The organism is Streptomyces sp. NRRL S-337, from assembly GCF_000720175.1.
Lineage (GTDB): Bacteria > Actinomycetota > Actinomycetes > Streptomycetales > Streptomycetaceae > Streptomyces > Streptomyces siderophoricus.
Genome location: NZ_JOIX01000074.1, coordinates 1 through 57000, shown reverse-complemented (window position 1 = coordinate 57000; position 57000 = coordinate 1). Strand labels below are relative to the sequence as shown.

The 57000-nt window shown below is 71.4% G+C and carries 53 protein-coding genes (1 of these 53 only partly in view); 17 read left to right on the top strand and 36 right to left on the bottom strand.

The window, feature by feature from the left end; genetic code table 11:
- On the top strand, positions 1-14 hold the final stretch of the coding sequence (locus IG62_RS0133435; protein WP_420711142.1) for a tetratricopeptide repeat protein. The gene continues 1360 nt to the left of window position 1, outside the view; 14 of the gene's 1374 nt are visible here — the last part of the coding sequence; its start codon lies beyond the left edge, outside the window; the stop codon is at positions 12-14.
- 1 nt (position 15) lies between these two features.
- Positions 16-549, top strand: a complete 534-nt coding sequence (locus tag IG62_RS0133430) for an NUDIX domain-containing protein (protein WP_037839940.1) — start codon at positions 16-18, stop codon at positions 547-549.
- A 271-nt stretch (positions 550-820) separates the two neighbouring features.
- Here the strand turns inward: IG62_RS0133430 and IG62_RS0133425 are convergent, their stop codons facing one another.
- The 10 genes from IG62_RS0133425 to IG62_RS0133380 form a co-directional block, all read right to left on the bottom strand.
- The gene (locus IG62_RS0133425; RefSeq protein ID WP_030812168.1) at positions 821-1216 is read right to left on the bottom strand and encodes a cytidine deaminase; all 396 of its coding nucleotides are present in this window, start codon (positions 1214-1216) and stop codon (positions 821-823) included.
- Positions 1213-2502: an ABC transporter permease gene (locus IG62_RS0133420; protein ID WP_030812165.1), complete on the bottom strand. Its 1290-nt coding sequence runs from the start codon at positions 2500-2502 to the stop codon at positions 1213-1215. Before IG62_RS0133420 ends, IG62_RS0133425 begins: the two co-directional genes overlap by 4 nt.
- Complete coding sequence (locus IG62_RS0133415; RefSeq protein WP_030812163.1) at positions 2499-3614, bottom strand: ABC transporter permease; 1116 nt, start codon at positions 3612-3614, stop codon at positions 2499-2501. Before IG62_RS0133415 ends, IG62_RS0133420 begins: the two co-directional genes overlap by 4 nt.
- On the bottom strand, positions 3611-5221 hold the full coding sequence (locus tag IG62_RS0133410) for an ABC transporter ATP-binding protein (protein ID WP_234326849.1): 1611 nt from the start codon (positions 5219-5221) through the stop codon (positions 3611-3613). The genes IG62_RS0133415 and IG62_RS0133410 overlap by 4 nt, the downstream gene beginning before the upstream one ends.
- A gap of 178 nt (positions 5222-5399) precedes the next feature.
- Positions 5400-6437 carry a BMP family lipoprotein gene (locus IG62_RS0133405; protein ID WP_030812158.1) on the bottom strand — a complete coding sequence of 346 codons (1038 nt, stop codon included), beginning with the start codon at positions 6435-6437 and terminating at the stop codon, positions 5400-5402.
- 323 nt (positions 6438-6760) lie between these two features.
- Positions 6761-8011 carry an amidohydrolase gene (locus tag IG62_RS0133400; RefSeq protein ID WP_030812156.1) on the bottom strand — a complete coding sequence of 417 codons (1251 nt, stop codon included), beginning with the start codon at positions 8009-8011 and terminating at the stop codon, positions 6761-6763.
- A gap of 174 nt (positions 8012-8185) precedes the next feature.
- Positions 8186-9469, bottom strand: a complete 1284-nt coding sequence (locus IG62_RS0133395) for a hypothetical protein (protein WP_030812146.1) — start codon at positions 9467-9469, stop codon at positions 8186-8188.
- Positions 9470-9497: 28 nt separating this feature from the next.
- Positions 9498-10430 (bottom strand): N-acetylneuraminate synthase family protein, encoded by a 933-nt coding sequence (locus tag IG62_RS0133390; protein ID WP_030812143.1) that lies wholly within the window; start codon positions 10428-10430, stop codon positions 9498-9500.
- Positions 10431-10519: 89 nt separating this feature from the next.
- Positions 10520-11722 carry an acylneuraminate cytidylyltransferase gene (locus tag IG62_RS0133385; protein WP_030812140.1) on the bottom strand — a complete coding sequence of 401 codons (1203 nt, stop codon included), beginning with the start codon at positions 11720-11722 and terminating at the stop codon, positions 10520-10522.
- Positions 11723-11778: 56 nt separating this feature from the next.
- The gene (locus IG62_RS0133380) at positions 11779-13089 is read right to left on the bottom strand and encodes a DUF6716 putative glycosyltransferase (RefSeq protein ID WP_030812137.1); all 1311 of its coding nucleotides are present in this window, start codon (positions 13087-13089) and stop codon (positions 11779-11781) included.
- Between the two features lie 223 nt (positions 13090-13312).
- On the opposite strand from IG62_RS0133380, the gene IG62_RS0133375 reads away from it, so the two are divergent.
- The 3 genes from IG62_RS0133375 to IG62_RS0133365 are packed head-to-tail and all read left to right on the top strand — an operon-like array spanning position 13313 to position 16802.
- Entirely contained in the window at positions 13313-14290 is a 978-nt protein-coding gene (locus tag IG62_RS0133375) for a glycosyltransferase family 2 protein (protein WP_030812134.1), read from the top strand.
- Positions 14290-15645 (top strand): polysialyltransferase family glycosyltransferase, encoded by a 1356-nt coding sequence (locus IG62_RS0133370; RefSeq protein ID WP_030812131.1) that lies wholly within the window; start codon positions 14290-14292, stop codon positions 15643-15645. The genes IG62_RS0133375 and IG62_RS0133370 overlap by 1 nt, the downstream gene beginning before the upstream one ends.
- Positions 15642-16802 (top strand): acyltransferase family protein, encoded by a 1161-nt coding sequence (locus IG62_RS0133365; RefSeq protein WP_030812128.1) that lies wholly within the window; start codon positions 15642-15644, stop codon positions 16800-16802. The genes IG62_RS0133370 and IG62_RS0133365 overlap by 4 nt, the downstream gene beginning before the upstream one ends.
- On the opposite strand, the gene IG62_RS0133360 is transcribed toward IG62_RS0133365, so the two are convergent.
- The gene (locus tag IG62_RS0133360) at positions 16803-17486 is read right to left on the bottom strand and encodes a TetR/AcrR family transcriptional regulator C-terminal domain-containing protein (RefSeq protein ID WP_030812125.1); all 684 of its coding nucleotides are present in this window, start codon (positions 17484-17486) and stop codon (positions 16803-16805) included.
- Between the two features lie 61 nt (positions 17487-17547).
- Here IG62_RS0133360 and IG62_RS0133355 point away from each other — a divergent pair, with 61 nt between their 5' ends.
- A complete protein-coding gene (locus IG62_RS0133355; RefSeq protein WP_030812122.1) occupies positions 17548-19101 on the top strand; it encodes an FAD-dependent monooxygenase in 1554 nt (517 codons plus the stop codon).
- A 139-nt stretch (positions 19102-19240) separates the two neighbouring features.
- On the opposite strand, the gene IG62_RS0133350 is transcribed toward IG62_RS0133355, so the two are convergent.
- Positions 19241-20638 carry a gluconate:H+ symporter gene (locus IG62_RS0133350; RefSeq protein ID WP_030812119.1) on the bottom strand — a complete coding sequence of 466 codons (1398 nt, stop codon included), beginning with the start codon at positions 20636-20638 and terminating at the stop codon, positions 19241-19243.
- A gap of 59 nt (positions 20639-20697) precedes the next feature.
- The gene (locus tag IG62_RS0133345) at positions 20698-21228 is read right to left on the bottom strand and encodes a gluconokinase (RefSeq protein ID WP_030812117.1); all 531 of its coding nucleotides are present in this window, start codon (positions 21226-21228) and stop codon (positions 20698-20700) included.
- A gap of 131 nt (positions 21229-21359) precedes the next feature.
- Here IG62_RS0133345 and IG62_RS0133340 point away from each other — a divergent pair, with 131 nt between their 5' ends.
- Positions 21360-22061: a FadR/GntR family transcriptional regulator gene (locus IG62_RS0133340; protein WP_030812114.1), complete on the top strand. Its 702-nt coding sequence runs from the start codon at positions 21360-21362 to the stop codon at positions 22059-22061.
- Positions 22062-22283: 222 nt separating this feature from the next.
- On the opposite strand, the gene IG62_RS0133335 is transcribed toward IG62_RS0133340, so the two are convergent.
- The gene (locus IG62_RS0133335; RefSeq protein WP_030416522.1) at positions 22284-22496 is read right to left on the bottom strand and encodes a hypothetical protein; all 213 of its coding nucleotides are present in this window, start codon (positions 22494-22496) and stop codon (positions 22284-22286) included.
- Positions 22497-22682: 186 nt separating this feature from the next.
- Positions 22683-24281, bottom strand: coding sequence for an acyl-CoA mutase large subunit family protein (locus IG62_RS0133330; RefSeq protein ID WP_030812112.1), 1599 nt, complete (start codon positions 24279-24281; stop codon positions 22683-22685).
- A 172-nt stretch (positions 24282-24453) separates the two neighbouring features.
- On the opposite strand from IG62_RS0133330, the gene IG62_RS0133325 reads away from it, so the two are divergent.
- Positions 24454-25323, top strand: coding sequence for a L,D-transpeptidase family protein (locus tag IG62_RS0133325; protein WP_030812109.1), 870 nt, complete (start codon positions 24454-24456; stop codon positions 25321-25323).
- A 177-nt stretch (positions 25324-25500) separates the two neighbouring features.
- Here IG62_RS0133325 and IG62_RS0133320 read toward each other — a convergent pair whose 3' ends face one another.
- The 3 genes from IG62_RS0133320 to IG62_RS0133310 all read right to left on the bottom strand — a co-directional run bounded on the left by IG62_RS0133320 (position 25501) and on the right by IG62_RS0133310 (position 29373).
- Entirely contained in the window at positions 25501-26538 is a 1038-nt protein-coding gene (locus IG62_RS0133320; RefSeq protein WP_030812107.1) for a hypothetical protein, read from the bottom strand.
- Positions 26538-27209, bottom strand: coding sequence for an RNA polymerase sigma factor (locus tag IG62_RS0133315; RefSeq protein ID WP_030812105.1), 672 nt, complete (start codon positions 27207-27209; stop codon positions 26538-26540). Before IG62_RS0133315 ends, IG62_RS0133320 begins: the two co-directional genes overlap by 1 nt.
- A gap of 496 nt (positions 27210-27705) precedes the next feature.
- Positions 27706-29373 carry a beta-N-acetylhexosaminidase gene (locus IG62_RS0133310; protein ID WP_051798962.1) on the bottom strand — a complete coding sequence of 556 codons (1668 nt, stop codon included), beginning with the start codon at positions 29371-29373 and terminating at the stop codon, positions 27706-27708.
- A gap of 410 nt (positions 29374-29783) precedes the next feature.
- Between IG62_RS0133310 and IG62_RS0133305 the strand changes: the two genes are divergently transcribed.
- The 5 genes from IG62_RS0133305 to IG62_RS0133285 all read left to right on the top strand — a co-directional run bounded on the left by IG62_RS0133305 (position 29784) and on the right by IG62_RS0133285 (position 33945).
- Positions 29784-30287: a 2-oxo-4-hydroxy-4-carboxy-5-ureidoimidazoline decarboxylase gene (locus IG62_RS0133305; RefSeq protein WP_234326847.1), complete on the top strand. Its 504-nt coding sequence runs from the start codon at positions 29784-29786 to the stop codon at positions 30285-30287.
- Between the two features lie 243 nt (positions 30288-30530).
- Complete coding sequence (gene sdhC / locus IG62_RS0133300) at positions 30531-30911, top strand: succinate dehydrogenase, cytochrome b556 subunit (protein WP_030416515.1); 381 nt, start codon at positions 30531-30533, stop codon at positions 30909-30911.
- Between the two features lie 6 nt (positions 30912-30917).
- Complete coding sequence (locus IG62_RS0133295; protein WP_030812097.1) at positions 30918-31394, top strand: succinate dehydrogenase hydrophobic membrane anchor subunit; 477 nt, start codon at positions 30918-30920, stop codon at positions 31392-31394.
- A 20-nt stretch (positions 31395-31414) separates the two neighbouring features.
- Complete coding sequence (sdhA, locus tag IG62_RS0133290; RefSeq protein WP_030812094.1) at positions 31415-33169, top strand: succinate dehydrogenase flavoprotein subunit; 1755 nt, start codon at positions 31415-31417, stop codon at positions 33167-33169.
- Positions 33169-33945 carry a succinate dehydrogenase iron-sulfur subunit gene (locus IG62_RS0133285; protein ID WP_030812091.1) on the top strand — a complete coding sequence of 259 codons (777 nt, stop codon included), beginning with the start codon at positions 33169-33171 and terminating at the stop codon, positions 33943-33945. The genes sdhA and IG62_RS0133285 overlap by 1 nt, the downstream gene beginning before the upstream one ends.
- Positions 33946-33951: 6 nt before the next feature.
- Here IG62_RS0133285 and IG62_RS0133280 read toward each other — a convergent pair whose 3' ends face one another.
- Positions 33952-34770: a hypothetical protein gene (locus IG62_RS0133280; RefSeq protein WP_234326846.1), complete on the bottom strand. Its 819-nt coding sequence runs from the start codon at positions 34768-34770 to the stop codon at positions 33952-33954.
- 150 nt (positions 34771-34920) lie between these two features.
- A complete protein-coding gene (locus IG62_RS0133275; RefSeq protein ID WP_030812086.1) occupies positions 34921-35319 on the bottom strand; it encodes a MerR family transcriptional regulator in 399 nt (132 codons plus the stop codon).
- An 89-nt stretch (positions 35320-35408) separates the two neighbouring features.
- Here IG62_RS0133275 and IG62_RS0133270 point away from each other — a divergent pair, with 89 nt between their 5' ends.
- Together IG62_RS0133270 and IG62_RS0133265 are read left to right on the top strand one after the other, a co-directional pair.
- Complete coding sequence (locus tag IG62_RS0133270; protein WP_030812083.1) at positions 35409-36221, top strand: alpha/beta fold hydrolase; 813 nt, start codon at positions 35409-35411, stop codon at positions 36219-36221.
- A gap of 125 nt (positions 36222-36346) precedes the next feature.
- Complete coding sequence (locus IG62_RS0133265; RefSeq protein ID WP_030812080.1) at positions 36347-37591, top strand: alpha/beta hydrolase family protein; 1245 nt, start codon at positions 36347-36349, stop codon at positions 37589-37591.
- 107 nt (positions 37592-37698) lie between these two features.
- On the opposite strand, the gene IG62_RS0133260 is transcribed toward IG62_RS0133265, so the two are convergent.
- The 8 genes from IG62_RS0133260 to IG62_RS49235 all read right to left on the bottom strand — a co-directional run bounded on the left by IG62_RS0133260 (position 37699) and on the right by IG62_RS49235 (position 45506).
- Positions 37699-38199, bottom strand: coding sequence for an FBP domain-containing protein (locus IG62_RS0133260; protein ID WP_030812077.1), 501 nt, complete (start codon positions 38197-38199; stop codon positions 37699-37701).
- An 83-nt stretch (positions 38200-38282) separates the two neighbouring features.
- Positions 38283-38939 (bottom strand): hypothetical protein, encoded by a 657-nt coding sequence (locus tag IG62_RS0133255; protein WP_158795157.1) that lies wholly within the window; start codon positions 38937-38939, stop codon positions 38283-38285.
- A gap of 286 nt (positions 38940-39225) precedes the next feature.
- Complete coding sequence (locus tag IG62_RS0133250) at positions 39226-40413, bottom strand: S8 family serine peptidase (RefSeq protein WP_030812070.1); 1188 nt, start codon at positions 40411-40413, stop codon at positions 39226-39228.
- A gap of 115 nt (positions 40414-40528) precedes the next feature.
- A complete protein-coding gene (locus IG62_RS0133245; RefSeq protein WP_030812067.1) occupies positions 40529-41950 on the bottom strand; it encodes a hypothetical protein in 1422 nt (473 codons plus the stop codon).
- 56 nt (positions 41951-42006) lie between these two features.
- A complete protein-coding gene (locus IG62_RS0133240; RefSeq protein ID WP_030417123.1) occupies positions 42007-42318 on the bottom strand; it encodes a hypothetical protein in 312 nt (103 codons plus the stop codon).
- Positions 42319-42557: 239 nt separating this feature from the next.
- On the bottom strand, positions 42558-43853 hold the full coding sequence (locus IG62_RS0133235) for a metallophosphoesterase (RefSeq protein WP_030812064.1): 1296 nt from the start codon (positions 43851-43853) through the stop codon (positions 42558-42560).
- Positions 43854-44105: 252 nt separating this feature from the next.
- The gene (gntA, locus tag IG62_RS0133230; RefSeq protein ID WP_030812061.1) at positions 44106-44873 is read right to left on the bottom strand and encodes a guanitoxin biosynthesis heme-dependent pre-guanitoxin N-hydroxylase GntA; all 768 of its coding nucleotides are present in this window, start codon (positions 44871-44873) and stop codon (positions 44106-44108) included.
- 381 nt (positions 44874-45254) lie between these two features.
- Positions 45255-45506 carry an SCO4848 family membrane protein gene (locus IG62_RS49235; protein ID WP_030812059.1) on the bottom strand — a complete coding sequence of 84 codons (252 nt, stop codon included), beginning with the start codon at positions 45504-45506 and terminating at the stop codon, positions 45255-45257.
- Positions 45507-45516: 10 nt separating this feature from the next.
- Between IG62_RS49235 and IG62_RS0133220 the strand changes: the two genes are divergently transcribed.
- Positions 45517-46977 (top strand): D-alanyl-D-alanine carboxypeptidase, encoded by a 1461-nt coding sequence (locus IG62_RS0133220; protein ID WP_051798954.1) that lies wholly within the window; start codon positions 45517-45519, stop codon positions 46975-46977.
- An 89-nt stretch (positions 46978-47066) separates the two neighbouring features.
- Here IG62_RS0133220 and IG62_RS0133215 read toward each other — a convergent pair whose 3' ends face one another.
- The 4 genes from IG62_RS0133215 to glyA form a co-directional block, all read right to left on the bottom strand.
- Positions 47067-47984, bottom strand: a complete 918-nt coding sequence (locus IG62_RS0133215) for a YihY/virulence factor BrkB family protein (RefSeq protein ID WP_037839932.1) — start codon at positions 47982-47984, stop codon at positions 47067-47069.
- A gap of 207 nt (positions 47985-48191) precedes the next feature.
- Entirely contained in the window at positions 48192-48776 is a 585-nt protein-coding gene (locus IG62_RS0133210) for a 2'-5' RNA ligase family protein (protein ID WP_030812050.1), read from the bottom strand.
- A 185-nt stretch (positions 48777-48961) separates the two neighbouring features.
- Positions 48962-49975 (bottom strand): tryptophan--tRNA ligase, encoded by a 1014-nt coding sequence (gene trpS, locus IG62_RS0133205; RefSeq protein WP_030812047.1) that lies wholly within the window; start codon positions 49973-49975, stop codon positions 48962-48964.
- Positions 49976-50234: 259 nt separating this feature from the next.
- Positions 50235-51536: a serine hydroxymethyltransferase gene (glyA, locus tag IG62_RS0133200; protein WP_030812044.1), complete on the bottom strand. Its 1302-nt coding sequence runs from the start codon at positions 51534-51536 to the stop codon at positions 50235-50237.
- 316 nt (positions 51537-51852) lie between these two features.
- Here glyA and rocD point away from each other — a divergent pair, with 316 nt between their 5' ends.
- On the top strand, positions 51853-53070 hold the full coding sequence (rocD, locus tag IG62_RS0133195) for an ornithine--oxo-acid transaminase (protein WP_030812041.1): 1218 nt from the start codon (positions 51853-51855) through the stop codon (positions 53068-53070).
- A gap of 166 nt (positions 53071-53236) precedes the next feature.
- Here rocD and IG62_RS0133190 read toward each other — a convergent pair whose 3' ends face one another.
- The 4 genes from IG62_RS0133190 to IG62_RS50320 all read right to left on the bottom strand — a co-directional run bounded on the left by IG62_RS0133190 (position 53237) and on the right by IG62_RS50320 (position 56927).
- Complete coding sequence (locus IG62_RS0133190) at positions 53237-54427, bottom strand: glutathionylspermidine synthase family protein (protein WP_030812038.1); 1191 nt, start codon at positions 54425-54427, stop codon at positions 53237-53239.
- Positions 54428-54444: 17 nt separating this feature from the next.
- Positions 54445-54852: a hypothetical protein gene (locus tag IG62_RS0133185; RefSeq protein WP_030812035.1), complete on the bottom strand. Its 408-nt coding sequence runs from the start codon at positions 54850-54852 to the stop codon at positions 54445-54447.
- A gap of 210 nt (positions 54853-55062) precedes the next feature.
- Positions 55063-56682 (bottom strand): beta strand repeat-containing protein, encoded by a 1620-nt coding sequence (locus tag IG62_RS49230; protein WP_234326845.1) that lies wholly within the window; start codon positions 56680-56682, stop codon positions 55063-55065.
- Positions 56679-56927, bottom strand: a complete 249-nt coding sequence (locus IG62_RS50320) for an Ig-like domain-containing protein (protein ID WP_420711143.1) — start codon at positions 56925-56927, stop codon at positions 56679-56681. The genes IG62_RS49230 and IG62_RS50320 overlap by 4 nt, the downstream gene beginning before the upstream one ends.
- Between the last annotated feature and the right edge of the window lie 73 nt (positions 56928-57000).

Here is a 57000-nt window from a genome sequence, read left to right as displayed (position 1 = left end):
AAGCGCTGGCCTAAGCTGCCGATCAACCGGCCGACGAAGGGATGCACCGTGGCTCAGCCGAAGACCGACGACCAGCCCGAAGCACTCAGGCCCGCCCTCGAAGCCATGACCCTGCTGGTCGCCGCCGTCATCGTCCACGACACGGCCACCAACCGCGTCGTCCTCCTCCAGCGCAGCCGGAACGCCAAGTTCGCACAGCGGATGTGGGACCTCCCCGTCGGCAAGAGCGAGCCCGGCGAGCCGATCACCAAGACCGCCGTACGCGAGCTGTACGAGGAGACCGGCCTGACAGTGAAACCTGAGGATCTGAAGGTCGCCCACATCATTCACTGCGCCTGGGGCGTCGAGGCCCCCAACGGCTTCCTCACCGTCGTCTTCGCCGCCCACGAATGGACCGGCGAACCCGAGAACCGGGAGCCGCGGAAGCACGACCAGGTGTGCTGGGTCGACGCCGATGCCATCCCCGACGAGTTCGTCGGCACCACCGCCAGCGCTCTTCATCACTACCTGGCCGACGGGGAACAGGTCTCGCTGGACGGCTGGAGGTAGACACCGGGTCGCCGAACCGCAGTTCTCAGCCGTCGCTATGACAGGTGGCACCCCAGCAAGGTCACCCGCATCGCGGAACTGAGCGCAGTGGGGTGTGAGCGCTACGGATCCCCGGCCTTCCCGAGCGGGGGTGGGTGGCGGGGGTGCCATGCCCTAAGGGGGCGATGGCGCCCCTAGGGCCGTACAACAAGGGCTGTCGCCCGTCGGCCCGTCGGCTCGCCAGGTGCCCCCAGTAGCCGCAGCATGCCGCCGCACGTCCGTCAGCCCGCCGTCACCCCGCCAGATGCCCCGCCCCGAACGCATCCGGCAGCAGCTCCGACAGGGGCCGGATGCCCGCCCGGGTGTCCACCAGGAGCTCCGGGCCGCCGTGTTCCCACAGGAGCTGGCGGCAGCGGCCGCAGGGGACCAGCAGCTCGCCCGCGCCGTCCACGCACGTGAAGGCGGTCAGGCGGCCGCCGCCGCCCGCGAACAGGGCGGAGATCAGGCCGCATTCGGCGCACAGGCCGAGGCCGTACGAGGCGTTCTCGACGTTGCAGCCGGTGACCGTGCGGCCGTCGTCCACGAGGGCGGCGGCCCCGACGGGGTAGCCGGAGTACGGGGCGTAGGCCCGGGACATCGCGTCCCGGGCCTGCGCCCGCAGCGACTCCCAGTCGGGAGTGGTGCTCACTTGCCCTGGCCTCTCCGGTAGATCTTGCCGATGGCCTTCGGCGGCCGCAGTCGTTGCGACGCCAGCGAGAGCACCAGCAGCGTGGCGATGTACGGGGCGACGCCGACGATCTCCAGCGGGACCGTGTCGGTGGTGGCGTACCAGACGGCGAGCAGCACGGCGGCGACCACGCTGATCACGGCCTGCGGGCGCTGCCCGGCGCGCAGCTTCCACACCGCCAGGCCGACCAGCAGCACGGCGAGCAGGAGCAGCAGCGCGTGGACGGTGGGGCCGCCGCCGCGCAGCTGGAGCGCGTCCATGAAGCCGAACAGGCCGGCGCCCATGGCGACGCCGCCCGGCCGCCAGTTGCCGAAGATCATGGTGGCGAGGCCGATGTAGCCGCGGCCGCCGGTCTGGCCGTCCTGGTAGATGTGCACGTAGATCGCGAGGAACGCGCCGCCGAGGCCGGCCAGCGCGCCGGAGACGATCACCGCCGCGTACTTGTAGCGGTAGACGTTGACGCCCAGCGACTCGGCCGCGATCGGGCCCTCGCCGCAGGAGCGCAGCCGCAGGCCGAAGGAGGAACGCCACAGGACGAAGAAGCTGAGTACGAAGACGACGACGGTCAGCAGGGTCAGCCAGGAGACGTTGGTGACCAGGGAGCCGAGGATGCCGGCCACGTCGGAGACCAGGAACCAGTGGTGGTGCTCGATGGAGTAGAGCCAGTCGGACAGACCGGGGACGGTGAACGTCGGCATGTCGGGCATCGGTGGCGACTGCTTGTCGTTGCCGCCGGCGGCCGCCGCCGCGCTGCCGTCCGCGCCGAACCACAGCTTGGCGAGGAACTGGGTCAGGCCGAGCGCCATGATGTTGATGGCGACGCCGGAGATGATGTGGTCGACGCCGAAGGTGACGGTGACGACGGCGTGCAGCAGTCCGCCGAGCGCGCCGCCGACGATTCCGGCCGCCGCCGCGGCCCAGGGGCCGTGCTGCCAGCCGACCGCGCCCGCGGAGAAGGCGCCCAGCATCATCATGCCTTCGAGGCCGATGTTGATGACGCCGGAACGCTCGGACCACAGACCGCCGAGGCCGGCCAGGCCGATCGGCACGGCGGCGTTGAGCGCGGCGGTGTACTGGCCGGATTCGGTCAGGTTGTTGGCGCCGGTGATCACCCGCAGCAGGGACAACAGGATCAGGCTGCCCGAGATGATCAGCAGGACCTTGGGGTAGCTGAGCTTGGCCCGGGAGGCCTTGGGCTTGTGGTGGTGGGGGCTCTGGTCGACCGGAGCCGTGAGGTTCGTACTCACGAGGACACCTCCGCCTTCTCGGTCTTACGGGCCTGGGCGGCGAGCTCCGCGCCGACCTGCCGCTGCTGGAGTCTGAGGCCGTAGCGCCGTACGAGTTCGTAGGCGACGACGACGCACAGCACGATGACGCCCTGCATCACGCCGACGATCTCCTGCTGGTAGTCCTCGAATTCGAGCTGGGTGCCGGTGCGCTCCAGGAAGCCCCACAGCAGTGCGGCGGCGGCCATCCCGAGCGGGTGGTTGCGGCCCAGCAGCGCGATGGCGATGCCGGTGAAGCCGATGCCGATGGGGAAGTCGGTGCCGTAGTTGTACGAGGACCCGAGCAGCGTCGGCATGCCGATCAGGCCCGCCGCGGCGCCGGACAGCAGCATGGAGGTGACGATCATCCGCTTGACGCTGACGCCGCCCGCCTCGGCCGCGGACTCGGACTGGCCGACCGTGCGGAGGTCGAAGCCGAAGCGGGTGCGGTTGAGCACGAACCAGTACACGAAGCCGACGACCACGGCGATGACGAGGAAGCCGTCGAGCGGAGCGGGCTGGGTGGGGATGGTGAAGAAGTGGCTGGAGGCCGGGAGGTTCGGCGTGTGGAAGAGGTTGCCGTCCTTGACCGCGAGCCGGCCGTCCTGGAGGAAGTAGCCGATGACCGCGGCCGCGATGGCGTTCAGCATGATCGTGGTGATCACCTCGCTGACGCCGCGGGTGGTCTTCAGCAGACCCGCGATGCCTGCCCAGACCGAGCCGACCAGCATCGCGACGATGATGATGATCGGGATCTGGAGGAAGCCGGGGAGGGTCAGTGCACCGCCGACCACCGCGGCGAAGAACGCCGCGATGCGGTACTGGCCGTCGACGCCGATGTTGAAGAGGTTCATCCGGAAGCCGATGGCGACGGCCAGCGCGGACAGGTAGTAGGGGACCGCCTTGTTGATGATCCAGACCTGGCTGTCGCTCTTGGAGCCGAAGTCGGCCATCACCAGGTAGGCGTGGATCGGGTCCTTGCCGGTGGCCAGGATGATCACCGAGGTGATCAGCAGGGCCGCCACGATGGCGAGGACGGGGGCGGCGATCCCGAGGATCACCTTGTTCTTGTCGAACCTGGCGAATTTCTTCACTCGGACTCACCCTCCTCCGTCGCGGGGTGCTCCTCGGTCGGGTGCTCCAGGTGGCCGGTAGCGGCGCCGGTCATGGCCGAGCCCAACTCCTCCGGGGTGATGGTGGCGGGGTCCGCGTCGGCGACCAGCCGGCCGCGGTACATGACCCGCAGGTTGTCGGACAGCCCGATCAGCTCGTCGAGGTCGGCCGAGATCAGCAGCACGGCCAGCCCTTCCCGGCGCGCCTCACGGATCTGGTCCCAGATCTGTGCCTGGGCGCCGACGTCCACGCCCCGGGTGGGGTGCGCGGCGATCAGCAGTTTGGGGTGGTGGCTCATCTCACGGCCGAAGATCAGCTTCTGCTGGTTGCCGCCGGAGAGTGAGGCCGCGGTGACCTCGATGCCGGGGGTGCGGACGTCGTACTGGGCGACGATCCGCTCGGTGTCCGCGCGGGCGGCCTTCAGGTCGAGCAGCCGGCCCTTGGCGTTGGGCTTCTGGGTGACGTGGCCCAGGATGCGGTTCTCCCACAGGGGGGCCTCCAGCAGCAGGCCGTGCCGGTGGCGGTCCTCGGGGATGTAGCCGATGCCGTCCTCGCGCCGGGTGCGGGTGGGCAGGTGGCTGATGTCGATGCCGTCCAGCGTGATGGTGCCGCCGTCGGGGTCGCGCATCCCCATGATCGCCTCGACCAGTTCGGCCTGGCCGTTGCCCTCCACCCCGGCGATGCCCAGGACCTCGCCCTTGTGGATGGTCAGCGCCACGTCCTCCAGGACGGTGCGCTCCACCCCCTCCGCGTCGGCGGTGGTCAGCCGCAGCCCTTCGACCTTCAGCATCTGCACGTCCGTGACGGTGGACTCGCGGGTCTGCGGCGAGGGCAGCTCGCTGCCGACCATCAGCTCGGCGAGCTGCTTGGGCGTGGTCTCGCCGGGGACGACGGAGGCCACGGTGGTGCCGCGCCGGATGACGGTGATGTCGTCGGCGACCGAGAGCACCTCGCCCAGCTTGTGGGAGATGAAGATGACGGTCAGGCCCTCGGCCTTGAGTTCGCGCAGGTTGTCGAAGAGCGCGTCGACCTCCTGCGGGACCAGCACCGCGGTCGGCTCGTCGAGGATGAGCGTGCGGGCGCCGCGGTAGAGGACCTTGAGGATCTCCACGCGCTGGCGGTCGGCGACACCGAGGTCCTCGACGAGGACGTCGGGGCGCACGCCGAGGCCGTAGCGGTCGGAGATCTTGAGGATCTCGGCGCGGGCCTTGGCGCCGATGCCGTGGAGTTTCTCACCGCCGAGAACGACGTTCTCCAGGACGGTGAGGTTGTCGGCGAGCATGAAGTGCTGGTGCACCATGCCGATGCCGCGGGCGATGGCGTCGGCCGGGCTGTGGAAGCTGACCTGGTCGCCGTCGATGCGGATGGTGCCCTCGTCCGGCTTCTGCATGCCGTAAAGGATCTTCATCAGCGTGGACTTGCCCGCGCCGTTCTCGCCGACCAGCGCGTGCACGGTGCCGCGGTGGATGGTGATGTCGATGTCGTGGTTGGCGACGACTCCCGGGAACCGCTTGGTGATCCCGCGGAGTTCCACCGCCGGTGCGGCGGCGGGGGCGCTGTCTGCCTGGGAACTGCTGGACGCTTTGATGGCGCACTCTCCTCGGGGGACAGGGAGTGGTACGAAGGAGCGGGGAGGTGAAGATATCGCGCCAACTCCGCGCTACGCGCGTAGCGTTGACGCCGAAAAAAGCCGGAAAGCTGCCGGGCCGATCCGGCGAACGGCCCGGCGCGGCGGCGGGTGGCCGTCGCGCCGGGCTGGGCAGACCCTACTGCTTGGCGGGGGTCTCGCTGACCTTCACCTGGCCCGACGCGATCTTCTTCTTGGCCGCGTCGATCTTGGCCTGGATGTCCTTGATGAAGCCGCCCGACGTGGACAGCCGCACACCGTCGTCCTTGAGCGTGTAGCTCTTGTTGCCGGTCAGCGGCTTCTTGTCGTGCACGCTCTTGACCAGGTCGTACACCGCCACGTCGACGTTCTTCATGACCGACGTGAGGATCGAGTTCTTGTACTGGGCCAGGCCCGGCTGGAGGTACTGGTCGGAGTCGACGCCGATCGCCCAGGTGCCCTTCTTGCCGGCGACCGTCTCGATCGAGCCGTTACCGGACTGGCCGGCCGCGGTGTAGATCACGTCGATACCGGCGTCGAGCATGCCCTTGGCCTTGCCCTTCGCGGCGGCCGGGTCGTTGAAGCCCTTGTCGTCGTTGGCGTAGAGGTACTCGGAGGTGACCTTCGTCTTCGGGTCGGTGTCCTTGACGCCCTGCTCGAAGCCGGCCTGGAACTTCTGGATCAGCGCGTTGTTCACACCGCCGATGAAGCCGACCTTGTGGGTCTTGCTCTTCAGCGTGGCGGCGACACCGGCGAGGTAGGAGGCCTCGTTCTCGGCGAAGACCATGCCGTAGACGTTCTTGGCCTGGGAGGGGGAGTCGACGACGCCGAAGGTGGTCTTCGGGAACTGCTTGGCGACCTTGTTGACGGACTTGCCGTAGTTGAAGCCGACGCCGATGACGGGGTTGTAACCCGCCTCGGCCAGCGAGGACAGGCGCTGCTCGCGGTCCGCCTCGGTCTCGCCGTTCTTGGCGGTCATCATCTTGGACTTCACACCGAAGTCCTTCTCGGCCTTGTCCACGCCACGAGCCGCCGCCTCGTTGAACGAGTGGTCGTCCCGGCCGCCGACGTCGAAGGCGAGTCCGACGCCCTTGTCCTTGCCGCCGGACTCGGTGGACGACTCGCCACAGGCGCTCAGGGAGAGAGTGAGGGCCGCGGTGGCAATGCCCGCGGCAACGATCTTGGATACCCGGTGCACGAGGGCCCCTTCGACTCGTAGCGCCTCCATTGGCGCTGGCTTGTCGGAGATTAACGCGCGTAGACCTGGCGGAAAACCCTCCACTGTGTGGACGTTATCGATTTGTCTCTCAGGGCCTTGATCGCGATGGGGCGGGCGCCCCGGCCTCCGGTCCGACGTTCAAGATCGCACCGAGGAGGCCCGGGCGGCCGGAGAGACGGCATCCAGCGGCTCCGGAGGTGATCCGGCAGCCGGGTTCATGGCCGGAAATCGCCACGCCCGGGAAGCTCGCGGGCGCTCGCGCCGGGGTCTCGCTGCCCGCGCGCCCGGGCCCCGCGTTCCCCCTAAGGGAGTAGTTCTCCGGAGAGCAGCGCCGCCGCGGTGAAGAGTTCGACCCCGACCTTGATCGCCTGCTCGTCGACGTCGAAGTCGCCGCGATGCAGGTCGTACCGGCCGAGCTCGCCCGGGCGGCGGACACCGAGGCGGGCCATGGCGCCGGGGACCTCCTCCAGGTACCAGGAGAAGTCCTCGCCGCCCAGGGACTGCTCGGTGTCCTCCACGCTGTGGACGCCGCGCCGGGCGGTCATCGCGTCCTTGAGCAGCGTCACACTGTCGGCCTCGTTGACCACCGGCGGCACCCCGCGCACGTAGTTGATCTGCGACTTGGCTCCGTGCAGCGTCGCGATCTCGTCGATGGCGGCGTGCACCATGTCCGGGGCCTGGCGCCAGGCGTCGAGATCAAGACACCGGACCGTGCCGGACAGCTCGGCGCGCTGCGGGATGACGTTGCAGATGTGCCCGGACGACAGCCGGCCCCAGGTCACGGCGAGCCCGGCCCGGGCGTCGACCCGGCGGGCGATCAGCGCCGGCACGTCGAGGGCGACCCGGGCCGCGGCGGTGACCATGTCGGTGGTCAGGTGTGGGCGGGCGGTGTGCCCGCCGGGGCCGTCCAGCTCGACCTCCAGCCGGTCGCAGGCCGAGGTGATCGCGCCGGTCCGCAGGCCGATCCTGCCCGCGTCGACGCGCGGGTCGCAGTGCACGGCGAGGATCCGGCCGACGCCGTCCAGCACCCCGGACTCGATGGCGTCCGCGGCGCCGCCCGGCAGCACCTCCTCGGCGGGCTGGAAGATCAGCCGCACCGGGCGGGGCAGCGCGCCGTCGCGGGCCAGCGCGGCCAGCACCAGGCCGGCGCCGAGCACGACGGTGGTGTGCACGTCGTGGCCGCAGGCGTGCGCCCGGCCGGGGACCACGGAGGCGTAGTCCACGGTCTTGGTGTCCGGGATGGGGAGGGCGTCGATGTCCGCGCGCAGGGCGAGCAGCGGGGCGGTTCCGTCGCCGTACGCGGTGTCCGTGCCGATGTCGCACATCAGGCCGGTGCCGGTGGCGAGTACCCGGGGGCGCAGTCCGGCCTTCTCCAGCCACTCCTTGATCGCCGCGGTGGTCCGGAACTCCTGGTTTCCGAGCTCGGGGTGGCGGTGCAAGTCGCGGCGGAAGTCGATGAGTTCGGCACCGAGCGCCTCGGGCAGCGTGCCGGGGAGCGGGGCCCCGGCGGCGGTGTCGGCGGGGGCGTCGGCGTCGTCGGAATCGCGGGACATCAGTTGGTTCACCTGTTGAAGATTAGGGCCACCGATGCGGCAACTGTCCCTCGATCAACAAAAGTTCAGCCCCTTAGGGGAAGAAAATCTAGGCCGCTCGGCGCATGGACCGTTTATGGGAGGGGTATGAAGTACGGCTTCCCGCCACCCCCGCCGCCATGCCCCGCGCTCCGCTCAACCGGCGGCCATCCGCTGCCCGAACGGAAGTCGTTGCACGTCGCGGGCTGTCCCGGTGACCCCGTCGAGGAAGCCCTGGGCGCGCGGTGAGGCGTTGGCCGTCAGCCACTCCGGGTCGATGTCGCAGACCGCGACCCGGACCTCCGTACCGGCCAGGGCGAGCGGCAGGGTGTGCACGACGGTCGACGGGAAGCTGACGATCAGCCGTCCGACGGGACCACGGCGGGCGATCAGTTCGAGCGGCAGATCCGGGCGGACGATCTCCAGTCCGGTCGCGGCGGCGAGGCGGTGCAGCTTCTCGGTGCTCTCGCGGCGGTGGGCGAAGTAGCGGCTGGCGCCGTGCGTACGGGCCAGGGTGCCGACCGCCGCCAGATAGCGGTCGGCGTCGACGACCCCGGTCTCCACCAGGGAGGTGCCGACGATATCGGCGCCACCCATGACGCGGGGCGGACCGAACCGCGCCCGGGTCCAGGCGAAGTCGTTCCGGGCGAGGTGCACACCGGGCGGGGCCTCGACGGGCATCGAGCTGAACACACCGACGGTGCGCCGGCCGCCCTCGGGCGGCGGGGTGAGCCGGCGGCGCGCGGTGGCCGAGAACGGGGCGAAGACCAGGTCCCGGGCGCCGCGTCCGCCGCCGCTGCGGTGCCAGCGCACCAGCCGTTCGCCGCGGGCGAGTTGGGAGATGAACTCCATGGTGGCGGTGCCGTCGTCGACCACGACCAGGTCGGGGGCGCCGGTGAGGGCGAGCAGCAGCTGGACGTAGCGGGAGAACGGGTCGCCGATGACGATCCGGCGGGCGCGGCGCAGCAGCGGGGTGAGGCCGCCGATGGTGCGCAGCGGCGCGGTGGGGCCGCCGCGGGCCTCCTCCCAGCGCACGGTGTGCCCTTCGTCGCGGGCGAGTTCGGCCATCCGGCGCAGCTGGCCGCGGGTCATCGGGTCGTGCGGGGAGAGCACGACGATGGTGACCTCGGTGGCCGCCCGGTCGGGACCGCCACCGTCCGGTGCGGCGCCGTCCGGGGCGTCGGCCTCCGCTGCGTCGGCCTCCGGCAGTGCCGCGTGCGCCCATTCCAGGACGTTGAGCAGCTGCACCGGGCTCTCGACGAAGGCGAGGGTGCCGGGGGCGGCGGCGCGGGCGGTGGCACCGGCGGTCGCGGTGCGGGTGCGGTGGCGCTGCCGCGGCACCCCCAGGAGACGACGGGCGGGAGTACCCGCCGTCCCCTGGGGCGGGACCCCGGTGCCGGGCGTGGCGGGCGCGGCGCGGGTCCCTTCAGGTGAGCTCACCTTGTCTCCCGTCGGCTGGTGGCCGGTGTCAGACTGCCGCGGGCTGGGCCTCGGCGGCCTCCGTCTCGGCGACCACGCCGGCGACCCGGCGCAGCTTCTTCATCGGGCCGAGCTCGGACTCGTAGACCTTCTTGACGCCGTCACCGAGGGACTCCTCGATGGTGCGGATGTCGCGCACCAGGCGGGACAGGCCGCCGGGCTCGACGGAGGCGGCCTGGTCGGAGCCCCACATGGCGCGGTCGAGGGTGATGTGCCGCTCGATGAAGGTGGCGCCGAGGGCGACCGCGGCGAGGGTGGTCTGCAGACCGGTCTCGTGGCCGCTGTAGCCGATCGGGACGTTGGGGTACTCGTCCTGCAGGGTGTTGATCATCCGCAGGTTGAGCTCCCCGGCCTTGGCCGGGTACGTGCTGGTGGCGTGGCAGAGCAGGATGTTGTCGCTGCCCAGGACCTCGACCGCGTGGCGGATCTGCCTCGGCGTCGACATGCCCGTGGAGAGGATGACGGTGCGGCCGGTGGCGCGCATCGCACGCAGCAGCTCGTCGTCGGTCAGCGAGGCGGAGGCGACCTTGTAGCAGGGCACGTCGAACTTCTCCAGGAAGGCGACGGACTCGACGTCCCAAGGGGAGGCGAACCACGCGATGCCGCGCTTCTTGCAGTACTCGTCGATGGCGCGGTAGCCGTCCTCGTCGAACTCCACGCGGTGGCGGTAGTCGATGTAGGTCATCCGGCCCCAGGGGGTGTCGCGCTCGATGTCCCACTGGTCGCGCGGGGTGCAGACCTCCGGGGTCCGCTTCTGGAACTTCACCGCGTCACAGCCGGCGTCGGCGGCGGCGTCGATCAGCGCGAAGGCGTTCTCCAGGTCGCCGTTGTGGTTGATGCCGATCTCGCCGGTGACGTAGACGGGGCGGCCGGGGCCGGCCTCGCGGGTACCGAGCTTGCGGAGGCGGGAGTTGGTGCTCATGGGGAGATTCCTTCGTGTGGATAAGGGGTGTGCGGGGTGGGGTTCAGGGGGTGGAGCGGGTGGAGGTACGCAGGGACGGCGGGTGGGAGTTACAGGGACGGGCCCAGCAGCCAGCCGGCGATCTCGCGGATCGCGCCGCTGCCTCCGGGGGTGGCGGTGACGGCGCGGGCCGCGCCGCGCACCACGTCGTGCGCCCCGGCGACCGCCACCGGCCAGCCGACGAGGTCGAAGCACGGGAGGTCGTTGACGTCGTTGCCGACGTAGAGCACGCGCTCGGGCGCGATGCCGGCCTCCTCGCACCACTGCTTGAGGGCGAGGTCCTTGCGGTCGATGCCGTGCAGGACGGGCACCCGCAGCTTGCGGGCCCGGGCGGCGACGACCGGGTTGGTCTCGGTGGACAGGATCAGCAGCTTGAGCTCGGCCCGGCGCAGGGCGGCGATGCCGAGGCCGTCGCCGCGGTGGACCGCGACGATCTCCCGGCCGTCGGCGTCGATCAGCACCCGGTCGTCGGTCTGGGTGCCGTCGAAGTCGAGGACGACGGCGTCGATGTCGTCCCTGGTCGGCAGGGCGCCGGGGCGGGCGGCGTCCAGCAGCGGGGCCAGCGCGCGGGCGCGGGCGAGGTCGTGCGGGTCGTCGACCTCCAGCACCCGGGCCGGGTCGGTGCGGACGAGTTCGGTGCGGCCGAAGAAGCGGTGGCCGCTGGTGCGGAAGCCGGCCGCGTCCATGGCGTAGGCGGCGCCGGTCTCCAGCAGGTCCTGGGGCCGGTCCTGGCGGCGCGGCCGGAAGGACTTGTCGTGGTTGACGCCGTGGCCGCCGTCGGCGGCGGTCGCGCCGCCCACCGCGGGCTCGGCGTCGCGCCAGACGAAGCCGTGGAAGGGCGCGACGGTCAGCGCGCTGTCGGCGCCGCCCTCGACGACCGCGGCGGCCACCCCGTCGACGTCCTCGCGGACCAGGAACGGGCTGGTGCACTGGACCAGCAGCACCGCGTCGACCGTGGTGCCCTGCTCGGCCTCGTACGCGTCCATGGCGTGCAGGACGGCGGCCTCGCTGGTGGCGGTGTCGCCCGCGATGTCGCCGGGGCGCCGGACGACGACGGCTCCGGCGCTGCGTGCGGCGGCCGCGATCCCGGCGTCGTCGGTGGAGACCACCACGTCGGTGACCAGGCGGGCGGCGCGGCATTCGCGGACCGCGCGGGCCACCAGGGGCACGCCCCCGACGGCGGCGAGGTTCTTGGCGGGTACGCCCTTGGATCCGCCGCGGGCGGGGATGACGGCAACCACGGTGGGTGGCATTGCGGGCTCCTTGGTCGGGCCGGGGACGGAGGGGCCGGGCACAGCGGCGGGGCCGGTCACAGCTGGCCCCAGCGGCGGATGGCGGGGGCGACGCGCTGGACGCCGTGGCGGTAGGCGCCGCGGGCGGCCTCGCGGACGGTCTCGCGGGCGATCCGGCGCAGTCCGCCGGTCTCCTCGGGGGCGTCGGTGTGGCCGGGGAGCGGGGCACCCTGCGGGTCCAGGCCGTGCCGGGCGAGGATGCCGGGCAGGTAGCCGGGGGCGGTGCGCGGTGTGTAGTACGGGCGCAGCGGCGGCAGGGTCGCGGCCTCGCGGAGTGCGGTGACCCGGGCGCGGGCCGCGTCGAAGGCGCGTGCGTACTCCCCGTCGGCGGCGACTCCCTGGCGGGCCAGCCAGTCCGGGTCGGGTTCCGGGCGGTGGCCGGCGTCCAGCTCGTCCCAGGAGGCCAGGCAGCCGGAGCCGAGGAAGTGGTGGTTGCCGAGGACCTCGCGGATGCCGAGGTCGGTGAGGACGGCGGTGGGGATGCCGCGGTGCAGGGATTCCAGGGCGGCGGTGGAACTGACCGTCACCAGCAGGTCGGTGCGGTCCAGGACCTCGCCCATGTTGCCGTACACCAGGCGGCAGTTGGCGGGCAGTCCGCCGGGGATCTTGGCGGCGAGCTTCTGGTAGGGCAGTTCCTCGATGTGCGTGGTGTGCTCGCCGGGCTTGCTGCGGAGCTTGATCAGCACCTCGCGGCCGGGGTGCTGCCGGGCGTGCTGGGCGGCCCGGCGCAGCAGGTACGTCCGGTCGGCGCGGTTCTCCGGGACGGAGGGCTGGGCGGCGAACACCACGGTGTACGGGTCGTGTTCGGTGGTGTGCCGGTCGCCGCCGAGGAACGGCAGGGCGCATTCGACGACACTGCCGTCGTCGGCGCCGACCCCGCGGTAGACGGCGCGGAACCGGTCTGCGTCGTGCCGGGAGTTGGCGAGGACGACGTCCGCGCCGTGCCGCAGCAGCAGCCCGTCGGCGAGCTTCTCGTAGACCACCCCGACGTAGCCGGTGACGACCACGGGCCGCCGGGCGCCCGCGGCGGCGGCGGCCGCCGGTGTCTCCGTGTCCCAGGAGCGGGCGAGGCCGTGCAGCATGGCCTGTACCGCGCCGCCGACGCAGGCCAGCACGACGACGTCGTAGCGGGTGCGGTCGATGGTGCGCACGAAGTCGACGCCCCGGATCTCGCGCAGCGCGTCCGCCCGGGCGCCGACCTCGTCGAGCTGGCGGACCGTGGGAGTGGCGCGGCCGCGGAGCAGATACCCGTCGAGCCGGATGTCCGGTTGGATTCGGTACGCTGTCAAAGCGCCCCATTTCCAGCGGGTATCCGAGTCGGCGAGCACGGCGACTCGCGGCGAGGAAGCGGTACGTGATGGCACGTCGAAGACGCTAGGAAGGCATTCCGTTTGGCGGGCCAACTGGGTCGCAACAAAGGGTTAACAGCGGGTCGACGAACGGCGAACCGGCCCGATTACCAACCCGGTTAACCATCCCGCCATTCTTCGTTCACCCCGGTGTCCACACCGCGTAAAGACGAATGCCGGACCGGCACCTAACGTCACCCGGGTGGTTAAGCTCTCCGTCATCGTGCCGTTCTACAACGTGCAGACATACGCGCCCGACACCCTGAAAAGCCTCGCGGCCAACGCCCGCGACGACTTTGAATTCCTGCTCGTCGACGACTGTTCGCGCGACGAGACCCCGGAGATCCTCGCGCGCGCCGAGCGTGAGCTGCCGGGCGCCAGACTGCTGCGGCACGAACGGAACGGCGGCCTGGCCACCGCCCGCAACACCGGTCTGGACCAGGCCCGCGGGGAGTACCTCACCTTCCTCGACGGCGACGACTGGCTGGCGCCCGGCTACTTCACCGAACTCCTCTCGGCGATCGAGGAGTTGGGGTGCGACTTCGTCCGCACCGACCACGTCCAGTGCACCGCCCGGGCGCGCACCGTGCACCGCGTGCCGCACGGCCGGCGCGGGGTGGTGCTGGATCCGCGCGGGGTGATCCTGCCCGCGGACCGCTCCACCTCGGTCGACTACGCCTACGCCTGGGCCGGGATGTACCACCGCCGGCTGCTGGACGACGGGGTGCTGCATTTCAAGGACGGGCTGCGCACCGCCGAGGACCGGCCGTGGATCTGGCGGCTGCACCGCGAGGCGAAGTCCATGGCGGTGGTCGGTCTGCTCGGTGTTTTCTACCGGCGCGGAGTGGCCTCGTCGCTTACCCAGATCGGTGACGTGCGGCAATTGGATTTCATCCGGGCATTCGACCAGGTGATCGAGGAAACCGCACAGGACCGCGATGCGGACCGGCTGCTTCCGAAAGCGGTCCGGACCTATTGCGCGATCATTTCCCACCACCTCGGTTCGATCGAACGTTTCGAACCGCAGGTGGCCCGTAAATTGCGTTCGATGAGTGCCGCGGCCATGAAACGCATGCCGCAGGACGTACTGAAGGAAGCACTGGATTCGATGGATGTGCAGCGCGCGTCCCGGCTGCGGCGGCTGCGCCGTCGCCCTGTTCCCACGGAGGTCGCCGCCTGATGTCCGCCCGGCCCCGTACCCAGATCTTCGTGGCGTCCACGCTCTACGGCGCGGCGACCCTCGCCGCCGCGCTGGACGCCGACTGCTTCGCCCCGGCCGGCCGCCGGCTGCTGCTGCTCAGCAACAACGCGACGACCCCGGAGACCACCGCGTCGCTGGACACCATGCCCGGCTTCGAGCGGCTGCGCGGCCGCTTCGACCGGGTGCTGTCGTGGAACGAGACGATCAGCCCCTTCCACCCGGGCGGCTGGTCCCCGCGCGCGGACGACGTCCCGCTGTGGGAGCGCCACCTGCGGCTGCTGTGGGGCCTGGGTGACGACCAGGTCGAGCTGGTCGTGGAGTCCATCCAGGTCAATCCCGCGCTGGCGATCGCCCAGCTCTTCCCGGACGCGCCGATCGAGGTCTACGCGGACGGGCTGATGAGCTACGGGCCGACCCGCAACAAGCTCGACCCGCTGGTCGGCACCCGGATCGGCCGGCTGCTGCACCTGGACCTGGTGCCGGGCCTGTCGCCGCTGCTGCTCACCGAGTTCGACGTGCCGGCCGAGACCGTCCCGACCGACGCCTTCACCAAGGTGCTGTCCGAACTCGCCGGCGTCAGCGGCCCGTTGGACGTCCCGGAGGGCGGGGCGCTGCTCCTCGGGCAGTACCTCTCCGCGCTGGGCATCCTCACCCCGGAAGAGGAGGAGGAGCTGCACGTGCGGATGGTGCGCGGCGCCGCCGGGCGCGGGCACCGCGAGATCGTCTTCAAGCCGCACCCGTCCGCGCCGGCCCGCTGGTCGCGGCTGCTGGAGCGGGAGGCGGAGAAGCTGGACGTGGCACTGACGGTGCTCGACAGCCCGGTGCTGGCCGAGGTGCTCTACCAGCGGATGCGGCCCGCGCTGGTGGTCGGCTGCTTCTCCACCGCCCTGCTGACCGCGGCCACCTTCTACGGCCTGCCGGTCGCCCGCACCGGGACCGATCTGCTGCTGGAGCGGCTGACGCCCTATCAGAACAGCAACCGCATCCCGGTGACCCTGGTGGACGCCCTGGTACCGGACCTGGAGGACACCGGCGAGCGGCCGCGTACGATCGCCACCGCGGCGTCCGTCGAAGGGCTGGTCGCCGCGGTCGGCTATGCGATGCAGCACCAGATCTACCCGGAGCTGCGGCCGGCCGCCGAACGCTATCTCGCCGCCCACCTCGACGCGCGGACCTGGCGCTACTTCAAGCGCCGCCGACTGACCGCGCTGGCACTGCCCGGCGCGATCCCCTCCCAGCTGTCCTTCATCCCGCGCAACGCCGCGGTCCGCCGGGTCGCCCGCCGGGCCCGGGCGGTGCAGCGGCGGCTGAAGAAGCGGGCCGTCTTCGGATGACGACGACCCCGCCGCTGGCGACCGGCGCGCCACCCGTCGCGCCGGATCTCGTCACCCCCGCCCCGCAGCGCCTGATACGGCGGCGCAGCCGCGACGGAGCACCGTCCCGGCTGCGCGCCCTCGACGGGCTGCGGCTGCTGGCCGCCCTGATGGTCGCCGCGTACCACTACGGTGGGCGCGGCGGCGAGATAGCCGGGGCCTGGGGCGGCTCCCCGTCCCATCAATTCCCCACGCTGGCGCCGCTGTTCGCCTACGGCTGCCTGGGCGTCCAGATCTTCTTCGTGATCAGCGGGTTCGTGATCTGCCTCAGCGGCTGGGGCCGGACCCTGCGGGCCTTCGTCGCCTCCCGTATCTCCCGCCTCTATCCCGCCTACTGGGCCGCGGTCCTGCTCGTCACCGCGGTCTTCGCGCTCCCCTTCGTCGCCTACAAGGCGCTCGCGCCCAGCGAGGTGCTGACGAACCTCACCATGCTCCAGCAGCCGCTCGGCGCGCACCGCGTCCTCGGCGTCTGCTGGACCCTCTGGGCGGAGATGCGCTTCTACGCGCTCTTCGCGCTCTGCGTGGTCCTGCCGGGCGCCACCCGCGGCCGGGTGGTCCTCTTCTGCGCCGGCTGGACGCTGGCCGCCGCGCTGGCCCAGGCCGCACACCAGCCACTGCTGAACGTCGTCCTGATGCCGGAGTACGCACCGTTCTTCATCGGCGGCATCGGGCTGTACCTGCTGCACCGCTACGGCCCCCGGGACCCGGTCGCCTGGGCGATCGTCCTGGTCAGCTGGCTGATCGGGCAGCACTACGCGGTCGCCGGCCTGTGGCACGCCGCGTCGGTGCACGCCTTCTCCTACCGTTCGACGGCCGGCATCATCGCCGTCGTCACGCTCGGTTTCGTACTGGTCGGGGCGGTCGCCCTGGGCGCGCTGCGGTGGGCGGACTGGCGCTGGCTGACCGTCGCCGGCGCGCTCACCTACCCCTTCTACCTGGTCCACGAGCACCTGGGCTGGGTCGTGGTGCGCGCCCTGCACCGCACCCTCGGTGTGCCGTCCGCCCTGACGCTGGTCCTGACGACCGGGCTGATGCTGCTGCTGGCGTGGGTGCTGTACCGCTGTGTGGAGCGTCCGCTGACTCCCCGCCTGAAGCGGGCGCTGGATCCGCGGCGCTGATCAGCGGCCGGTCCGGGCTCCCGGGCCGGCCGTCGCCTCGATGCCCGCGAGGATGATCCGCAGGCCGGCCTCGAAGTTGCCCTGGAGGTCGGCGAACATCTCCCGGCCGGCGCGGGCCGCGAGCGGATAGCGGTCGCCCAGGTCCGCCTCGCGCCGTTCCAGGTCGTAGGCCGGGTCCCGGGCCTCCGGCCGGCCGGGCTCCGGGTACACCGACTGCTCCTCTATCACCAGCCCGATGGTGAAGTTGTACGCGGTCCACCACGCCTGCGCGGCCTCCCCCAGCGTGAAGCCGGCCGTGGTGAGCCGGCGCAGGAAGCCGTCGAGCGGCGCGGCGTAGCTGGTGTCCGTCATCCGTGTCCCGCTGAAGACCTTCCCGCCGTCGCGGTAGCCGAGGAGTTCCCGGCGCAGCCCCCGGCAGGCGCCGAGCAGGAGGTCCTGCCAGGTCCCGTCGGGGCCCGGCCCGTCCGCCCCGTGCCCCATGAGCTGCGCGGTCATCCGCCGGAACATCTCGGTGGCCATCTCGTCGAGCAGTTCCTGCTTGTTCTTGAAGTGCCAGTAGAGCGCGGGTGCCTTGACGTCCAGCTCGTTGGCGATCCGGCGCAGGGTCAGGCCGTCCAGGCCGACCTCGTTCAGCAGCCGCAGGGCGGTGGTGACCACTTGTTTCCGGTCGATGCGCGAAACCATGTTGACAACTTAACACCGTTAAGGCGATGCTCGGAACATGGAACTTAACAACGTTAAGGACATGAGCGGTCAGCCGGACACCCTTCCCGCGGCCGTCGACGTACTGATCGCCGGAGCGGGCCCGACCGGCCTCGCGCTGGGCATCGACCTGGCCCGCCGCGGCGTGCGCGCCCTGATCGTCGAGCGCCAGGACCGCCTCTCCCCCGGCGCCCGCGGCAACGGCCTGCAGCCGCGCACCCAGGAGGTCTACGAAGACCTCGGGGTGCTGAACGCGATCCGCGCGGCCGGCGGCGACTACCCGGTCACCGCCCGCTGGAAGGACGGCCGGATCATCGGCACCGAGGTGATGATCGAGCGGGTCGATCCGACGCCCGCCGCGCCGCACTCGAACACGATGATGGTGCCCCAGTTCCGCAACGTGGAGCTGCTCCACGAACGGCTCACCGAGCTCGGCGGCAGCGTCCTGTTCTCCACCGAACTCACCGACTTCACCCAGGACGCGGACGGGGTGACGGCCCGTCTCGTCACCGCCGGCGGCACACCGCACGCCGTGCGTGCCGCCTACCTGGTCGCCGCCGACGGCGGGCGCAGCACCGTCCGCCGGGCGCTCGGCACCAGGATGAGCGGGACGGGCGCACTGGAAGCGGGGCCGGGCGCCGCGCTGCTCGCCGACGTCCGGATCAGCGGCCTGGACCGCGACCACTGGCACCGCTGGGAAGCGCCCCAGGGCGGTTTCGCCGCCCTGCTCCCCCTCGCCGGCACCGACCTCTTCCAGGGCATGATCTGGTCCTCCACCGAGGACCCGGACACCTCGGCCGAGGGGGTCCGGGCGGCGATCGCGGCGCAGACCCACCTCACCGCCGAGCAGGTCACCGACGTCGTCTGGACCTCCGTCTTCCGGCCCAAGGTCGGCCTGGCCGACACCTTCCGCACCGGCCGGGTCTTCCTCGCCGGCGACGCCGCGCACATCCACTCACCGGCCGGCGGCCAGGGCCTGAACACCAGCGTCCAGGACGGCTACAACCTCGGCTGGAAGCTCGGCCTGGTCCTGCGGTACGGCGCGCCCGACACCCTGCTCGACAGCTACGAGGCCGAGCGCCGCCCGATCGCCGAGCGCATCCTCGACACCAGCACCCGGCTGCACCGCTCACGTTCGCTGCGCCGCGGCCGCGATCTGCACCAGCTCGACATCGGCTACCCGGACAGCCCGCTGACCCGGGAGCTGCGGACCGGTCTGCCCGAGGACGCACTACGGGCCGGCGACCGGGCGCCCGACGCCCCCTGCCACACCCCCGACGGGAAGGCCGTCCGGCTCTTCGAGGCCTACCAGGGCCCGCACTTCACCCTGCTCGTCCTCGGCGACACCGACCTCGACGCCGCCGCGCTGCCCGCCGACCCGGCCCTGCTGCGGATCGTCCGCGCCGGCGGCCCGGACCCCGACCTGATCGACACCGACGGCCACCTCCGCGCCGCCTACGGGGACGACCCCGCCGTCCTCCTCGTCCGCCCGGACGGCTACCTCGCCCTCGCCGCCCCGGCCACCGGCGCCACCACCGCGGTGAACGAAGCCCTGGCCGCGTACACCGGCGCACCCGCCCCGCAGCCGGCCGCCTGACCTGCGGTTCCACAAGCGCGCGAGGCCGTACGAGCGGGAACTCCGCCGTACGGCCTCGCGCCGAGGGGAACGGGCGCCTGAGGGGGGTTGAGGCGCCCGGGGCGGCGGGGAGCCGCCCGGAAGGTCCGTCGAAGAGGGACTACACGACCAGGGAGAGCAACAGCACGCACCCGATGCCGACCACCGAGATCAGCGTCTCCATCACCGACCAGGTCTTCAGCGTCTGGCCGACGCTCATCCCGAAGTACTCCTTGACCAGCCAGAAGCCGGCGTCGTTGACATGGCTGAAGAACAGCGAGCCGCAGCCGATCGCCAGGACCAGCAGCGCCACATGAGTGGTGCTCATGTCCGCGGCGAGCGGGGCCACCAGACCGGCGGCCGAGATGGTGGCCACCGTCGCCGAGCCGGTCGCGAGCCGGATGGCGACCGCGATCAGCCAGGCCAGCAGCAGCGTGGAGATGTGCCAGCCCTTGGAGACGTCCAGGATCATCTGGCCCACACCGCAGTCCACCAGCGTCTGCTTGAAGCCGCCGCCCGCGCCCACGATCAGCACCACGCCGGCGATCGGGGCGAGCGACTTCTCCACGGTGGCCGCGGTCCGCCCGCGGCTGAAACCGGCCGCCCGGCCGAGCGTGAACATCGCGACGATCACCGCGGTCAGCAGCGCGATCAGCGGCGACCCGACCACGTCGAAGACCTGCTGCACAGCGGCCTCCGGATCGTCGACGACGACGTCCACCAGCGCCTTGACCAGCATCATCACGACCGGCAGCAGCACGGTGGCGACGGTGATCCCGAACCCGGGCCGCTTCTCCAGATCGGCGGAAGCCCGCTCGGGCACCATCTTCTCCGGCGGGCGGACATCCACCCAGCGGGCCGCGTAACGCGAGAAGACCGGGCCCGCGATGATCGCGGTCGGCACGGCGACGACCACGCCGAGCGCCAGGGTGATGCCGAGGTTCGCGCCGACCGCGTCGATCGCCACCAGCGGGCCGGGGTGCGGCGGGATCAGCCCGTGCATGACGGACAGTCCGGCCAGCGCCGGGATGCCGATCCGCATCAGCGAGAAGTTGCCGCGCTTGGCGACCAGCAGGACCACCGGGATCAGCAGCACGATGCCGACCTCGAAGAAGATCGGCAGCCCGACTATCCCGGCGATCAGCACCATCGCCCAGGGCATCGCCCGCCCGCTCGACCGCGCCAGGATCGTGTCGACGATCTGGTCCGCGCCGCCGGAGTCGGCGAGCAGCCGGCCGAGGATCGCGCCCAGCGCGATCAGCACCCCGGTCCCGGCGACCGTCGTCCCCAGCCCCGTCGAGAAGCTGGCGATGGCCTTGTCGAGCGGCGCCCCGGCCACCGCCCCGAGCACCAGCGAGCCGATGATCAGCGACAGGAAGGCGTGCAGCTTGAACTTGGTGATGAGCAGGACGATGACGGCGATGCCGGCCAGGACGGCGATGCCCAGCTGGGCGTGACCGGCCGAGGTGATCGGCACGGTCGCGTCCGCTGCGAGCATCTCGACGCTGAGATGTGTCACGGCGCTTCCCTTGGTTGGACGGGAGGGAGGACTTGGGTGGACGGGTGGGGGAGAAGGGGTTACCCGGCGGATGCGGCCAGCGCACGCAGTGCGGCCACCGCCCGCCCGGCGATCTGCTGCGGGGTGCCGGCGACGTCGACCGCGACGCCCGCCTCGTCCGGCCCGAGGGGTTCGAGCGTGGCGAACTGCGAGTCCAGCAGCGCGGTCGGCATGAAGTGGCCCTGGCGCTCGGCCATCCGCGCCTGGATCAGCGCGCGGTCACCGGTCAGGTGCAGGAAGACGAGGCCCGGGGCGGCGGCCCGCAGCCGGTCCCGGTAGGCCCGCTTCAGAGCCGAGCTGCTGACCACGCCACCCCGCCCGGCACGGTCGTGCGCCCAGGCGCCGATCGCATCCAGCCAGGGGCCGCGGTCGGCGTCGTCCAGCGGGACGCCGGCCGTCATCTTGGCGATGTTGGCCGGGGGATGGAAATCGTCGCCCTCGGCGTACGGGACGCCCAGTTCGGCGGCCACCAGCGGGCCGATGGTGGTCTTGCCGGTGCCGGCCACGCCCATCACGACGATGACGCCAGGGGCGGCGTCGGGAGTGCTCATCCCGGGTTACCTCGCTGTCTTCCTTGACCCCGTGCGCCCCCACTGAAACCCATTAGGTACGACGTATTCAAGAGCCTGTGATGTAAACGTCATACTTAATTGCCCGGGATGCGGGAACGTACGCTTACTCCATGGAGAACGAGGGGAAGGGCCTGCACGGCCGCGTGCTGGAGGCCCTCGGGCCCGAGATCACCGCGGGCGACCACCCTCCGGGCACGGTCCTGCGCACCGACGAGCTGGCGCAGCGCTTCGACGTCTCGCGCACGGTCATCCGCGAGGCGATCCGGGTCCTGGAATCCATGCAGTTGGTCGCCTCCCGGCGCCGGGTGGGGGTGACCGTCCGCCCCACCGAGGAGTGGAACGTCTACGACCCGCGGGTCATCGGCTGGCGGCTGACCGGCCGGGACCGCCCCCGCCAGCTGCGCTCGCTGACCGTCCTGCGCTCGGCCGTCGAACCGGTCGCCGCCGGACTCGCCGCCCGGCACGCCACGCCCACCCAGTGCGCCGAACTCACCGAACACGCGATGGGCATGGTCGCCACCTCACGCGGCCAGCAGCTCGACGCGTACCTGGTCCACGACGTGGCCTTCCACCGCGTGATCCTCGCCGCCTCCGGCAACGAGATGTTCGCCCGCCTCGCGGACGTCGTCGCGGCCGTCCTGACCGGCCGCACCCACCACCACGTCATGTTCACCGACCCCGACCCGGCCGCGGTCACCCTCCACGTCCAGGTCGCAGAGGCGGTCCGCACGGGCGACGCGGGGGCCGCGGAGCGGCTGACCCGCGAGATCACGGCCGGCGCGATGGCCGAACTGGACGTCCTGGCCCCCTAGTTGGCCCTCCCACGTACTCGGCCGTCCCGCCGCGGGGCGTGCTCGCGGTTGCGCGCTTTGCGGCGCCTCCCACGTACTCGGCCGTCCCGCCGCGGGGTGTTGTTCTCCGTTGCGCCTGCGGCGGGCTGGTGGTTGTCGGGTGCGGTGCCGGCCCTCCAGACTTCGTCCTCCGGTCCAGCCCCTCCCGTTGGGGGACAGGGAAAAGGCCGGTGGGGGTGCGCGTCAGAACAGCGGCTGCTGGCCCGGGAACGGCGGCTCCTCGGGGTCGAAGAGCCGCTCGGCGGGGGCCATCAACGGGGCGATCCGCCGCGACCCCGGACAGGAGATCAGCTCCAGCCCCGTCCGCCGCCCCGGCGGGTCATGCCGGGCAAAGCGGCCGCCGACAACGGCGATCTCTCGAGTACAGACGGGGCACGCACGACGCGGACTGGACATGCGTCCATTGTTCCCCCCGCACTCGCCCACGACGGTCCACCCCCTCCCACCCACACCCTTCCCCCCACGGGAGGGGACGGCCCGGAGGCCCGTCACCGCACCCGACACCCACCCAGCCCGCCGCAGGCGCAACAGCGAGAAACCACCGCGGCGGGAAAGACAGGTACGTGCGGGGGCGCCGCAAAGCTAAAGCCCGTGTGGGGGCACATACATCCCCCACACGGACCGCAGCGCGTCGCACACCTCGCCCACCGTCGCCCGTGCGCGAAGCGCACCCCGCATCGGGGGGAGGACGTTGTCCGGGGACTCCGCAGTCTTGCGGAGGGTGTCGAGGGCGGCGGTCACGGCGCGGTGGTCGCGGCGGGCACGCAACTGCGCGAGGCGTTCGACCTGCTGGGCCTCGATCGCGGGGTCGACGCGCAGCGGCTCGTACGGCTCCTCCTCGTCGAGGAGGAAGCGGTTGACGCCGACGACGACCCGGTCACCCGCGTCCGTTTCCTGCGCGATGCGGTACGCGTTGCGCTCGATCTCTTCCTTCTGGAAGCCGTGTTCGATGGCGGCGACCGCGCCGCCCATCTCCTCGACCCGCCGCATCAGCGCGAGGGCCGCCTCCTCCACGTCGTCGGTCATCGACTCGACCGCGTAGGAGCCGGCGAACGGGTCGACGGTGGCGGTCACATCGGTCTCGTGGGCCAGCACCTGCTGGGTCCGCAGGGCGAGCCGGGCCGCCTTGTCCGTCGGCAGGGCGATCGCCTCGTCGAAGGAGTTGGTGTGCAGCGACTGGGTGCCGCCGAGCACCGCGGCCAGGGCCTGGACGGTGACCCGGGCGAGGTTCACCTCCGGCTGCTGGGCGGCGAGTTGCACACCGGCCGTCTGGGTGTGGAAGCGCAGCATGAGGGACTTGGGGTTGCGCGCCCCGAATTCCTCACGCATGACGCGGGCCCAGATGCGGCGCGCGGCACGGAATTTCGCGACCTCTTCGAGGAGGGTGGTGCGGGAGACGAAGAAGAAGGACAACCGGGGGGCGAAGTCGTCGACGTCCATGCCGGCGGCGAGCGCGGTCCGGACGTACTCGATGCCGTTGGCGAGGGTGAAGGCGATCTCCTGCGTGGGGGAGGCGCCGGCCTCCGCCATGTGGTAGCCGGAGATCGAGATGGTGTTCCAGCGGGGGATCTCGGTACGGCAGTACTGGAAGAGGTCCGAGACCAGTCGCAGCGAGGGCACCGGCGGGAAGATGTAGGTGCCGCGGGCGATGTACTCCTTCAGGATGTCGTTCTGGACCGTGCCGGTGAGGTGGCCGGGCGGCACCCCTTCCTCCTCGCCCACCAGTTGGTAGAGGAGCAGCAGCAGCGCCGCGGGGGCGTTGATCGTCATGGACGTGGAGACCTTGTCCAGCGGGATGCCGCCGAACAGCACCCGCATGTCCTCGACGGAGTCGATGGCCACTCCGACCTTGCCGACCTCCCCGGAGGCGATCGGGGTGTCGGAGTCGTGGCCCATCTGGGTCGGCAGGTCGAAGGCGACCGACAGGCCGGTGGTGCCGTGGGCGATCAGCTGCCGGTAGCGGGCGTTGGACTCCCGGGCGGTGCCGAAGCCCGCGTACTGGCGCATGGTCCAGGGCCGTCCGGCGTACATCGTCGGGTGGATGCCGCGGGTGTAGGGGTAGCTGCCGGGCGCACCGAGACGGCGTTCGGGGTCCCAGCCGGCCAGCGCCTCCGGCCCGTACACCGGCTCGACGGGCAGACCGCTCTCGTTGTGCCGCACACTGCCCGGTTCCTGCGCCATAAAAGTACGCCTCCGCCTGGGTAACCGCGATCCGGTGGTCCTTTTCCGACGGTCGATGCACCGTCGTCACGGTTTTACGCCTTGCTCACAGCATGCCCGCAGGTTCGCCACGCCGCAGCGCTGGGAAGCATCTCCACTGGCCGGTCGGGCCGCCCAGATCCGGGGGTAGCGCATGAGGCGGAGCAGCGGAAGAGGTACGGCGCCGGTGGCGGCCGCGGTGCTGGTGGTGGCGGCGCTCGCGGTGGGCTGCCGGCCGGTGACGGTGACGAGGACCGGCGCGCCGGACAGCAAGGGCGTCCGCTACGCCCCGACCACCCCCGCTCCCCCGCCGCTGACCGCCCGCCCCGCGCCCGCCCGGCCCACCGCTCCCGCGCGCCCGCACCGCACCGGGCATCCGGCGCCGCGGGCCCCGCGCGCGGTGATGGCGGTGGGCTCGCGCGGCGCGCAGGTCCGCGAACTCCAGGCGCGATTGACCCAGCTGGGTCTGTTCAACCGCGCCCCGACGGGCTACTACGCCTCGGTCACCGCCACCGCGGTCCGCGCGTTCCAGAAGCACCAGGGGCTGCCGCGTACGGGGACGATGCGGCCCACGGCGTGGCGTGCGCTGCGGGCCCGGACCCGTGAGCCGTCGCGGACGGAGCTCTACCCGCCGACTACCAGGCCGGTCGGCGTACCGGATCCGCGCTGTCTGCGGGGCCGGGTGATCTGCATCAGCAAGCGGAGCAACACCCTGGCCTGGGTGGTCGACGGGCGGGTGGTGTCCGCGATGGACGTCCGGTTCGGCTCGCAGTACACCCCGACCCGGGAAGGCACCTTCGCCATCGCCTTCAAGAGCCGGCGCCACGTCTCGACGCTGTATCACACGGCCATGCCGTACGCGATGTTCTTCAGCGGCGGCCAGGCGGTGCACTACTCCGCGGACTTCGCGGCCCGCGGCTACCGCGGCGCCTCGCACGGCTGCGTCAACGTCCGGGACAAGGACAAGATCGCATCGCTGTTCGCGGCGGTGCACAAGGGGACCAAGGTGGTCGTCTACCACTAGGGGTGGACCACCAGGGAGAGAAGGCCGAGAAGAGGGAGAAGGGCGCGGGCAGGGCCGGGGGAACGTGCCCCGCCCGCGCCAAATGCGCTGAGCCGTGGGTACGGGGGGAACCCCGGCTCTCGCGCAGCCGATGACCAGTCGGCTTCACTCAGTACTGCGTCACCGGCTCAAAAAACGTCACACCCGGCCGGAGGCCGTGGTGCCCGGGGTCGCCCCGGCGGGATCCGTGCTGGTCGCGGAGGGCGTGGGGGCGGGGGTGGAGGCGCTGGGCGACTGGGCGGGCTGGTCGCCCTCCTCGTCGCCGGAGCCGGCGGAGCCACCGGTCTGGCCGGTGCTGCCGGTGGTCCCGGTGCCGCCGGTGAGATTGCCGACCACGCCATCGTTGTCACCCGAGCCGCCACCGGGCTGATAGCGCGCCAGGTAGGCACGGCAGAAGGTGTGTACGTTGTCCGCGCCGCCGGCCCGGCGTTCGAGGCGCTGCCGCTTGTCGCGGTCCATGCGGTCCCGATTTCCGGACTCGTACTCCTGACAGAGAGTGAGCAGAAGTTTCTTCTTGGCGCCGCGGCCGGGGTCGGTGTTCTTGCCGCCCTGGTCGCCGTGGCGGCCGGGCGTACCGCTGCCCGGCACCCCGGTCGCGCCGGGACTGGCCCCGGGCGTCGCGGTGTCGGAGGGCGCGGTGGACGTCCCGCCGTGCGTGGCGTCGGGCGTGCTGCCCGTGGTGCCGTCGGTCTGGGCCTCGCCGGGCTCAGTGGTGGCCAGCTGTCCCGGCGTCTTGGCGGAGGAGGCACTGGCCCCCGGTCCGGGGTCCCCGCCGCCGCGGAAAGGGCCGGGCAGGACTCCCGCCCCGGCCGCGACGGCGACCCCGCCGATGGCGCAGGCCGCGAGCGCGACGGCGAAGCCGCGCCGGAAGGGGCGGGCGAACCGGGTGCGTTCGGCAACGGCGGCGGTGTGGACCGTCGGTACGGCGGCTTCGGAGCCGCGGCGCGCCGAACGGGCGCCGGAGCCGCGCGGAACGGCCCGGCGGAACGCGGCGACGGCGTCCTCTTCGCCGGGCAGCGGCGCGGCCTCGGGTGCCCGCGCGCCGACCGCGGCGGCGGCCGCCAGCAGCTGTTCGAGTTCCTGTGCGCCGGCGTCGTACGGGGAACTGACCCGTTCACCACGCAGCAGTCGCTCCGCAGTGTCCTTGTCGAGCCAGTCGTACCGATCGTCGGCCATCACATGTCCTTCTGCGTTCGTGCGGCCGATTCCGTCACACCCCGTAGGCGGGAATCCGCCACGTCCCCGGCGCGCTGCTGCTCGGGGACGTGGTCCCCGGCGCCCTGCGGGTCGCCGATCAGTTCGGCGAGCTTCCGGAGTCCGCGGTGTGCGGCGGTGCGTACCGCACCGGGCCGTTTGCCGAGCACCTCGGCCGCGCTCTTGGCGTCGAGCCCGACCACCACCCGGAGCACCACGGCCTCGGCCTGGTCCTGCGGCAGCCGGGATATCAGCTGCATGGTGCGGCCGGTGCCGAGGGCCTCCAGGGCCTCACCGGCGGTGTCGGACGTCGCCGGGGTGTCGGCCAGTTCGCTCTCGTCGCCGCCGATCGCCGGGCGCCGGCCGCGCATCCGGATGTGGTCCAGGGCGCGGTTGCGGGCGATCCGGGCGGCCCAGCCGCGGAAGCGGTCGGCGTCACCGCTGAAGCGGGCGAGGTCGCGGGTTATCTGCAGCCAGGCCTCGGAGGTGACGTCCTCTACGTCCGCTTCGCTCACCAACGTCCGCACATACCCCAGAAGTCGGGGGTGTACGGCGCGGTAGACGGTACGGAACGCTGCCTCGTCGCCGTCCTGCGCCGCCTGTACGGCCACCGTCAGCCGGCGGTCGTCCGGCTGAATGTCGTCCCCTCGCACGGGTCCATCCTGTCGCACGTGGAATGTCCGCCGCCCGGTCCTTGCTGCTTCAGTGCTTTGCTTCGCCGTGGATCGGGGCTCCGGGAGAACCCCCGGTAACCCCGCTGTTCCTGCTGACCGTAACCCGTGCGCACACCCGCTCCGCACCCGGGCCGGGTCGCGGACCGCACGGGACCGGAATACGGGAGACCGTGCGCCCACCGGCGCGGATGCGCACGTTACGGGCCTGGCCGGGCCCGCGTCCAGACCACTGGCCGTACCACCGCCCGCACCCCGTGTGACGCTTTCGGGCCGTCCGGCGCTGTACCGGATAGACAGGCCGTCACGGAGCCTGATGCCGCATTCCCCCTCCCCGTCGAGAGCAACGTCAGCCCGTATCGGGGGGTGGCGGCCCCGGCCGTCCTCGTGGACCCAGGCCGTCACGGAGCCTGATGCCGGCTCTTTCTCTCACCCGTTTCTTACCGGGTGGCGGCCCGCTCGGCCCTCGCGTTCCTCATCAACCGGACAAGCCGGCCTTTTTGGCCAGGGCTGTGAAGGCCGTCCAGGACAGGGCCGGTGTCCCCGGGGCCCAGGTCTTCTGCGCCAGTGCCGCCAGCGGCATCCGGATTCCGGCGGCCACCTGCGGTGCGGTCTGCGCCTGCGAACGGTCGCACCAGATCGCGAAGCGCGCGCCGGGGATCCGGTCCGGGCCGGTCATGGAGGCGGGGACGTTCACCGCCCGGGTGCCGCGGATGACCTTCGGTGTCCAGTCCCGGTAGATGCGCTCGCCGGTGGGATAGGTGAACTGGTTGGGCTGGCCGAGGACGTAGTAGAGGTATTCGTCGTTGAAGTTCAGCACGTCGCGGCCCTCGCGCAGGAAGGCCTCGGGGGGACGCTTGCCGATCTCCTTGCCGGTCCAGTAGGCGACCGTCCGGTTCTTGTCGGCGCTGATCGCGGGGCTGGAGAAGAAGCCGTCGTTCCAGGCCTCGATCCGGTTCTTGCCCTGCCCCTCGACGGTCTTCTGCCGGTCGTTGAGCCAGCTGGTGGCCAGGTCCTCGATCGTGCCGTTGCTCCCGAACTTCTGCCGTGCGGCCCGGGCCAGCTGCGGGTACGTGGTGGACGGCGAGGACGACATCAGCGCCTGGTACTCGTCACCGCCCAGGTGCCAGTAGGCGGGGGCGCCCTTGGGGTTGGCGAACAGCTGGCTCATCTCGCGCAGCAGCGAGTCGATCAGCGGGCCGGCCTTGGGGTTGGAGATGTCGATCGCGCCCGGGACCACCGAGCCGGACGCCCGGTGCAGCAGCAGGTCCTGGTGGTGGGCCAGCACGGCGCCGAGGTGGCCGGGCGAGTCCAGTTCCGGGGCGACGGAGATGTGCAGGCTGCGCGCGAGCGCGATGATCCGGCGGACCTGGGCCTTGGTGAGGTGGTCGGCGGAGACCACCTCGGGGTGGGTATCGCTCTGGATGCGGAAGCCCTGGTCGTCGGAGAAGTGCAGCTGGAACTGGTTCAGCTTGAGGTCGGCGATCTCCCGCAGCCGCGCCTCGATCCACGCTTCGGTGAACGGCTTGCGGGCGTTGTCCAGCGACATTCCGCGCTGCGGGCGGTCCGGGCGGTCCTGGACGGTGCCCTCGGGGAGCCCGCCGGCGGCGTGTACGGCCTGCTTGACCGTGCGGGTGGCGTAGAAGATTCCGGCGTCGGTGGGGGCCGTGAGAGTGAGCCGGGTGCCTTTGGCGGTGAGGGTGTAGGCCTCGTCGGCGGCGCCCTGGACGGGCAGGTTGTTGCCCTGTTTGCCGCCGTTCTTGCCGGAGAGCTTCACCTCGATGTCGCCGGGGCGGACCGGCTCGTCGCCGTAGACGACGGTCAGGCCGCCCAGGTCACGGGCCATCAGCGCGGCCTCGTCGGCGACATTGCTCCGCTTGCCGGCCGGGACCACCACCCGGGCCCCTTTGGAGGGGCGCCAGCCGCGCCCCTCGGCCCGGTGGAACTCCCGTACCGCCGGGATGACCTGTGGCGTTCCGGTGACCGGCGCCCAGCTCGGGGTCGCGGCGGCCGAGGGGTTCACCTTGGCGCTGGTGCTGCCGGGGGACTCGGTGCCGGCGGAGTGGGAGCAGCCGGCGAGCAGCAGCGCGCCGGTGAGCGCCGCGGCCGGCAGCGCGGCGCGCGACGGCCGCATCGGGTTCGACATCGTGCAATCCTCACTTTTCGGGGCGAAGGCATTGCCAGGTGTGCGGGGCCGGTCGTCCACCGGATGCGCGGGAACTCTCTCCTCCGGGTGAAATTCGCGCATCCGTCGGACAGCTGTCGACAGGCGTCGTTAGCGTGGCGTTCTCGTTCGTCACCCCTTTCCCAGGGCTCTCCTGGAACCGCCGGATACCGCCGGGGTGTCGTGTTCGACGCACCACCGCCACACCCGTCGCCGCTTCGTTCCGCGTCCCGGCGTCGGTCCGCTTCCCTCAGCTTCCGTCAGTCGCCCGCCCCGCACCTGTCGAACCGTTCCGATCGCATCCGTCCGAGGAGCCCACGCTGTCCGGTGACACCCCGGCCGCCCGGCCGACGCTGCGCCCCCAGCCCGCGCGGTGCGGCATACCCTCCCAGGTGCCCTCCGCCGCCCTGCCGCGACCCCGCCCCGACGGCACGGGGCTGCGCCGCCTCAACGCCCTGGACCCGGACGGCGCCCTGGCCGCGCTGCTGCACTGCTGCGGCAGCCGCGAATGGGCCGGGCAGCTCGCCGACCGGCGCCCGTACCCGGATCCGGAGGCCCTGCTCGCCGCCGCCGACCGGGCCTTCGCCGGCCTCCCGGTGGCCGGTCTGGACGAGGCGCTCGCCGCCGAGTCCCCGCCGCGGCCCCCGGCCGGCACCCATGGGCCCGGCGCACCGGCCGCCCGTACCGCCCTGAATGCCGCATACGCCGCATACGAGCAGCGCTTCCGTCATGCGTTCGTGATCTGCCTCGACGGCTGCCGGGAGGAGGAGGCGCTCGACCAGATCCTGTTCGGCATCCGCATGCGGCTGGGCAACGGCCCGGACGAGGAGCGGTCGGTCACCACCGAGCAGCTCCGGCGGGTGGTCCACGGCCGGCTGCGCCGCCTCGCGACCTGAGGCCGGCGCCCGCCGCGGCGCGGGCCCGAGCTCGCAGCAATCACGCCGTATGCCCTGCGAAGTCCAGGTTCGTCCTTGTGTGATAGCCCGTTGGTGCCTGTTTGATCACACCTAAGGACCCCCGCGCGAGGAACCGACAACTCGTCGATACGATGACGAGCGGCCGGTGGACCGTACCCGGCCGGGCCCGACCGACAGAGAAGCCGGCTGGCGCCCCAATCCCCGCTCCCGGAGGGTTTTTCCGTGCCGGCTGGAACGCTGTACCGCGGCCGGGAAGGCATGTGGTCCTGGGTGGCTCACCGAGTCACCGGCGTCCTCATCTTCTTCTTCCTGTTCGTACACGTCCTCGACACCGCTCTCGTACGCGTCTCCCCCGACGCCTACGACAACGTCGTCGCGACCTACAAGACGCCGATCGTCAATGTGATGGAGTACGGCCTGGTGGCCGCCATCCTCTTCCACGCGCTCAACGGCCTGCGGGTCGTCCTGGTCGACTTCTGGTCGAAGGGCCCGAAGTACCAGAAGCAGATGCTGTGGACCGTCGTGGGCGTCTGGGTCGTGCTGATGGCCGGTGCCTTCTACCCCGTGCTGCAGCACACCCTGCGCACGCTGTTCGGGAGCTGACGCGAGATGTCCGCTGAAACCACTTCCGCAGGCGCCACCGCGAACGACGTCCGCCTCTACGACGTGGACAACCCGGCTCCGGTCATCGAGGCACCGCGCAAGCGCACCAAGAAGACCGGCCGCGCCTCCCGGGGCAACTTCGAGATGCAGGCCTGGCTGTTCATGCGGCTGTCCGGCATCGTGCTGGTCGTCCTGGTCCTGGGCCACCTGCTGATCCAGCTCGTGCTCGACGGCGGTGTCTCCAAGATCGGCTTCGCCTTCGTCGCCGGCCGCTGGGCCTCGCCGTTCTGGCAGGTCTGGGACCTGTTGATGCTGTGGCTGGCCATGCTGCACGGCGCCAACGGCCTGCGCACCGTCATCAACGACTACGCGCAGCGGGACAACACCCGCTTCTGGCTGAAGATGCTGCTGTACACCGCGACGGTGTTCACCGTCCTTCTGGGCACGCTGGTGATCTTCACCTTCGACCCGAACATCTCCTGAAGCCGGGGCTGACTGGAACCATGAAGATCCACAAGTACGACACCGTCATCGTCGGCGCCGGCGGCGCGGGCATGCGCGCCGCCATCGAGGCGACCAAGCGCAGCCGCACCGCGGTCCTGACGAAGCTCTACCCGACCCGCTCCCACACCGGCGCCGCCCAGGGCGGTATGGCCGCCGCCCTCGCGAACGTCGAGGAGGACAACTGGGAGTGGCACACCTTCGACACGGTCAAGGGCGGTGACTACCTGGTCGACCAGGACGCCGCCGAGATCCTGGCGAAGGAGGCCATCGACTCGGTCCTCGACCTGGAGAAGATGGGCCTGCCGTTCAACCGCACGCCGGACGGCACGATCGACCAGCGCCGCTTCGGGGGTCACTCCCGCAACCACGGTGAGGCCCCGGTCCGCCGGTCCTGCTACGCGGCCGACCGCACCGGCCACATGATCCTCCAGACGCTGTACCAGAACTGCGTCAAGGAGGGCGTGGAGTTCTTCAACGAGTTCTACGTCCTGGACCAGCTGATCACCGAGGTCGACGGCGTCAAGAAGTCGGCCGGTGTGGTGGCCTACGAGCTCGCCACCGGCGAGATCCACGTCTTCCAGGCGAAGGCCGTCATCTACGCCTCCGGCGGCTGCGGCAAGTTCTTCAAGGTGACGTCCAACGCGCACACCCTGACCGGTGACGGCCAGGCCGCCGTCTACCGCCGCGGGCTGCCGCTGGAGGACATGGAGTTCTTCCAGTTCCACCCGACCGGCATCTGGCGCATGGGCATCCTGCTGACGGAGGGCGCCCGCGGTGAGGGCGGCATCCTCCGCAACAAGGACGGCGAGCGCTTCATGGAGAAGTACGCGCCGGTCATGAAGGACCTCGCGTCCCGCGATGTCGTCTCGCGCTCCATCTACACCGAGATCCGCGAGGGCCGGGGCTGCGGTCCCGAGGGCGACCACGTCTACCTCGACCTGACGCACCTTCCGCCGGAGCAGCTGGACGCCAAGCTCCCGGACATCACCGAGTTCGCGCGGACGTACCTCGGCATCGAGCCCTACACGGACCCGATCCCGATCCAGCCGACCGCGCACTACGCCATGGGCGGCATCCCGACCAACGTCGAGGGTGAGGTCCTCAGCGACAACACCACCGTCGTCCCCGGCCTGTACGCGGCCGGCGAGGTGGCCTGCGTCTCCGTGCACGGCGCCAACCGTCTGGGCACCAACTCGCTGCTGGACATCAACGTCTTCGGCCGCCGGGCCGGCATCGCGGCGGCGGAGTACTCGGCCACCGCCGACTTCGTCGAGCTCCCCGAGGACCCGGCGAAGCTGGTCGAGGAGCAGGTCGAGCGGCTGCGCAACGCCACCGGCAGCGAGCGGGTCACCGAGATCCGCAAGGAGCTGCAGGAGACCATGGACGCCAACGTGATGGTGTTCCGCACCGAGCAGACGATCAAGACCGCGGTCGAGAAGATCGGCGAGCTGCGCGAGCGGTACCTGAACGTGTCCATCCAGGACAAGGGCAAGCGGTTCAACACCGACCTGCTGGAGGCCATCGAGCTGGGCAACCTGCTCGACCTGGCCGAGGTCATGGCCGTGTCCGCACTGGCCCGCAAGGAGTCCCGCGGCGGTCACTACCGCGAGGACTACCCCAACCGCGACGACGTCAACTTCATGCGGCACACCATGGCGTACCGCGAGGTGGGCGACGACGGCACCGAGTCGATCCGTCTCGACTACAAGCCGGTCGTGCAGACCCGCTACCAGCCGATGGAGCGTAAGTACTGATGGCAACCCCGACCCTGGAAAAGGCGGACGAGGCCGGCGCGCCCGAGCCCGGTTTCGCCGACTCCCCCTACATCACGGTCACCTTCCGGATCCGCCGGTTCAACCCGGAGGTCTCCGAGGAGGCCAGCTGGCAGGACTTCCAGCTGGAGATCGACCCCAAGGAGCGCGTCCTGGACGCCCTCCACAAGATCAAGTGGGAGCTGGACGGTTCGCTGACCTTCCGCCGCTCCTGCGCCCACGGCATCTGCGGCTCGGACGCCATGCGGATCAACGGCCGCAACCGGCTTGCCTGCAAGACGCTGATCAAGGACATCAACCCGGAGAAGCCGATCACCGTCGAGGCCATAAAGGGCCTGACCGTGATGAAGGACCTTGTCGTCGACATGGAGCCCTTCTTCCAGGCGTACCGCGACGTGATGCCGTTCCTGATCACGACCGGCAACGAGCCGACCCGTGAGCGCCGGCAGTCCGCCGAGGACCGCGAGCGCTTCGACGACACCACCAAGTGCATCCTGTGCGCCGCCTGCACGTCCTCGTGCCCGGTGTTCTGGAACGACGGCCAGTACTTCGGCCCGGCGGCGATCGTCAACGCGCACCGCTTCATCTTCGACTCGCGCGACGAGGGCGGCGAGCAGCGCCTGGAGATCCTCAACGACAAGGACGGCGTCTGGCGCTGCCGGACGACGTTCAACTGCTCCGAGGCCTGCCCGCGCGGCATCGAGGTCACCAAGGCCATCCAGGAGGTCAAGCGGGCGCTGATCACCCGGCGCTTCTAGCACCGTTCAGCGCCGGACGGCGGCCCGGGCCCCGGCCCGGACGCCGGCCGGGGCCGGAACATCCCCGAGGGCCCCGCCCCCGTACGCACGGGAGCGGGGCCCTTCGGCATTCCCGGCCGCCTCCGGCTCCGCCGCCGGGTACACCAGCACCGGCGGCAGCGCGTCGTCCACCAGCGCGATGGGCACGCCCCGGCAGAAGTACGAGGGCACGAACACCAGCCCACGCCCCTGGAGGAACAGCTCCCGCTCCACCGGGTACGCCACCTCCAGCACCGGCGGCCGCCAGCGCATCGCCGGCCCGAACGTCCGCAGCATCGCCTCCGCCCCGGACTGCGCCAGGGCGTGCGCCCGCAAAGCCCGGTCCGCGCCCACCCGCCCGGCGATCCGCGGCCAGGCCGGTGCGACCGCCAGGTGGTGGTACGTCCGCAGGCTGCGCGCCAGTTGGCGCAGCGCGGCCGGTTCGCCCTCCCCGATCCCGCGCGCCTCGCCCGGCAGCGCCCGGTGCCCGGCCAGCAGCGCCACCTCGGCGCGCAGCCGCGCGCGCGGGGTGCGCATCACCGCCTCCAGCCCCGGTTCGACGCCCTCCAGGGCCGCGTAGGGCGTGAGGAAGTCCGGGAAGTAGCCGCGCAGCGGCACCAGCGGGAACAGGGTCCGCAGCGGCCCGGGGCCGTGCCGCACCGCGTGCTGCCGCCAGGCGGCCAGCGCCGGCTCACCGCGGTCCTCCCGCAGGATCTGCAGGCTCAGCGCGGTCTCCCAGAGCGGGTCGGCGCCCTCCGCCACCCTCGTACGCGCCAAGTCCTGCCCGGTGAAGTGCACTCGTAACACAGCAGCCCCCTGCTTCCCACCGCTCCCCCGAACGGCGTGCACACGAGGATCGGCCGGACGGGCGGGTCATGGCAAGCGGAAAGCGCAAGAAGAAGCGGAAAGAACGCAAGAAGCTTTACGGCCTTCTTCGGGGGCGGGCGCCCGGGCCCGTCAGGCCGAGCGCAGGGCCATCGTCGCCAGTGCCGCGTCCTCCTCCCGGCGCTTCCGCATGACCTGCGCATACGCCCCCAGGGCCGCCCGCCTACGCGTCAACTCGGCCATTTCCGAGTCCAGTTGGGCCATCCGCCGCTCCACGATTCCGGCCGAGAGCGCGCACGGGGTGAGGCCCCCACCGCCTTGGGCGCAGGGCAGCAGCCCCCGGATCTCATCGGTGTTCAGCCCCGCGGCAAGCAGCTCCCGCACTTTCCGTACGGCCTCCACCGCCTCCTCACCCCGATAGCGCCGATAGCCGTTGGCATCCCTCTCGGCACTCAGCAACCCCTGCTGCTCGTAGTAGCGCAGCACCCGCGCACTGACTCCCGTACGCCGCGCCAGCTCCCCGATCCGCATCCGCTTCCCCTTCCGGCACCGGGGCCGAACGGGACCGGCCCGGCACCGACTTGACCTTGACACCGGTGTCACACTGCAACCTCTTCCGCATGACGCAGATTCCCGCATTCGCGACCACCCTTCCGAAGCTGTCCACCACCGTCGCCGGTGACCCCGCCGGGCCCGGCATCCTGCTGGCCCACGGCGCGACCGGCAGCGTCGAGGGCAACTACGGCGACCTCATCCCGAGCCTGACCGCCACCGGCCACCACGTCGTGGCCCCCGACTACCCCGGCTCGGGCAACACCCCGCGCGCCACCGGCCCGTTGGAGCTGGACGCCCTGGCCGACGCCCTGGTCGCCGAGGCCACCGAGGCCGGTATGGACACCTTCACCCTGATCGGCTACTCCATGGGCACCGCGGTGTCCGTACGGGCCGCGGCCCGGCACCCCGAGCGGGTCCGCGGACTGCTCCTGACCGCCGGCCTCGCCAAGGCGGACGCCCGCACCACGGTCTGGCTCGACCTGTGGCTGCGCCTCCTGGAGTGCGGGGATCACGTCAGCTTCGCCCAGGCGCGGGCCCTGGCCGGCCTGGCCCCGGAGGCCTTCAACGCCCTCTCCCCCGCCGAACGCGCGGCCCTCCTGGACCCCGACCCGTCCCTGCCGCCCGCCGGTTCCGCCGAACAGGCCGCGCTGGTACGGGCCCTGGACACCACCGCCGACCTGCCCGCCATCACCGTGCCCACCCTGGTCATCGCCACCACCCTGGACACCCTGCTGCACCCGTCCCACTCCCGTTATCTGGCCGACCACATCCCCGGCGCCGAGTACGCCGAGATCGCCACCGGCCACCTCCCGATGGTCGAACGGCCGGCGGAGTGGCAGGAGTTGATCCATACCTTCCTGGCCAAGCACGGACTGTGAGCCAAGCACGGACTGTGAGCCAGGCACGGGCCGTGAGGCGGCGGTCCGGTACCCGCGAGCGCATCCGTGGACCCCTGACGTTCGTCAGTACCGTCCGCGCACCGCCCTGCTTACGCTCGGGCTCCATGAACCGTTTGAAGCACGTCCGCGACCAACTCCGCCGCGGCGCGGTGGCGTTGGCCCTCGCCACCACGCTGCCGCTCCCGCTCGCCGGTGCCGCCCTCGCCGCCCCCCACGCGGACCGGGCGGCGCCGGCCGCCGCCCCGGCTCCCGCGGCGGCCGCCACCCTGCACCTTCCGCGCCCCACCGGCCCCTACGCCGTCGGACGCGACACCCTGCACCTCACCGACAAGCAGCGCCGGGACCCCTGGGTGCCCTCCGCGGGCGCACGGGAGCTGATGTCCTCGGTGTACTACCCGGCCCGCCCGGGCACCGGCCACCACCGCGCCGCGTATCTGAGCACCAAGGAGGCGCAGCTCCTCCTCCAGGGCATCCGCCGCGCCGACGTCCTGCCGGCCGAGGCGCTCGCCGCCACCCGTACCCATGCCCGCACCGACGCCCGGCCGGCCCCCGGCACCCATCCGCTGGTGGTGCTCTCCCCCGGCTTCTCCCTCAACCGCGCCACGCTCTCGCTCCTCTCCGAGGAACTCGCCTCGCACGGCTACGTCGTCGCCCTCCTCGACCATGCCTACGAGTCCTTCGGCACGGCCTTCCCCGGCGGCCGCACCCTCACCTGCGTCGCCTGCGACACGGTCGGGAAGGCGCCCGAGGACGCGCAGAAGCGGCTGATGGCCAAGGTCGCCACCGGCCGCGCCGCCGACATCCGCTTCGTCCTCGACGCCCTGACGAGGCCGGGTGGTCACGGGAAGCGGACCGCCTGGCGCTACTCCGCCGTGATCGACACCCGGCGGATCGGCGTCGCCGGCCACTCCATCGGCGGCAACGGCGCCGCGGCCGCCATGGCGGCCGACCCCCGTATCCGAGCCGGCATCAACATGGACGGCACGTTCTTCGCGCCCGTCCCCCGCGCCGGGCTCGGCGGCCGCCCGTTCCTGATGCTCGGCGCGCTCAACGGCCATGCGCCGCAGGATCAGGACACCACCTGGCTGCGCGACTGGCGGCGGCTGGACGGCTGGAAGCGCTGGCTCACGGTCCGCGACGCCGGACACTTCACCTTCATCGACCTCCCGGTCCTGGGCGGCCAGCTCGGCGTCTCCGACCCCACCGCCCCGCTCCCCGGCAAGCGCTCCGGGGAGATCACCCGCGACTACGTCACCGCCTTCTTCGACCAGCACCTGCGCGGCCTCCCGCGCCCGCTGCTGAACGGCCCGTCCGCGGCCAACCCGGAGGTCCTGTTCCAGAACCCGTGACGGGTGGCGAGGACGTACGAGGGCGTGTGAGGGCGTGCGCGAGGGCCTGCGAGGGCCTGCGAGGGCCTGCGAGGGCACTTCCTCACACGCCCTCGCCCACCCCCGGCTCAGCCGTCAACCACCTTGTCGAGAAACTCGTCCAGGTTGCGCACCGTGCGCTCGATGCGCGCCTCCAGCGGCAGCGTCTCCTCGTGCCGCCCGGCGAGCTGGGACCGCTTGCGTCCGCGTACGTAGAGGGAGCATGCGAGGTCGGCGCAGAGGTACGTGCCGACGGTGTTTCCCTGCCGCCCGGCGGCTCCCGCCCGGCGCGCCGCGAGGAGACTGACACCGGATCCCGGATGGCCGGTCACACACACCGAGCACACCGTCGTCTTGGTGAAACTCCGCCGCACGCCCTGCGGAACCCTGAGAGTGACGCCGATGAGCCCCTCGCCGCGCGGCGCCACCAGATAACTCCGGTCCGGCGCCCCGGGATCCCGCCACCCCAGGAAGTCCAGATCCTGCCACGGCAGTCCGGCCAGCCCCACCGGCAGATTGATCCGGCTCGCCTCCCCCTTCGAGCAGTTCACAAAGGAGGCACGTATCGCTTTTTCACCTACGGGGTCCATAACGCCCGAAGCTAACAGCGGGCGCACGGAGGCGTCGTCCCATTTATTCGCCGCCGGGAACGACGGGCCGCAGGGTGCCGGCCTCAGGCCCCCGGCCGCATCATCACCGCGCGCTTCGTCCGGTGCGTGAGCCTCGCCTGCTCCGCTCGTGCGAGACGCTCGGGGTCGGCCTCGTCACGACGGCGTCCGGTCTTGTCCCAGTCCGCCGGCTTCAGGAAGAACATCTCCTTGCCTCCCGGCACCACCATGACGCCGCCGAAGGGCAGGTCACCGGCGAACCACACGCCGTCTTCCGTGCCCTCCGGCCAGCGCCGGCGTCCGGCCGCGTGGACCGCCAGCATCAGCGGCGCCCCGTGCTGCCCGCGCGTCGTCACGCGGATCTCGAAGACGTTGCCGTACCGGGTCCACCGCTCACGCTTCTTGACCACCCGGGGGTGGAACTCCAGCGGATAGCTGCGGAGTACGCGCGCGCACTGGGCGACCCGGAGTCCGTACACCAGGCGGTACAGCGTGAAGATCAGCAGGAGCACGCCGGCCGGAATGCACAGCGTAAGGAAGATCGAGTCCAGTCCCAGCAAGCGATCCGCCGCCACCGGAATCGCCACAAGAACGGCGGTGATCAGGAGGCGCAGAGCAACGAACGTGGCCAGGGAGAGGTGGTTGGCCCTCAATACCTGCGCCATGTCCGGAGCTTCAGGTGGCGCCTCAGATGGTGCCGCGGTCTGGGCGTCGTGCGCCATGACATTCTCCTTCGGGGTCGGCTGCGACCCACCGAACGGTTCTTCGTGGTGTCGGGCGCAGCACCCGAGCCCGGACCCGCACTTTCGGCCCCGTCCGTCTTTTCGGCGGGCGGTCACCGCATTTTCGTGCCCTGCCAGACCAGACCGGCTCCTCGGGAAAGCCGCCGTGCAGTACGGGCTTCGCCGTCGAGCCCGGAGCGCCGTCGCGCCGGGCAGGACCCCGAGAAGACATGCACCGCGGCCGCTCCGGAGCGGAACGGCCGCGGCAGTGGTCCGGAGCGGAGGCTCAGCCCCACGCCTGATTGCGCGAGTTGCGACGGCGAACGGAGACCACGATGCCGATGACGATACCGGCGACGACCAGGACACCGAGGGCGATGCCGCCGATGAGCAGGGCCGTCTGCTTGCCACCCATGGGGGGATTGGGGTCGGAGGGCTTGTCGGCGCCGGGGACGACGGCCTCCTGCGGCGCTTTGCCCTGCGGCATCGGCAGGGGGCCGGCTGCCGGGCCGACGGGGATGTCGCGGCGCAGGGCGGGGCCGGGCTGGATGAAGCCGTAGCCGTAGTGGGCGTCCGGGAGCTTGAGGTGCTTGGCCTTCTCGGCCTGCGCGAGACCGGCGGTCTTCACCAGGCGGTTGGCGATCTGACCCGGGGTGAGGTCGGGGAACTTCTGCTTGAGCAGGGCCGCGGCGGCGGACACGTAGGCGGTGGCGGCGGAACTGCCGTCGGCGGTGCGGTAGTCCCTATCGCTCTTGCCCATGGCAACGGGGATCTTCATCCCGGGAGCGAGGAGGTCAAGGGTGGAGTTGGCGTTGTTGGCGTCGTCCGGCTCACCGTATTGGTCCACGGAGCCCACACCGATGGCACCGGGGCAGGCAGCCGGGTAGTTCTTCTTGGGCAGGCCGTCATTGCCCACGCCGGCCACCACCACGACGCCCTTCTCCACCGCGTAGTGGATCGAGGCGCAGGTGTCGGCTGACGGGCTTTCCACGAAGGACATGTTGATGACGTCGGCCCCGTGGTCCACCGCCCACCGCGTTGCTGCCGCACCGTTCTTGTACTGGGGAATGGGCATGATCTTGGCGTCCGGCGCCAGTCCCTTGATGCCCTCCGAGCCCCCCGGCCCGTGGCCGTGGCCCGCGATGATCGCGGCCATCGCCGTGCCGTGGTCCCGGATGTCCTGACCCGGGGAGAGTTTCTCCGTTCCGTCCCCGGCCGACGTGTTCGCGAAGTTCTTACCGGCGACGAACTGACCGGTCAGGTCCTGGTGGGTCTGGCGGAAGCCGCTGTCGAGCACGGCCACCGTCACGCCCTTGCCGGTGGCCTCCTTCCAAAGCTGCTGGGCCCCGAACGCCTCCAGCGGCCACTGCCCTTTGCGCACCTGGTCCGCGGAGGCGGCCCCGCCCGCGGACAGCAGCAGTGCTCCGGTCAGCGCAGCACCCACCGTCGCGCGCAGTGTTCGGGTGACCCTCATCCTTCGCTCCTTCTTGCTGTGCTGTCCAGCGGCCTTGTTCCGCCTGAGGAAAGGCCCCGCACACATGGGAGTGCGGGGCCTTTCCTCGTTGGCCGCATGCGACGTTATCGTCGGCCTACTCGATGACGCGAGGGGCAACGTTACGTTGCGGGTTCCAGGTCTCCTCGTCCTCGACGAGGTAGTCGGGGCGCTGTCCGGTGGTGCGCTCCTTCTCCTTGCCCTTGCCCTTCGCTCCGGCGGCGCCCATCATGCCCGCCTGCTTGCCGCCGCGGCTGCGGTGCAGGCCCGAGCCGCCCTGCTTGGCACCGCCCGCGGGACCGCCCGGCTTGCCGACCAGTCCGCCGCGGGTACGCGCCTGCGGACCGCTGCGCCCGGCCGCGCCCTTGAGGCCGCCCGTCTTGCCGGCTGCTCCGGCGCCCGGCATGCCGCCGCGCATCCCACCGGCACCGCCGGCGCCCCGGGATCCGCCCATGCCGCCGGGCATGCCGATGACACTGGGCGGGACCGCGCCGCCGGGGAAGCCCCCCGTACCGCCGGTCACGCCGTGGCTGCCGCCGGTCGTCCCACCGCTGAAGGTGCCGCCGCCCGTCGGCGGGGCGAGGGTGCCGCCCTGCACGCTGTCGAGACCGGTGGTCACCGGCACGTCGGGGCGGTGCAGCTTGGGCGCGTCGAACCCATCCGGAACGGCTCCGCCGCCCGCCCCATTGGGCATACGCGGCTGCTGACTCCCGGAAGTGCGCGGGTGGTCGCCACCGATGACAGGCATGTTCACCGGCGGCGGGGCGTGCTTCGTCGATGGATGCTTCGGCCAGTCACCCGAAACTCCGCCCGGGTCGGTCCCGTCCTTCAGCACGTCACCGTTGCCGTGGTAGTGCGCTGCGAGCTCTTCCATGACGATGACCGCTTCGACCTGGCGCTCCTTGGTGAGGGACAGGTTGTCCCTGTTGAGCTCCAGCGCCATCCGGGCGTCCATCTTCGGATTGGCCATGTCCTTCTTGAACTGGCTGTCGTCGCCGCTCTCGTCCATGGCGCGGTCCACCACACCAGGGTCCTTGATCTTCGACATGGCCTTCTTGGCCTCGCGAAGATTGTGCGCGACCCCGATCTCCGGACCCGAGCCCCTGGTGCCGATCAGGGCGCGCTCGACGACCCGGGCATGGCCGTACGTCCTGTCGATCTTCTCCAGGACCTTGGACGCCTCCCTGCGGAACGCATCGGCAGCCGAGCCCTCCCAGTGCGCCGTGGCATGGTCGACGGCGTCCATGAACGCCTTCCGGATGCCGCCGTGACCGTCGTCGCCGGCCAGCCGGTCGGCGGAGGCCCGCCAGTGGTGACCGGAGGTCTCGATCGCCTCCGGACTGGCGTGCTCGATCATCGCCCGGAGGGCATTGAGACCGTGGTGATGGAAGTTCGACGGAGACGGGGGAGACAGCACACGGTGGCCCTGGAACGACTTCAGCCGCTCTTCCCGCTCGTGGTTCTTGCGCTGCTGTTCCATCGCCTTGGCGCTGTCGTACTCCTGCTTGGCGTCAACCATGCAGGCCCCCCTTCATCTCCATCTCCGCCCTTCGTGCGCGCGTCCCCGTGTGGTGCTCAGCCATTCATCGAGGTCTTCGTCTGGTGCTCCTGGTCCTCGTACGCGCCTCGGCTGGCTTCCGTCTTCTCGCCGAACTTGTGGATGAGGTCCTGGAGCGCGTCGATGACCTGCGACATGTACGACTGCATGTCGTCATGGGCCTTCGCGAGGTCGCCCGCCTCGAGGAAATTCACGCCGAATGCCGACTTCGGAATGGTCGTGCTGTATTTCACCTTCTGGCTGGGTTCGTCCATGTCGCCCCGAAGGTGGCGGAGTTGGCGCACCACGCTGTCCAGTTCGTCGAGATCGACCCTGAAGCGCTCGCTCATTCCTTCTCCCCGTTTCCCCGTCTGCCCCGGCCCGTTCCCCACGCACTGCCCCGTGAAGCCGTGGCTAAGGGCAACATAAAGTCAATAAATACTAGGGAGTTGGGTGCCTTCGATGCAAGATCGAAAGTCATGATCTGTCCGATTTAGCGCAGGATGGTGCCGCACTTTGTAGAAGGGTTGTTACCTGCGAGCGCAACCTGCTGTCCGCTCTGACCGTAGGCGATCAAAGCGGGTGGCGGTCATGCCCGCAGGGAGGCCAGTTCGATCACCGTGACGTCCGGTGGCGCGCCCAGGCGTACGGGCGGCCCCCAGGCCCCTGCTCCGCGGGTCACGTACAGCTGGGTGTCGCCGTAGCGCTCCAGGCCCGCGACGGTCGGGTTCGTGGCCTCGGCGACGTACGTGAAGGGCCACATCTGGCCGCCGTGGGTGTGGCCGGAGAGCTGGAGGTCCACCCCGTACCGCACCGTGTCATGGATGGTCACCGGCTGGTGCGCCATGAGGACGACGGCGCGGGCCGGGTCGCGGTCGCCCAGCGCCAGCTCATAGTCGGGGCCGGCGTGTTCGGTCGCACCGGCGAGGTCGTTGACACCCGCGAGGTCGAAGCCGGGCAGTGCGGTCCGCGCGTTCTCCAGCGGGTGGACGCCCAACTCCCGTACGTGGTCCACCCATTGGGCGGCACCCGAGTAGTACTCGTGGTTGCCGGTGACGAAGAACGCGCCGTGGCGGGCGCGCAGTTCGCGCAGGGGCTCCGCGGCCGGGCCCAGGTCGGCGACGCTGCCGTCAACCAGGTCGCCGACGACGGCGATCAGGTCGGGAGAGGTGCGGTTGACCGTCTCGACGACGCGCCGCGTGTGTGCGCGGCCGAGGATCGGCCCCAGGTGGATGTCGCTCACCACGGCGATGCGGAAGCCGTGCGCGGCGCGCGGCAGTTTGGCCAGCGGCACGGTCACCCGCTTCACGGACGGGCCGCGGAAGGTGGTCGCGGTCCCGTACCCGACGGCGGCCGTGGCGGCCAGGGACGCACCGGCGGCCACCGCCCGGGAGAGGAAGAGCCGCCGGGGCGGGGTGGGGAGCGGGGGCAGGGCGGGGGTGCGCGGCGGCAGGAGGGTGGGGGCGGAGGAGGGGGTGGGGGCCCGCGGGCCGCTGGGGGTCTCGGGCGAGGGGGACGGAGACGGGGACGGGACCGGGAGTGCGGCTGAAGGCGTGGTTGCCGGTGTCTCCCGTCCCCGGAGGAGCCGCAGGCCCACCGCCCGTACGACCTCGCCGGCCAGCAGTGCCAGGACGAGGTAGAGCAGCAGGGCCAGCCAGAGGTACCCGGGCCAGGCCAGCACCTGCTGGAGCACGAAGGGGACGCCGGCCCGGCCGGAGAGGAGGGCGCCGAGGGAGAGCAGCGGGAGGACGAAGGCGGCGGCGGTGCCGGCGCGGCGAGTCCGGCTGCCGGGTGCGGTGGTGTCGCGGACCAGACGGCACCACACGTAGCGGTGCACGCCGAAGAACAGGCCGAGGACCGGCACCGCGATCAGAGCGAAGATCACCGCGTCTCCCGAGTAGTCACCGGCCCCCGTACACACCGATCCATGGGCACGGGCACCGTCATGGGAATCGGCGTGGGCATGGACACGCTATCGGGCGGGGCGGACCGGGACGGGGAAGCAGCGCCCGGCCGTGGGGGCACAGGCCGCCGACAGCCGGTCGGCCCGCTCCCCCCACGCGTTCCGCTCAGCCCCCCACGCGCTTCGGCTCAGCTCTCCACGCGCCTCGCTCAGGCCCCCACGCGCCTCGCTCGCTCAGGCCCCCGAGGGAGTCAGTTCCAGGTCTCGATCCCGGTCCCGGCCCAGGTCCAGCTCCCCTTCCCGGTCCTGACCCTCTTCGCCGGAGACGGAGACGGAGACAGGGGCGGAGGCGGGGACGGGGACGAACGGGCACTGCCATTCCGCGGGCTTGGGGCGGCCGGAATAGCGGCGGGCCTCGGAAAGCTCCTCGTATTCCTGCAAATTCGGATTGATATCGCCCTGCAGCTTGATGTCCTGCTTGCGTATCTTCTCCGCCAGGCGGTCCCACATTCCCGCGCCCTTGATGCGGCTGAACTGCTCGTGGGAGTTGAAGGCGAGCATCGGGAAGGGCGGGCGGCGGCCCCAGCGGCGGTGGGTCTCGTGCAGGCCGATCACGAAGAACGGGTGTCCGGCCACGCTGTACGCGAATTCCCTGGCCTGCGGGTCGGCGGCATAGCCCGCCGCCCACTGGTGGTTCTCCGCGTCCTGCTCGTGGAGGAGCTGGAGCTGCTGCCAGAGGAGTTCCTCGAAGCGCAGTTCGTCGACGCCGCGGGGTTGCTCGAAGGTGGCGATGAAGCTGGTGAAGGACCGGGCGCTCCAATCCGCCGAGCCGACGAATTCCGCGAGATCGAGCGCCATCAGCCGGGCGGCCTCCTCGCTCCCCAGCACGTCATAGTGCCGGTGTGTGATGCCGCCCTGGCGCCAGGCCGAACGGCCCGCCAGGCAGGAGAACCGGTCCCCCAGGATGAACGCCTCGACCTCACCACGCGCGTCCGACGTCATGGACAGCCTTCCTTCCACCTACGTGCCTCCTCGACGGGAGATCATCTCCTTCACGCATCCGAAAGCACCCACCCCGCACGGGCGGCACCCGGAGCCGGGGACGGCGCACGGCAGGGCAGCCGTGACCGCACCCGGGTAGCGCCGGGTCCGCATGAGACGGGGGAAGTCGCCTGGTGATTGTGACCGGCGGAAGCGGTTCTGGGAAAACCCCGCAGCAAAATTCCTCGCGACGAATCGCTCACATTCCGGGACGATTACGGCGGTTCACGGAGGGTGAGTAAGCCGCGGGCTGAGCAGGGCGGGGCGACGGGGGCCCGGGCGGGGCGGCGCGGACCGAGGAGCCGGTCCGTCCCCGGGAGTTCGCCGAAGCCGCCCCGTCCGCTACTTGTCCGCCGTCTCGCGGCGCAAGGCCCGTACGCCACGGAACCCGATCACGCCGATTGCCGTCCCCAACAGAAAGGACGTCACGGCCAGCAGCAGATGGACCCAGAAGTACGCGGTCGGGTCGCCGGCGTCGTTGAAGGCCAGACCGCTCCCGTCCTTGCAGAGGTTTTTGACGAAAGTGATCCAGATGAACCAGCTCCAGACCCCGAAGGCGAGCAGGAACCAGGACACGGGGCGAGAGAGCTTCATGGGTTCCAGTATGGGCAGCGGCTCCATCCGGCCGTCGGGAGGGGCACTCTTCCGTGGGGTGCTGTCGGCGACCGGGGCGAAGAGGGGTACGTTCAGCGACGTGCCGACGACCTTCAGTGCTTTCACGGCTTCCGTCCCTGCCCGCCCCTCCACGTCCCCCGGCGCCCCGGACGCCCTCGATGCGTCCGGCACCTCCGGTCCGGCCGGCGCCGCCGGAGCATCCCGTGCCGCCGGTGCCGCCGGGCGCGCGGCGGTGCGTCGCGGCCGGTCCCTGCGTGCCGCCGCCGCACTGGCCGTCTCCGGGCTGCTGGCCTCTCCGCTGCTGGCCGGCACCGCGTACGCCGACCAGAAGGACCCCAAGGCCCCCGCGCCGCCGGCCAAGATGTCGCGGATCGGCGGGGATCGGCTGGGCACGCCCGGCGTACAGGTGCAGCTGAAGCCCGGTGCGCCGAAGCTGCCGGGGCCGGACGCGCTGACCGCCCGGTCCTGGATCATCTCGGACGCCGCGTCCGGCAAGGTGCTGGCCGCGAAGAACCCGCACTGGCAACTGGCGCCCGCCAGCACGCTGAAGATGCTGTTCGCGGACACCGTCCTGCCGAAGTTCCCGAAGAACCAGAAGCACACGGTCAAGCCCGCCGACCTCGCGGGCATGGGCGTGGGCAGCAGCCTGGTCGGGATAAAGGAGAACCTGACCTACACGGTCCACGACCTGTGGCTCGGGGTCTTCCTGCGCTCCGGGAACGACGCGGTGCACACCCTCTCGGCGATGAACGGCGGGACGAAGGCCACCGTCACGCAGATGCAGCGGCACGCGAAGGAACTGAACGCCAACGACACGCACGTCGTCACGCCGGACGGCTACGACGCGCCGGGGCAGGTCTCCAGCGCGTACGACCTGAGCCTGTTCGCCCGGGCCGGGCTGCGGAACGCCGACTTCCGCGAGTACTGCTCGACCGCGAGCGCCCAGTTCCCCGGGGACAAGGGCAAGGACGGCAAGCGCGCGACGTTCGGGATCCAGAACACCAACCGCCTGCTGAGCGGCGACTACGACATCAAGCCGTATCCCGGGATCGCGGGCGTGAAGAACGGCTCGACCACCAACGCCGGGTCGACCTTCACCGGCATGGCACAGCGCGGTGACCGCAAGCTGCTGGTCACGGTCATGCACCCGGAGAAGGCGGTGCACAACGAGGCCTACCGCGAGGCCGCCAAGCTGCTCGACTGGGGGTTCGCGGCGGCCGACAAGGTCGAGCCGGTCGGCCGGCTGGTCGGGCCGCGCAGCGAGGACGACGGCACCGGCGCGGTGAGCGCCCAGGGCAAGCGCCACAAGGGCGGGCAGGGGAGCACCCAGGCGGCGCTGGACAGCACCGGCTCGGGCGGCACCTGGACCGCGGTGGGGATCACCGGCGGTGCGGTGGTGGTGCTGGGCGCGGTGGCACTGGTGGTGCGGCGGCGCCGCGCCGCGAAGTGAGCCGACGGGCGGAGTGAGCCTGCGGGCGGAGTGAGCCTGCGGGCGGGGCGCAGCGAGCCGGCGAGCGGAGTGAGTCTGTGGGGCGGGGGCTATGCGGCCCCCGCCGCCGCTTCGGCGGTCCCGGGTCCCGCGTCGCCGGATTCCTCCGTCCCGTTCGTCTCCTCCCCCGCCGTGGCCGTCCATGAGGCGCAGTACACCAGCAGCTTCGCGGTGAAGTTGATCCACAGCAGCAGCGCGATCGGGGTGCCGAAAGCGCCGTACATGCTGCGGGAGGCGACGCCCTGCAGATAGCCGCTGAGCAGCAGCTTCAGCAGTTCGAAGCCGATCGCGCCGAGGAGGCCGGCGATGACCACGGCACTGCGCGGCGGGTGGGCGCCGGGCAGTTTGGTCAGGACGTAGACGAGCAGCAGGAAGTCCGCGAGGACGGCGATGCAGAAGCCGGCGGCGGACAGCAGGACGGTGCCGATGCCGCCCTCCGCCAGGCCGAGCGCGTGCGCCGCCTTGCCGACCGCGGAGGACGCGAAGGCCGAGCAGGCGAACGACAGCAGGGCGACCCCGCCGAGTCCCAGCAGCAGGGCGCCGTCCCGGAGCTTGCCGACGAAGAAGTTGGCGTCGTCGTCGCCCTTCTCCCATACGGCGCGCAGGCAGTCGCGCAGCGAGTCGACCCAGCCGATGCCGGTGAACAGCAGCGCGGCACCGGCGACCAGACCGATCGTGGTGGCGTTGGCGACGAGCCCGGCGATGTCCATCTGCCCGGAGATGCCGGGGAGCTGCTCGGCGACCTTGCCCTCCAGCTTGTGCAGATCCCTGTCGCTGAGCAGCACGGCGCCGATCGCGGCGCCCACGGTGAGCAGCGGGAAGAGGGCGACGAAGCTGGTGAAGGTGATCGCGGCGGCGAGCCGGGTCCAGTGCACCCGGAGCATGCGCTCGTAGGCGTGCCAGAGGTGAGTGGTCATCAGCCAGCCGAAGGCCGGCCCGACCACCGGCAGTTTCCTCAACCAGTCCACGGCGCTCCCCTCGTACGGCAGTCGGTCGCCCCGGTGATCCGGAACCCTAAAGTCCGACTACCCCGTAACGGCCTCCGTGCATCCGGTGCCCCGTCACGGCCCGGCGCATCCGGCCGACGGCTGCCGCACGCCGGGAGAGAGCCGCCGCACGCCGGGAGAGGGCCGGCTCACGCCAGGGGAGGGCCGGCGGCAGACCGCGCGCCGGTGTCAGCAGGAAGGGGCCGGGGGGCGGGAGAGGTCGACGGCCTGGCGCGGAACGGCGGGGGTCTGCGGGCCGAAGGGGTACTCGCGCTCCAGGCGCCAGACGGCGTCCGCGCCCTGCTGGTAGAGGGCGAACCCGGCGATCGTCCAGGTCGCGGAGAAGTCCGCGAGCTCGGCCTGGGCGCGGTCCATGGCGTCCTCGGCGATGCCGTGCGCGACCGTCACATGGGGGTGGTACGGGAACTGCAGATCACGGGCGCACGGGCCGGAGGTGGCGCGGACCCGGGCCTGGAGGGCGGTGCAGCCGGCCGCGCCCTCGGTGACCTTCACGAAGACGACCGGGGAGAGCGGGCGGAAGGTGTCGGTGCCCTCCAGCCGGAGCGGGAAGGGGCGGGAGACGGCCGCGACGCCGGCCAGGTGGCGCTCGATGGCGGGCAGCGCGTCGGCCTGGACCTCCGTGGGCGGGAGGAGGGTGATGTGGGTGGGGATGCCGTGTGCGGCGGGGTCCCCGAAGCCGGCGCGCTTCCGCTGGAGGAAGCTGCCGTACGGCTCCGGGACCGCGATCGAAACGCCCAGCGTTACGGTCCCCACTGGCTTCTCCCTCCTGACGTGTGTGCGGCGCGCTCGCGCACCCTCTTAGTGTGCCGGGTGCGCACCCCGGACGGGGAGCGTCCCCGGCCCTCGGACGGCCGGGCCGTTGTGCCCCCATGAGTGGGGGCGGCGGGCCCCGGTGGGGTCCGCGCGGCCGGCCGGGGCGGGCCGCGCGGACCGTTCCGTCAGTGCTTGGCCGGCAGGAGTCCGAGCCGGTCGTAGGTGGTGGCGAGGGTCTCCGCGGCGACCGCGCGGGCCTTCTCCGCGCCCTTGGCCAGCAGGGAGTCCAGCGTCTCGGGGTCGTCGAGGAATTCCCGCGTGCGGTCCCGGAACGGTGTGACGAAATCGACCATCACCTCGGCCAGATCCGTCTTGAGGGCGCCGTACATCTTCCCCTCGTAGGACTTCTCCAGGTCCGGGATGGCGGTGCCGGTGAGGGTGGAGAGGATGCTGAGGAGGTTGCTGACGCCGGGCTTGGCCTCGCGGTCGAAGCGGATCACCGTGTCGGTGTCCGTCACGGCGCTCTTGACCTTCTTCGCGGTGACCTTCGGGTCGTCGAGCAGGTCGATGATGCCCTTGGGCGAGGACGCCGACTTGCTCATCTTGATCGACGGGTCCTGAAGATCGAAGATCTTCGCCGTCTCCTTGAGGATGTACGGGTTGGGGATGGCGAAGGTGTCGCCGAAGCGGGTGTTGAAGCGGTCCGCGAGGTCGCGGGTCAGCTCCAGGTGCTGGCGCTGGTCCTCTCCGACCGGGACCTGATCGGCCTGGTAGAGGAGGATGTCGGCCACCATCAGCACGGGGTAGGTGAACAGACCGACGGTGGTGCGGTCCGCGCCCTGCTTGGCCGACTTGTCCTTGAACTGGGTCATCCGGGATGCCTCGCCGAAGCCGGTGACGCAGTTCATGACCCAGGCGAGCTGAGCGTGCTCGGGCACGTGGCTCTGGACGAAGAGCGTGCAGCGCTCCGGGTCGAGGCCGGCCGCGAGCAGCTGGGCGGCCGCGATCCGGGTGTTGCGGCGCAGTTCCGCCGGGTCCTGCGGGACGGTGATCGCATGGAGGTCGACGACCATGTAGAAGGCGTCGTGGGACTCCTGGAGGTCCACCCACTGGCGCACCGCGCCGAGGTAGTTGCCGAGGTGGAAGGAGCCGGCGGTGGGCTGGATACCGGAGAGCACACGAGGACGATCGAGAGCCATGGACTGATTGTCTCAGGTCGCGAGGAGCGGTAGGGCGTCCGGTGGGCGCGGGGATGGGTGGCGGGCCTCGGGGGCGGGGATGGGGGTTCGTAGGGGAGATCCCGCAGGGGGTTTTCGAACGCATCCCTTAGGGGATGGCGAGGCCCCCTGCGGGGCCACAACGTGCAGGTGGGGGCGGGTATTCCCGGCGGGTGTTCCCGGCGGGTGCGCGCCACGGTGACGCGCCGGCGGTTGCGCCCCCACGGTGACGCGCCGGCCGTTACTCCCCGACAGCCAGGCCCGGCGCCGGGTAGGCCGCCATCAGCTCGGCGACCTCGGTGCGGATCACCGTGAGGGCGTCCTCGTCGCCCTTCGCCGCGGCCTGGACGCCGCGGTCGATCCACTCCGCGACCTGCGGCATCCGGTCCGTGCCCAGGCCGCGGGAGGTGAGAGCCGGGGTGCCGATGCGGATGCCGGAGGGGTCGAAGGGCTTACGGGGGTCGAAGGGGACGGTGTTGTAGTTGACGACGATGCCCGCCCGGTCCAGGGCCTTGGCGGCGACCTTGCCGGGGACGTCCTTCGAGGTGAGGTCGATCAGCACCAGGTGGTTGTCGGTGCCGCCGGAGACCAGGTCGTAGCCGCGGGCCAGCAGCGCCTCGGCGAGCGCCTTGGCGTTGGCGACGACGGCGTGCGCGTATTCCCGGAAGGACGGGGCGGCGGCCTCGCGCAGGGCGACCGCGATGGCGGCCGTGGTGTGGTTGTGCGGCCCGCCCTGCAGACCGGGGAAGACGGCCTTGTCGACGGCCTTGGCGTGGCTCGCCCGGGACATCAGCATCGCGCCGCGCGGCCCGCGCAGGGTCTTGTGCGTGGTGGTGGAGATGACGTCCGCGTGCGGGACGGGCGACGGGTGGGCGCCGCCCGCGACCAGCCCGGCGATGTGCGCGATGTCCGCGACGAGGACGGCATCGACCTCGCGGGCGATCTCGCCGAACGCGGCGAAGTCGATGGTGCGCGGGACGGCAGTGCCGCCACAGAAGATGATCTTCGGGCGTTCCTTGCGGGCGAGGTCGCGCACCTCGTCGAAGTCGATCAGCGCGGTATCGGGGCGTACGCCGTACTGGACCCCGCGGAACCACGTGCCGGTCGCCGAGACGCCCCAGCCGTGCGTGAGGTGGCCGCCCATCGGCAGTGACATGCCGAGCACGGTGTCGCCCGGTTCGGCGAACGCGAGGTAGGCGGCGAGGTTGGCGGGCGATCCCGAGTACGGCTGGACGTTGGCGTGTTCGACGCCGAAGACGGCCTTGGCGCGCTCGACGGCCAGGGTCTCGACGAGGTCGATGTTCTGCTGGCCTTCGTAGTAGCGACGGCCCGGGTATCCCTCGCTGTACTTGTTCTGCAGGACCGTGCCGGTGGCTTCCAGGACGGCTGCGGAGACGTAGTTCTCGCTGGGGATCAGCCGCAGCGTGTCGGCCTGGAGCTGCTCCTCGGCGCCGACCAGTGCGGCCAGTTCGGGGTCGGCGGCGCTCAGCGCGGGATGGGAGAGGGATGCGGGCTGGGGCTGCGCGGACTGCGGAAGTGACATGGCGTCCTCCGGGGCGGTCGATCGGTGGTCCGGTCGTGGTCCCGGGGTGCCCAGGCGGGGCGACACCTCGTGGTGGTGGCCACGCAGCGCTCCCTCGGGGTCGCTTCCCCGTACGCCAGTCGCGATGCGCACCGCCGAGTCTAGACGGCCGTGCGCGGCCCGGTGCCGGGAACACCCCTTCTGCCCCACGACCCGGCGCCTGCACCACCCGACCGCCCCGGTGCCTTCCGGACGAACCGCCTGCGGGGCAATATAGAGGGGCATATGGGTTACCTCACTCCATACGCCCCGTACGGTCTACCGGAACGGAGTCACGGTGACGTCCACGGAACCCGGCATCGCAGCCGCCCTCGCCGCCGCGGAAGCCCACAGCGCGCACAACTACCACCCGCTCCCCGTGGTCGTGGCGACCGCCGAGGGTGCCTGGATGACGGACGTGACGGGCCGGCGCTATCTGGACATGCTCGCCGGGTACTCCGCGCTGAACTTCGGGCACGGCCACCCGCGGCTGCTGGCCGCCGCCCGCGCCCAGCTGGAACGGGTCACCCTCACCTCACGCGCCTTCCACCACGACCGGTTCGGCGACTTCTGCACCCGGCTGGCCGAGCTGTGCGGGATGGAACTGGTGCTGCCGATGAACACCGGCGCCGAGGCGGTGGAGACCGCGGTGAAGACCGCCCGCAAATGGGGCTACCAGGTCAAAGGCGTCCCGGACGGCCAGGCGAAGATCGTCGTCGCGGACGGCAACTTCCACGGCCGGACCACCACCATCGTCTCGTTCTCCACCGATCCCGAGGCCCGCGACGGCTTCGGCCCGTACACCCCCGGTTTCGAGATCGTCCCCTACGGCGACCTGGCCGCGATGGAGGCGGCGGTCGACGAGCGGACCGTCGCGGTCCTGCTGGAGCCGATCCAGGGCGAGGCGGGCGTACGCGTGCCGCCGCCCGGCTATCTGGCGGGCGTACGCGAGCTGACCCGGCGCCGGAACGTGCTGTTCGTCGCCGACGAGATCCAGTCCGGGCTGGGCCGCACGGGCCGGACCTTCGCCTGTGAGCACGAGGGCGTGGTGCCCGACGTGTACGTGCTCGGCAAGGCGCTGGGCGGCGGGGTGGTGCCGGTGTCGGCGGTGGTGTCCTCGCGCGAGGTGCTGGGCGTCTTCGCGCCGGGCGAGCACGGCTCGACGTTCGGCGGGAACCCGCTGGCGTGCGCGGTCGCGCTGGAGGTGATCGCGATGCTGCGGACCGGCGAATACCAGGAACGGGCAACGGAGTTGGGCGAGCACCTGCACAGCGAGCTGGGGCTGCTGGTGGGCGGCGGGACGGTGGACGCGGTGCGCGGCCGCGGACTGTGGGCGGGCGTGGACGTCAACCCGTCCCGCGGCACCGGTCGCGCGGTCTCCGAGCAGCTGATGGCGCGCGGCGTCCTGGTCAAGGACACCCACGGCGCGACGATCCGGCTCGCGCCGCCCCTGATGATCAGCAAGGAGGACCTGGACTGGGGGCTGGAACGGCTGAGGGACGTCCTGGAGGCGTGACGGGAGGGTGTGAGGGAACGGCGTGGCGGGGGGCGTGAGGGGGCGACGGACGTGCAGCGGGCGGCCGGCGGCGGGTGCGAGGCCCTGGCCGCTCGCTGTGCCAGGTCCGTGCCGAGCCCCGCGCCGGTCCGTCCGGCTCAGCGGATCACATGGGGGAAGGACCGGCTCAGCGGATCACATGGGGAAGGAAACGGGCGTACTCGTCCGTGACCGGTCCTGCCGACTCGCGGATGCCGAGGCCGGCCGCCTCGTCCTCGACGACCCAGGCCCCCAGCACCACCCGGTTGCCGTCGAAGTCCGGCAGCGGCGCCAACTCCTGGTAGCAGCACGGGTCGTCCGGCCCGCGCAGCACCGGCTCGTCGCCCGGCTGGTGCAGGGTGACGCCGGCGCCCTCCCGGCCCAGCAGCGGTTTGGCGGCGTAGCCGCGGGTGTGCGCCAGCTCGCGCGGCCCGTCCAGGTAGGCGGGCAGCAGGTTCGGGTGGCCGGGGTAGAGCTCCCACAGGATGGCCAGCAGCGCCTTGTTGGAGAGCAGCATCTTCCAGACGGGTTCGATCCAGAGGGTGGAGCCGGTGCCGCCGCCGTTGTCGAGGGTGTCCAGGACGTGCGGGCCGAAGTCGTCGGTGGCCAGCCACTCCCACGGGTAGAGCTTGAAGCAGGCCCGCACGAAGCGCAGCCGCTGGTCGACGAAGCGGCCCGAGAGCCGGTCCCAGCCGATCTCCTCCACGGGGATGGCGACGGTCGCGAGGCCCGCCTGCTGGGCCGTCTCCTCCAGGTAGGCGACGGTCATCAGGTCCTCGCCGAGCTCGTCGCCCGCGGAGTGCGCGAAGTGCACCGGGGCACCCGGCGGCAGCAGCGGGGCCTGCCGCTTCCAGGCCGCGACCAGCCGCTCATGCAGCGAGTTCCACTGGTCGGCGCCGGGGAAGCGTTCCTCCATCCAGAACCACTGGGGGCTGGCGGCCTCGACCAGCGAGGTCGGCGTATCGGCGTTGTACTCCAGCATCTTGGCCGGGCCGGTGCCGTCGTAGTGCAGGTCGAACCGCCCGTAGAGGGAGGGGAGTTCGGCGCGCCGGCGCCAGGACTCGGCGACCAGCGCGGCCAGCCGGGGGTCGGTGATCCCGAGGTCGGCGAAGCGGTCGCGGGCGACGATGTGCTCGGCGGCGGCCAGGCACATGCCGTGCAGCTCCTCGACGACCTCCTCCAGCGCCTCGACCTCCGGGAGGGTGAAGGAGTAGTACGCGCTCTCGTCCCAGTAGGGGCGCAGCGAGTCGTCCGGGTAGCGGGTGAGCGGGTAGATCAGGCCCTGCGCCTCGACGGTCTGCTGCCAGCCGGGGCGGGGCTCGATGGTGTGGCGTTCCATGCCCGTCCGGTGTCCGCTCAGCCGCCGAAGGAGCCGTGGTGGCTGCCGTGCCCGCCGTGGCCTCCGGAGCAGCCGAAACCGCCGCGGTTGACGGCCGTGGTCCGGCTGAAGGTGCCGTTGTCGGCGTACTTGCCGCCGCCGTTGTCGGGATCGTAGTACCACTGGGCGTCGACCGGCCGCTTGCCGCGGCCCGACGTACCGGACCCCGCGCCGCCGGTCCCCGAACCGCCGGTGGACGAGCCGCCGCCGGCCGAGCAGCTCTTGGCGTCGACGACGCGGTAGCCCTTGACCACGTCGTAGCTGTTGCGGTCCACGCAGCGCTTGTCCGGGTCGGAGCCGCAGGACGTCAGGGCGGCGGCCAGGGCGCCCATACCGCCCAGGATCACCGTGCTCGACCGCAGCCGGCGGCGTGCTTTCTCGGCCATTTTCTGTCTCCCCGTGGACGGACATCCGTACGAACGGGGAGCAAGCTTAGGGGCACACGGCACGGCGCCGGACCGCCCCTTCGGACGGCCCGGCGCTGTGCGGTGGGCGAGTGAGTGGATATGGATCGGAGTGGCCGGATATCGGTGGCCGGTTGTTGGTGGATGACTGTCGGCGGATGGCCGCCGACGGATGGTTGCCGGAGTGGACGGTTACACGACGATCTGAGTGTCGGTGCCGGTGGAGGTGCCGAAGTTGCTGTCTCCGGTGTAGGTGGCGGTGACCAGGTAGCTGCCGGGTGTGACCAGCGCGGAGCTGACCGTGGCGACACCGCTGCCGTTCAGGGTTCCGGTGAGGTTCACGGTGGTCACCCCGTCGGTGATGGTGAAGTTGACGTTGCCGGTCGGAATGCCACTGCCGGGTGCCACCGCCGCTACGAAGGCGATGAACCCGACCGTCTGCCCACTCGTGGACGGGTCGGGGAACGAGGTGACCGTGGTGAGCGTCGAGGCCTGGGTCACCGTCTGGGTGTCCGTCCCGACAGAGCTGGCGAAGTCGGCGTCACCGTTGTAGGTCGCGGTGACGTTGTGCGTACCGACGTCCAGGGTGCTGGTGGTGACGGTCGCGATCCCCGCGACGACGGTGCCGGTCAGCGTGCCGCCCCCGCCACCGTCGATGACGAACGTGACGGTGCCGGTCGGGCTGCCCACCCCGGGCGGGTCGACGGTGACGTTCGCGGTGAAGGTCACCAGCTCCCCGAACACCGAGGGGTCGGGCAAGGATGCGACGGTCGTCGTCGTGGACGCCTGGGTCACGGTCTGCGTGTCGGTGCCGCTGGAGGCCGTGAAGTTGGCGTCACCGCTGTAGGTCGCCGTGACGGTGTGCGTACCGACCGGAATCGCACTCGTGCTGACGCTCGCCGTACCACCCGAGAGCGTCGCCGTCAGCGTCGGCCCACCGGTGACCACGAAGGTGACCGTGCCGGTGGGAGTGCCGGCGCCGGGAGAGACCGGCGCAACGGTGGCCGACAACGTCACCGACTCACCGACCGCCGACGGGTCGGGGGCCGTCGACACCGACGTGGTCGTCGACGCCTGAGCCACCGTCTGCGTGTCCGCACCGACCGAGCCGGTGAAGTCCCCGTCACCGCTGTACGTCGCGGTGACGGCGTAAGTCCCGGCCGTCACGAGCCCGTTGGTGCCGACACCGACCGTGCCGCCACTCAGCGTCCCGGTCAGACTCACGGTCGTGACACCGTCGGTGGCGACGAACGTGACCGTACCGGTGGGCGTACCCGCCCCCGGCGACACCGGGGAGACCGTGGCCGTGAAGGTCGCCGTCTGCCCGACCACGGACGGGTCGGGGGAGGTCGTGACCGACGTGGTGGTCACGGCCGGCGCAACCGTCTGGGTGTCCGACCCGACCGAGCCGCTGAAGCCACTGTCACCGCTGTAGGTCGCCGTGACGGTGTGCGTACCGACCGGAATGGCACTCGTGCTGACGCTCGCCGTACCGCCCACGAGCGTCCCGGTCAGCGTCGGCCCACCGGTGACCACGAAGGTGACCGTCCCGGTCGGCGTACCCGCACCCGGCGACACCGGGGCGACCGTGGCCGTCAGGGTCACCGGCTCACCGAACACCGACGGGTCGGGGGACGTCGTGACCGAGGTGGTGGTCGAGGCCGGGGTGACCGTCTGGGTGTCGTTGCCGCTGGAGCCGGCGAAGTCACCGTCACCGCTGTATGTCGCCGTGACGGCGTAAGTCCCGGCCGTGACAAGCCCGTTGGTGTTGACACTGGCCGTTCCGCCGCTCAACGTCCCGGTCAGGCTCACGGTCGTGTCACCGTCGGTGGCGACGAACGTGACCGTACCGGTGGGTGTCCGGTGAAGTTCCCGTCACCGCTGTACGTCGCCGTGACATTGCTGGTCCCGACCGGAATGGCACTCGTGCTGACACTCGCCGTACCGCCCACGAGCGTCGCCGTCAGCGTCGGACCACCGGCGACCACGAACGTGACCGTACCGGTCGGCGTACCCGCACCCGGCGACACGGGCGCAACCGTGGCCGTCAAGGTCACCGACTCACCGAACACCGACGGGTCCGGAGACGTCGTGACCGACGTGGTCGTCGACGCCTGCGTCACCGTCTGC

Coding starts and splice junctions, on each gene's coding strand:
- IG62_RS0133310 (WP_051798962.1), bottom strand. CDS start 29,373: ATGTCGAACCCGATGCGGCCGTCGCGCGCCGCGCTGCCGGCCGCGGCG.
- IG62_RS0133335 (WP_030416522.1), bottom strand. CDS start 22,496: ATGTCCAGTCCGCGTCGTGCGTGCCCCGTCTGTACTCGAGAGATCGCC.
- IG62_RS0133385 (WP_030812140.1), bottom strand. CDS start 11,722: ATGCCACCCACCGTGGTTGCCGTCATCCCCGCCCGCGGCGGATCCAAG.
- IG62_RS0133285 (WP_030812091.1), top strand. CDS start 33,169: ATGGCAACCCCGACCCTGGAAAAGGCGGACGAGGCCGGCGCGCCCGAG.
- IG62_RS0133325 (WP_030812109.1), top strand. CDS start 24,454: ATGAGGCGGAGCAGCGGAAGAGGTACGGCGCCGGTGGCGGCCGCGGTG.
- IG62_RS0133320 (WP_030812107.1), bottom strand. CDS start 26,538: ATGGCCGACGATCGGTACGACTGGCTCGACAAGGACACTGCGGAGCGA.
- IG62_RS0133260 (WP_030812077.1), bottom strand. CDS start 38,199: ATGGACCCCGTAGGTGAAAAAGCGATACGTGCCTCCTTTGTGAACTGC.
- IG62_RS0133400 (WP_030812156.1), bottom strand. CDS start 8,011: ATGTCCCGCGATTCCGACGACGCCGACGCCCCCGCCGACACCGCCGCC.
- gntA (WP_030812061.1), bottom strand. CDS start 44,873: ATGACGTCGGACGCGCGTGGTGAGGTCGAGGCGTTCATCCTGGGGGAC.
- IG62_RS0133245 (WP_030812067.1), bottom strand. CDS start 41,950: ATGGTTGACGCCAAGCAGGAGTACGACAGCGCCAAGGCGATGGAACAG.
- trpS (WP_030812047.1), bottom strand. CDS start 49,975: ATGGCTCTCGATCGTCCTCGTGTGCTCTCCGGTATCCAGCCCACCGCC.
- IG62_RS0133185 (WP_030812035.1), bottom strand. CDS start 54,852: ATGGCCGAGAAAGCACGCCGCCGGCTGCGGTCGAGCACGGTGATCCTG.
- IG62_RS0133355 (WP_030812122.1), top strand. CDS start 17,548: ATGAGCGGTCAGCCGGACACCCTTCCCGCGGCCGTCGACGTACTGATC.
- IG62_RS0133270 (WP_030812083.1), top strand. CDS start 35,409: ATGACGCAGATTCCCGCATTCGCGACCACCCTTCCGAAGCTGTCCACC.
- IG62_RS0133220 (WP_051798954.1), top strand. CDS start 45,517: ATGGGCAGCGGCTCCATCCGGCCGTCGGGAGGGGCACTCTTCCGTGGG.
- IG62_RS0133265 (WP_030812080.1), top strand. CDS start 36,347: ATGAACCGTTTGAAGCACGTCCGCGACCAACTCCGCCGCGGCGCGGTG.
- IG62_RS0133370 (WP_030812131.1), top strand. CDS start 14,290: ATGTCCGCCCGGCCCCGTACCCAGATCTTCGTGGCGTCCACGCTCTAC.
- IG62_RS0133190 (WP_030812038.1), bottom strand. CDS start 54,427: ATGGAACGCCACACCATCGAGCCCCGCCCCGGCTGGCAGCAGACCGTC.
- IG62_RS0133295 (WP_030812097.1), top strand. CDS start 30,918: ATGTCCGCTGAAACCACTTCCGCAGGCGCCACCGCGAACGACGTCCGC.
- IG62_RS0133240 (WP_030417123.1), bottom strand. CDS start 42,318: ATGAGCGAGCGCTTCAGGGTCGATCTCGACGAACTGGACAGCGTGGTG.
- IG62_RS0133340 (WP_030812114.1), top strand. CDS start 21,360: ATGGAGAACGAGGGGAAGGGCCTGCACGGCCGCGTGCTGGAGGCCCTC.
- IG62_RS0133365 (WP_030812128.1), top strand. CDS start 15,642: ATGACGACGACCCCGCCGCTGGCGACCGGCGCGCCACCCGTCGCGCCG.
- IG62_RS49235 (WP_030812059.1), bottom strand. CDS start 45,506: ATGAAGCTCTCTCGCCCCGTGTCCTGGTTCCTGCTCGCCTTCGGGGTC.
- IG62_RS0133255 (WP_158795157.1), bottom strand. CDS start 38,939: ATGGCGCACGACGCCCAGACCGCGGCACCATCTGAGGCGCCACCTGAA.
- IG62_RS0133330 (WP_030812112.1), bottom strand. CDS start 24,281: ATGGCGCAGGAACCGGGCAGTGTGCGGCACAACGAGAGCGGTCTGCCC.
- IG62_RS0133360 (WP_030812125.1), bottom strand. CDS start 17,486: ATGGTTTCGCGCATCGACCGGAAACAAGTGGTCACCACCGCCCTGCGG.
- IG62_RS0133275 (WP_030812086.1), bottom strand. CDS start 35,319: ATGCGGATCGGGGAGCTGGCGCGGCGTACGGGAGTCAGTGCGCGGGTG.
- IG62_RS0133345 (WP_030812117.1), bottom strand. CDS start 21,228: ATGAGCACTCCCGACGCCGCCCCTGGCGTCATCGTCGTGATGGGCGTG.
- IG62_RS0133390 (WP_030812143.1), bottom strand. CDS start 10,430: ATGAGCACCAACTCCCGCCTCCGCAAGCTCGGTACCCGCGAGGCCGGC.
- IG62_RS0133250 (WP_030812070.1), bottom strand. CDS start 40,413: ATGAGGGTCACCCGAACACTGCGCGCGACGGTGGGTGCTGCGCTGACC.
- glyA (WP_030812044.1), bottom strand. CDS start 51,536: ATGTCACTTCCGCAGTCCGCGCAGCCCCAGCCCGCATCCCTCTCCCAT.
- sdhA (WP_030812094.1), top strand. CDS start 31,415: ATGAAGATCCACAAGTACGACACCGTCATCGTCGGCGCCGGCGGCGCG.